Origin of the sequence: Porphyromonas bennonis DSM 23058 = JCM 16335 (assembly GCF_000375645.1) — a bacterium.
In the GTDB taxonomy this organism is placed as follows: Bacteria; Bacteroidota; Bacteroidia; order Bacteroidales; family Porphyromonadaceae; genus Porphyromonas_A; species Porphyromonas_A bennonis.
The window spans coordinates 1-56,533 of the sequence record NZ_AQWR01000009.1 but is presented as its reverse complement, the minus strand read 5'-3'; the positions used below and the strand labels follow the sequence as shown (position 1 = coordinate 56,533).

General features: G+C 57.1%; 33 protein-coding genes. 25 read left to right on the top strand and 8 right to left on the bottom strand.

Annotation, left to right across the window (positions count from 1 at the left end):
* The first annotated feature begins 567 nt into the window (after positions 1 to 567).
* A complete protein-coding gene (locus B088_RS02895) occupies positions 568 to 3,564 on the top strand; it encodes a tetratricopeptide repeat protein (RefSeq protein ID WP_018106906.1) in 2,997 nt (998 codons plus the stop codon).
* Between the two features lie 46 nt (positions 3,565 to 3,610).
* Positions 3,611 to 5,476 carry a TonB-dependent receptor gene (locus B088_RS02890; RefSeq protein WP_026170463.1) on the top strand — a complete coding sequence of 622 codons (1,866 nt, stop codon included), beginning with the start codon at positions 3,611 to 3,613 and terminating at the stop codon, positions 5,474 to 5,476.
* 53 nt (positions 5,477 to 5,529) lie between these two features.
* Here the strand turns inward: B088_RS02890 and B088_RS02885 are convergent, their stop codons facing one another.
* Together B088_RS02885 and rplS are read right to left on the bottom strand one after the other, a co-directional pair.
* A complete protein-coding gene (locus tag B088_RS02885; protein WP_018106904.1) occupies positions 5,530 to 7,722 on the bottom strand; it encodes a lamin tail domain-containing protein in 2,193 nt (730 codons plus the stop codon).
* An 82-nt stretch (positions 7,723 to 7,804) separates the two neighbouring features.
* Positions 7,805 to 8,155 (bottom strand): 50S ribosomal protein L19, encoded by a 351-nt coding sequence (rplS, locus tag B088_RS02880; protein WP_018106903.1) that lies wholly within the window; start codon positions 8,153 to 8,155, stop codon positions 7,805 to 7,807.
* 407 nt (positions 8,156 to 8,562) lie between these two features.
* Here rplS and B088_RS08765 point away from each other — a divergent pair, with 407 nt between their 5' ends.
* The 23 genes from B088_RS08765 to B088_RS02775 all read left to right on the top strand — a co-directional run bounded on the left by B088_RS08765 (position 8,563) and on the right by B088_RS02775 (position 47,078).
* Positions 8,563 to 8,769, top strand: a complete 207-nt coding sequence (locus tag B088_RS08765) for a hypothetical protein (RefSeq protein WP_245546717.1) — start codon at positions 8,563 to 8,565, stop codon at positions 8,767 to 8,769.
* Complete coding sequence (locus B088_RS02875; protein WP_018106902.1) at positions 8,744 to 11,179, top strand: zinc-dependent metalloprotease; 2,436 nt, start codon at positions 8,744 to 8,746, stop codon at positions 11,177 to 11,179. Before B088_RS08765 ends, B088_RS02875 begins: the two co-directional genes overlap by 26 nt.
* 27 nt (positions 11,180 to 11,206) lie before the next feature.
* Positions 11,207 to 14,539: a SusC/RagA family TonB-linked outer membrane protein gene (locus tag B088_RS02870; RefSeq protein WP_245546716.1), complete on the top strand. Its 3,333-nt coding sequence runs from the start codon at positions 11,207 to 11,209 to the stop codon at positions 14,537 to 14,539.
* A 6-nt stretch (positions 14,540 to 14,545) separates the two neighbouring features.
* Positions 14,546 to 15,931, top strand: coding sequence for a RagB/SusD family nutrient uptake outer membrane protein (locus B088_RS02865; protein WP_018106900.1), 1,386 nt, complete (start codon positions 14,546 to 14,548; stop codon positions 15,929 to 15,931).
* A 141-nt stretch (positions 15,932 to 16,072) separates the two neighbouring features.
* Complete coding sequence (locus tag B088_RS08555) at positions 16,073 to 16,240, top strand: hypothetical protein (protein WP_018106899.1); 168 nt, start codon at positions 16,073 to 16,075, stop codon at positions 16,238 to 16,240.
* Positions 16,241 to 16,548: 308 nt separating this feature from the next.
* Complete coding sequence (locus B088_RS02860; protein ID WP_018106898.1) at positions 16,549 to 17,736, top strand: AIR synthase-related protein; 1,188 nt, start codon at positions 16,549 to 16,551, stop codon at positions 17,734 to 17,736.
* Complete coding sequence (gene prfA / locus B088_RS02855; RefSeq protein ID WP_018106897.1) at positions 17,733 to 18,818, top strand: peptide chain release factor 1; 1,086 nt, start codon at positions 17,733 to 17,735, stop codon at positions 18,816 to 18,818. Before B088_RS02860 ends, prfA begins: the two co-directional genes overlap by 4 nt.
* A 138-nt stretch (positions 18,819 to 18,956) precedes the next feature.
* Entirely contained in the window at positions 18,957 to 20,012 is a 1,056-nt protein-coding gene (gene pstS, locus B088_RS02850) for a phosphate ABC transporter substrate-binding protein PstS (RefSeq protein ID WP_018106896.1), read from the top strand.
* The gene (gene pstC, locus B088_RS02845) at positions 20,009 to 20,878 is read left to right on the top strand and encodes a phosphate ABC transporter permease subunit PstC (protein ID WP_018106895.1); all 870 of its coding nucleotides are present in this window, start codon (positions 20,009 to 20,011) and stop codon (positions 20,876 to 20,878) included. Before pstS ends, pstC begins: the two co-directional genes overlap by 4 nt.
* Positions 20,875 to 21,780: a phosphate ABC transporter permease PstA gene (gene pstA, locus B088_RS02840; protein ID WP_018106894.1), complete on the top strand. Its 906-nt coding sequence runs from the start codon at positions 20,875 to 20,877 to the stop codon at positions 21,778 to 21,780. Before pstC ends, pstA begins: the two co-directional genes overlap by 4 nt.
* Positions 21,781 to 21,801: 21 nt before the next feature.
* Complete coding sequence (gene pstB, locus B088_RS02835) at positions 21,802 to 22,668, top strand: phosphate ABC transporter ATP-binding protein PstB (RefSeq protein ID WP_018106893.1); 867 nt, start codon at positions 21,802 to 21,804, stop codon at positions 22,666 to 22,668.
* Positions 22,669 to 22,680: 12 nt separating this feature from the next.
* The gene (locus B088_RS02830) at positions 22,681 to 23,364 is read left to right on the top strand and encodes a phosphate signaling complex PhoU family protein (protein WP_018106892.1); all 684 of its coding nucleotides are present in this window, start codon (positions 22,681 to 22,683) and stop codon (positions 23,362 to 23,364) included.
* A complete protein-coding gene (gene phoB, locus B088_RS02825) occupies positions 23,364 to 24,161 on the top strand; it encodes a two-component system response regulator PhoB (RefSeq protein ID WP_018106891.1) in 798 nt (265 codons plus the stop codon). Before B088_RS02830 ends, phoB begins: the two co-directional genes overlap by 1 nt.
* A 9-nt stretch (positions 24,162 to 24,170) precedes the next feature.
* Positions 24,171 to 25,919 (top strand): sensor histidine kinase, encoded by a 1,749-nt coding sequence (locus B088_RS02820; RefSeq protein WP_018106890.1) that lies wholly within the window; start codon positions 24,171 to 24,173, stop codon positions 25,917 to 25,919.
* A 405-nt stretch (positions 25,920 to 26,324) separates the two neighbouring features.
* The gene (locus B088_RS02815; protein WP_018106889.1) at positions 26,325 to 29,552 is read left to right on the top strand and encodes a SusC/RagA family TonB-linked outer membrane protein; all 3,228 of its coding nucleotides are present in this window, start codon (positions 26,325 to 26,327) and stop codon (positions 29,550 to 29,552) included.
* Between the two features lie 20 nt (positions 29,553 to 29,572).
* A complete protein-coding gene (locus B088_RS02810; RefSeq protein WP_018106888.1) occupies positions 29,573 to 31,594 on the top strand; it encodes a RagB/SusD family nutrient uptake outer membrane protein in 2,022 nt (673 codons plus the stop codon).
* Between the two features lie 487 nt (positions 31,595 to 32,081).
* A complete protein-coding gene (locus B088_RS02805) occupies positions 32,082 to 32,963 on the top strand; it encodes a tetratricopeptide repeat protein (protein ID WP_018106887.1) in 882 nt (293 codons plus the stop codon).
* A complete protein-coding gene (locus B088_RS02800; RefSeq protein WP_018106886.1) occupies positions 32,960 to 38,071 on the top strand; it encodes an alpha-2-macroglobulin family protein in 5,112 nt (1,703 codons plus the stop codon). Before B088_RS02805 ends, B088_RS02800 begins: the two co-directional genes overlap by 4 nt.
* Before the next feature lie 50 nt (positions 38,072 to 38,121).
* Positions 38,122 to 38,619 (top strand): thiol peroxidase, encoded by a 498-nt coding sequence (gene tpx, locus B088_RS02795; protein WP_018106885.1) that lies wholly within the window; start codon positions 38,122 to 38,124, stop codon positions 38,617 to 38,619.
* Positions 38,620 to 40,575: a family 20 glycosylhydrolase gene (locus B088_RS02790; RefSeq protein WP_018106884.1), complete on the top strand. Its 1,956-nt coding sequence runs from the start codon at positions 38,620 to 38,622 to the stop codon at positions 40,573 to 40,575. It begins immediately after the preceding gene.
* A 328-nt stretch (positions 40,576 to 40,903) separates the two neighbouring features.
* On the top strand, positions 40,904 to 44,137 hold the full coding sequence (locus B088_RS02785) for a SusC/RagA family TonB-linked outer membrane protein (RefSeq protein WP_155802262.1): 3,234 nt from the start codon (positions 40,904 to 40,906) through the stop codon (positions 44,135 to 44,137).
* Between the two features lie 271 nt (positions 44,138 to 44,408).
* Complete coding sequence (locus B088_RS02780; RefSeq protein WP_483823572.1) at positions 44,409 to 45,899, top strand: RagB/SusD family nutrient uptake outer membrane protein; 1,491 nt, start codon at positions 44,409 to 44,411, stop codon at positions 45,897 to 45,899.
* Between the two features lie 36 nt (positions 45,900 to 45,935).
* Positions 45,936 to 47,078 (top strand): Sb-PDE family phosphodiesterase, encoded by a 1,143-nt coding sequence (locus tag B088_RS02775; protein WP_018106881.1) that lies wholly within the window; start codon positions 45,936 to 45,938, stop codon positions 47,076 to 47,078.
* A 64-nt stretch (positions 47,079 to 47,142) separates the two neighbouring features.
* Here the strand turns inward: B088_RS02775 and mutL are convergent, their stop codons facing one another.
* The 6 genes from mutL to B088_RS02745 all read right to left on the bottom strand — a co-directional run.
* A complete protein-coding gene (gene mutL / locus B088_RS02770; protein WP_018106880.1) occupies positions 47,143 to 49,038 on the bottom strand; it encodes a DNA mismatch repair endonuclease MutL in 1,896 nt (631 codons plus the stop codon).
* 8 nt (positions 49,039 to 49,046) lie between these two features.
* Positions 49,047 to 49,409, bottom strand: coding sequence for a hypothetical protein (locus B088_RS02765; protein ID WP_018106879.1), 363 nt, complete (start codon positions 49,407 to 49,409; stop codon positions 49,047 to 49,049).
* An 8-nt stretch (positions 49,410 to 49,417) separates the two neighbouring features.
* Entirely contained in the window at positions 49,418 to 51,532 is a 2,115-nt protein-coding gene (locus B088_RS02760) for an OstA-like protein (protein WP_018106878.1), read from the bottom strand.
* A 31-nt stretch (positions 51,533 to 51,563) separates the two neighbouring features.
* A complete protein-coding gene (locus tag B088_RS02755; RefSeq protein ID WP_018106877.1) occupies positions 51,564 to 52,979 on the bottom strand; it encodes a peptidylprolyl isomerase in 1,416 nt (471 codons plus the stop codon).
* 12 nt (positions 52,980 to 52,991) lie between these two features.
* Positions 52,992 to 54,713, bottom strand: a complete 1,722-nt coding sequence (locus B088_RS02750; protein ID WP_018106876.1) for a glutamine--tRNA ligase/YqeY domain fusion protein — start codon at positions 54,711 to 54,713, stop codon at positions 52,992 to 52,994.
* Positions 54,714 to 54,983: 270 nt separating this feature from the next.
* The coding region (locus tag B088_RS02745) for an LTA synthase family protein (protein WP_018106875.1) at positions 54,984 to 56,533 on the bottom strand (1,550 nt) is incomplete at its 5' end.

The following is a 56,533-nucleotide window of genomic DNA, read 5'->3' as shown; positions in this document are numbered from 1 at the left end:
TGCCCGGGATGGATGTAAGTGGTTTAGCTAAGCGCCCGAAGAATTCTGACAAACAGCACTTTAGGTTTCCAAACCGTCACCTCTGGTCACAACTGCAGGGCTGACGCTTTTGAGTGGTACAGAAATCATTCAACTCATTGTAAAGAGTGGTGAACGAAGCACCCCGACAGGGGTGCCCGCTTTTTAGACCCGGGTCGAGGGGCGTAGCCCCGACGACCCGGGGGTCAGGCGTTGCAAGCGATCCCGCGACCCCGCTAGGGTGTCGCACTGATTGACTGACTGGTATGTGCGACACCCTAGCGGGGTCGCTGAAGGCTCTGCTCGGCGACCCACAAGGGGTCGAGGGGGTAGGGAAGGGTCTTTGTACATCGGTCACCGCTTCGCGGGTGACCGATGCCTATGGAGCGAGCACCCTTCGGGTGCCTCACGGATAAGCCCTCTAGGTATATATGATTACCCCAATGCTCAAATGCGTCACCCCTAGTCACAACTGCTGCTATTCTACTTGCTCTGTCAGAATTTGGTACCTTTGAGAGAACTTACATCTCATAAGACATTTCCGATCCTATGGATAAGAAAATACTAGCTTTAGTCACGGCAGCCCTGGGACTCTCTGCCACAGTCGTAGCGCAGGAGCCCATCTCACCACTGACGCACCTACTTCATGCTCGTCAGGCGATGTCGCTACAGGCGTACGCCGGAGTCGTAGAGAGCTTGGCACCGCTATACAAGGAGACCTGGAGTATGCCCATCATGGGCGAGGAGGCGCTTTACCTCGACGCCATAGCCCGTAGTAGCATGGGTGCCGAGGAGGCGGACCTCAGGCTCCTCCACTTCATCGAGCAACATCCCCACAGTGCTCTCCTGCCCTATGCCCAGAGCCGTCTCGGCGAGTGGTACTACGTGCGGGGCGACTACTCCAGTGCGGTCTACTGGCTGGACCGAACCGAAGTGACGGCGCTGCCGGAGGAGAGAGCGCAGGCGATCGACTACTACCACGCCTACTCGCTGATGAAGACCGGCTCCGAGGAGGCGGCTCTCAAGCTCTTCCTCCCGCTCACCTACTCCCGAGACTTCCACAGTGCCGCAGACTTCTATGGCGGTTATCTTCTCCTCAAGTCGGATCGGGCGAGCGAGGGAGAGAAGCTCCTCTCAGGACTTTACAGCAACACCACCTACGGCACTGAGGCGCTCGCCTATGTGGCCGAGTCGCGTCTCTCACAAGAGGACTTTGAGGGAGCTCTGACTCTGGCACAGAGAGGGCTAAAGCGGGATGCCACCGAGAGTGGCGCCCGTCACTCGCTACTCCACACCGCAGGCCTCGCCGCAGCGATGACCGGGCGGATCGATCTCTCCACCGACTACCTGCGGCAGTACATGAGACAGGCTGAGCAACCGGGACGGATCGACCTGCTTGTACTCGGAAAAAACCTCTACGAATTGGGCCACGAGACAGAAGCGATTGGCTACCTTACCCGGGTCGATGACGGCACGCCGGACTTTATGTCTCAGCTATCGCACTACTACCTTGGGCTCACGAATCTAAGCAGTGGGAAGAGCAGCAGCGCCCTTTCGTCCTTTGACCGGGCAGCAGAGATCGACGTCTACGCCCCGCTGACTGAGGACGCGCAGTTCAATGGCGCTCTCGCGGCCTACGCCGCACATCAGGGACGTCTCGGTGCCGGTACGAAGCGCTTTGCCTCCTACCTCAGACGCTACCCGACCGGAGCCTACCGGTCCAAGGTGATCACCCACCTGAGTGACGCTTTCCTCAATGACCCCAAACGGGCAGACGTGCTTCGAGAGATCTCCTCGATAAGCCCGCTCCCGCCCGAACTGAGGAGGGTAAGGGAGAAGGTGAAACTCGGAGAGGCCAATCAGTCTCTCGCCGGTGGGGACCTCCGTAAGGCAACCGAGCAGTACGGGCGGATCATCGGGAAGAACGAGGACCCGGAGAGCGTCGCAGAGGCTTATCTCTGGCGCGGAGAGGCTGCCTACCGCAAGGGAGACTACAAGGGGGCGATCAGCGACACCCGTGCCTATCTCGACAATCGCCCCGAGAGCCTTAGGCTCAATCCTCAGGCCTACTACACCTTAGGGTACGCCTACTTCAATAATAAGAATTACGACCAGGCCAAGAGCGCCTTCCAGACCTACCTATCGCAGACCACTCCTTCTACCAACGAGCGCACCGCTGTGCTCAATCGCCTCGGCGATATCTCTGTACAGGAGCGGCGACTCAGCGAGGCAGCAGACTACTTCGACCAGGCAGCGCGAACCGGGGGAGCAGAGTCCGACTACGGATTCCTCCACCGTGGCATCGTCCTCGGGCTGCAGAAGGACTACGAGGGGAAGATCAGTCTCCTCTCTCGTATGCAGCAGACCTTCCCCTCTTCCTCACTCCTCGCAGAGGGCTTCTACGAGCTGGGACAGACCTACAGCATGCTCAATAGGCAGTCCCTCGCCAGGCAGGCGTTTGACCGCGTGGTGACGAATTATCCCCGTCACGAGCTTGCTCCCTCGGCCGCCGTACAGAAGGCTCTTACCTATATGAGCGAGGAGAGCTTCTCCGAGGCAGCGGATGCCTATGTGGCGGTGATCCGGAGTTACCCCAAGTCCGATGCGGCGAAGACGGCACTGGAGAACCTTAAGGCACTTAGTATCCAGCTCAATCGAGTGAATGAGTACAATAGCCTGGTGCGCTCTATCGGTGGTACCGGAGCGATCTCCGACCGCGAGATGGACGAGATGACCTACCTCGCGGCTGACAAGATCGTCTCCGAGGGCAAGCCCGCCGAGGCGATCAAGGCACTGGACGACTACCTGACCCGCTTCCCCTCCGGGGCGTATCTCGACAAGGCTCTCTACAGCAAGGCTCTGATCCTCTCCTCCAATAAGCGGCACAGGGAGGCGACACCGATCCTCGAGCGTCTCGCAGCGATGCAGCTGGAGCCCACGATGAGCCACGATGTGCAGCTGCTCCTGCTGGAGAATTATGAGCGAAGCGACAACTCCGCCCGAGCAGCGGAGGTCGCCCTCCGGCTCGCCAACGAAAGCAGCACTCAGGTCGACCGCAGCCGTTACATCTCCGCCGCAGCGATCCACGCGCAGAAGAGTCAGAGCTACGACTTCCTCCTTGCCCTTGCCGATGACGTCTCTCGGAGTAAGTGGGACCTCACGCCGCAGACTAAGTCTGAGGTGATGACGGCAGCCGCAGTCCGCTACGACCAGGTGGGGAAGAAGGATATGGCGTGGCTCTACGCCCGGGCGGTGCTTCAGCTGCCCGCCTCCGTCCAGACGACGGCTGCCCGCGTGCTGACGGCGGAGGAGCTCTATGAGCAGGGACAGTTCCAGACGGTCCGCGACCGGATGGAGAAGGTGGTGAGCGGACAGTCCGACAGCCGCTACTGGCTGGCACGAGCCATCATCCTCCTGAGCGACAGCTACGTCCGTCTCGGCGACAAGAGTACCGCCAAGACCTACCTCGAGAGCCTGCGATCCGGGTATAAGGACCAGCAGGACGGCATCATTGATCAGATCGATGAGCGTCTCTCACGCCTCTGACTTCGGCGTACTCATTTTTTCCTAAAGATAGATCCTACCACTATATATGAAGATCAGACAACTCTTAGTCACGCTCGCAGCATCGTCGATGCTCCTCGGTCTGAGCGCCCAGACACCGGCAGACACGCTCCGCCGGTCGATGACCCTGCAGAGAGCCTACATACCGGAGACCGGTCAGGCGAAGAAGGAGTTCTTCAATCCCCTCGCCGGTCAGACACCCCGCCAGCTCCACCCACTGGACTTTGCGCGCAACAGCTACAGCCTGAGCATGAAGGCGAGACCTCGGCTCTTCTCACCGAGCGAGAACCTACTCCTCCCTGAGTACGGGAGCCACCACTTCTACGCCAGACTCTTTGGCGGCTATCCGATCAAGGCCGGAGGTAATATCGGGGCTCACTTCAGAGCCGGTGAGTACGGGACGATCACGCTCGCCCTTGACCACACCTCCCGACACGTCATAGGGGAAAAGGGGAGGCTGGACGAAGCTCCGATCAATGAGACCCACGACACGGAAGGGCTGGTGAGATACTCTCAGAAGCTACCCGATAGCGACCGAATGCTGGAGATCGAGGGATTCGGCTTCGGGCACGCCCACTCTCTGTATGGACATCCACTGAGTTCGGTAAAGTCTGGTGAGCTGCCTTACCACTTCATCACCGCCACTCCCGAGAAGCCCGAGCTGATGAGCTACTATGGCACGGGACTCAGTGTTTCCCTCTCACCGGCACCACTCAGCGCCCTCTCCACCTGGGAGTACAGCCTGAGCGCCACTGTCGACTACGGCAATCGCAATGCAGATGTAAATGCTGCTCGGGAGGGCGAGCCGATCGGGGTCTACATCGACGGGCGAGGCGATGCACTTCATGCCGGCGTGCAGGGAAGCCTCACCTATGGAGCTAAGATCAACGACTTCAGATTCGGCGTCGACGCCGGCTACGAGATCAATCGCTTCTCTCTCGATAAGGAAGTAGCGGGAGGGAAGGCGTCACAGATCATCACCCTAGTCCCCCACTTTGACTACATCATCCCGTCGCTCCAGGTGCGGGCGGGGGTGAAGGTGCAGCTACCCACGATGGGCGCCAAGCAGCTGCTGATCACACCCGATGCGCTACTCCGCTGGAGGATGCACGACAAGGCTTCTATGCTGCTCTCCGCTACGGGTGGCATGTCGATGCTCTCGATGCGCGACCTCTATCGGATCAATAGGTATGCTGACCCGATGAGCATTGCGCAGGGCATCGAGTCCTCGACCTACGACGTCGCACTGGGGCTGGAGCTGGGCTCCTGGTACGGCTTTGCCCTCGACCTCAAGGGCGGTTTTGCCGACTACCGGGACTTCTACGACTTTGCGAGCAAGAGCGGCTCCACCCCCACACCGGAGGGCTACCAAGGAGAGCCCTATGCAGAGGTAGCGGTCTTTGATCTCCGTAATCTAGGGTCTGTACGCCACGGCTACTTCAGCCTCGGTGCTCGCTATGTAGGAGCGGAGGGGCTCAGCGGTTCGCTCGGTGTGAAGTACAATCACTACGCTCGCCAGGCACTCGCAGAGGAGGAGGGCACCAGTGCGGATCACGAGGTGATGGAGAGCGTACTCGGCAGACCCGCACTTGAGCTGACGGCAGACCTCGCCTACAGTCCGATCAAGGATCTGACACTGAGCGCTAACTTCCTTGGCTTAGGAGGGATCAAGATGCAGCAGCTACTCCCGCGCGAGTTAGTCCGTGAGGGAGAAGAAGTGGTCTACACCCTACCCTTCACGACCAAGCTCGATGCTCAGGTCTCCTATAAGGTGCTGAAGAATCTTGGTGTCTCGCTCACGGTGGAGAACCTCCTCAATCAGAGGATGCAGCGCTGGAGCCACTACTACAGTCCCGGCATAGGCGTCTACGGCAGCATTACCCTCGAGCTGTAAGAGGCAATTACAGAAACGCAGAGAGGCGAGGCCGTCTGGCTTCGCCTCTCTTTTTACATCGCACCGGCATGGACCCACTTACCTGAGTAAGTGAGTGGGGCAAAGTCCGGATCGGGATGGGTAAAGACGACCCGGACCACCACGATTAGCGTCGGAAGAGGGGCACGCCCCTCCTGGAGCTTCCGGAGGAGATCACTCACCTCCCGCCCCTGCTTGCGATAGATCATCTGCCCGTCGAGGGTAAAGAGCTCCAGCGTCGACAGCTCTCCATAGATCGGCAGGAGTGCCATCATCTGCATGTAGGTCAGTCGTGGATCGTCAGGCCAGAGTGAGGCGGGGTCACTCTCCACGGAGGCGCTATTGGCACGGCCTGGGGTACCACCCCGAGTCGCCTCGGAGGCTCTGCGCCAGGAGCTCTTCCTCGTCCCATCCGACTTAGGAGAGACCCGCTCCAGCGAGTACTTCGTCCGGTCAGCTGTCGTATCTCCCAGCCACTGCCGCCGATAGGTCACCTGATCGACCACCTCACGATCCACACGCGCAATCAGGCGAATCTCGCTATAAGTTGGACTGAGAGAGGGGAAGTCGATTCGCTCAACAAATGTGGTTTGGTCTGAGAGCGGATAAAGTCGCGCCAGGGCGGGAGGATAAGGGGTCAGCACAGTAAAGGCTCCGGGTGGCAGCGTATAGGGCGATACTACCAGTGGCCAGTGAGAGAAGGAGGACGTGGGACTGCTTCTGTAGCTCAGATAGACCCCGTCCAGCTCCACAGGATGAGAGGAGTTATTATACAGCTCGATATACTTCTCCCCGACACTCTCCGGCGAGAGCATCAGTTCGCTCACCACCAGCTCTCCCGGTGCGACCTTAGTATAGGGTCTCATGAGGGACGGTTCACCCGGAGTGCCTCCCATCGGTGCGGTGGAGTAGCGCCACTGCGGCGGGTCTGATGCGATACGCTCCAGGGAGTGCCCCTCCTTAGGCAGCCCCGGCTCATGGAGCCTGTCATCTACCACCACCCTATCGTACGGCTGCCCGTCACGCCCCTCCAGGGCAAGTGTAAAGGAGCCGCTCATCGAGGGGAAGTGATCCATCGGCACCTTGACAAATCTCCCCCGAGCGAGAGTCTGACGGGACGAGTGAAGCACCGCATAGCCCCCCGGAGGCAGAGAGACTGCGGGTAGCTCGTAGGCTGTCGCTCGGTAGCGGAGGATCACCCGTCCCAGGTCTATCGGCGACGTGCTCTTATTGCAGATCTCCACATACGGCACCCGCGCTAGCGGTCCCACAGACGGCGGATCGATCATGATCTCGGAGATCAGGAGGGAGTGACGACTCTTGTCTGAGAAGGGCTCGACCGTCATCTCTATCTCGCCGGCTGAACCATCTGCAGTCTCCAGACCGGAGAGACGGATCTCAAGCGCACCGGTCTCAGGGGAAGAGGGACGAAGGATCACCACACTAAGCCGCTCTCCATAGGCAAGGGACACCTCACGCCCATTCACCCGCGCCCTCGCCTTAGTTAGGTCGACCGAACGGCTAAGATAAAGTGCGATGCTGCCATCACTCCTCACCAAAGACCGGATCAGCCGAAGCTCATCCCCAACCGGGTGAGGAGACCTGACCAGAGGCTCCGACCAGGAGACAGACTCCATCCGACTCGAGGTGTAGCTGACCCGAAGCGACATCACCGCATCGACCCTACTGTCCACCCGTATCGCCGTCGTCGCTCGACGAAGCCCTCCCTCAGGAGAGAGGACACTCAGACTCATGGACTCCTTCCCGTCATAGAACACCCGGAGCGACAACTTCCGCCACTCCTGGTCAGGCAGCTCCATAGGCAGCCTCAGGAGAGGCTCCTCTCTTCGTGCGCCCCCTGTAGGATGGGTCGTCCGGAGCAGCTGTACCTCCACCCCTTTTGGATCCGGGCAAAGGGTATAAGTCACCACCCCATCTGCTGTCTCGAGCGTAAGGAGATCAAGGGCAAAGGTATTGTACCTCGATGGACGCCGATCATAATGGCACTCCATCTCCCACGATACGGACTCCCCACTACGAAGCGAATAGGATCGACGAAGCACCGCCTGATCCCGCCCCCGTGCCTGTGGAGCGAGGGAGATCATCCCCTCCTCTATGAGGAAGAGGTCGGTGTCTCCCATCCACGCCACCTCCTGAGCCATCACCTCAGGCAGTAGTGCAGCGAGGGCGACCCAAGCCACCGCCCAGAGCCGAAACTGACGTCCCACTAGTCCCTACAAAAAAAGAAGAGCTATCGACCGGCACTCAAATGCTGATCGATAGCTCTTTGTTTCCTGTACAGAATCTATATCAGAAGGAACGACGCTCCTTGATACGAGCACTCTTACCGCGACGACTGCGGAGGTAGTACAGCTTGGCACGACGGACGTGACCAACGCGGTGTACCTGGATGCTGTCGATGAAAGGAGAGTTCATCGGGAAGATACGCTCTACGCCGATGCCATTGGAGATCTTACGTACGGTAAAGCGCTTATTGACGCCCTCACCGGAGATACGGATCACATCGCCCTTGAAGACCTGGATACGTGTCTTGTCACCCTCCGTAATGCGATAGTTGACAGAGATCGTATCACCGCTCTTGAATGCGGGGAGCTCCTTCTCGGTGGCAAACTCCTGCTCGACTGCCTTAATTAAGTCCATGTCAGAAAAATGTAGCTTTATGAATTAGTCAAATCACTAAACGCAGCATTCGTGAGCCACATATATCTCTCACCAGAGGCTACGCAAAGCGGTGCAAAGGTACCCCCTTTTTACCGATTTCCCTAATCCTCACCCCTCTGCGCAGACCCGATCCGCCGGTGAGCACCACCAAAGTCTCAGGGCGGACAGTCTCTTTACAGAAGATGCACAGGAGATGCTCCAAGCATCTGTCTGTCAGCAACAGGCGATCCGCCGGATCTATTACCGGTATTAGACTTCACTATTACCGGTAACAGTGTCGACTAATACCGGTATTAGTGTTGACTCATACCGATAGTAGTCCAGGCGCAACATTCAGCCGGGATAATTGGTGAACTTGCTCCAGAATCGCTACTTTTGTATTCCGTGTGAGAAAGGATATATACCGGAAGGATACTCCGACACAGCCATCAACATCTATTCACCCCATCAAGAAAAATGAAGAATTCCTCGGCAAAAACGCTTGCTATCTGTGCGATGACACTTGGGATAGGACTCCAGCTGACCGGCTGTGGGTCCCGTCCGCTATTGAGATCAAAAACCGCTGCAATGCAGCAGCAGAGGTCCTCGACTGACGAGGCAAAGACCAACCCCTACGACACGATAGCGGTGGAGAAGTACAAGTATGGCGAGGGACTATTCGATCTCTTTCGCACCGCTGACGGCGAGCTCTACTTCAGTATCCCGAGGGATCTCCTGGGACGTCACTTCCTGATCGTCAATAGGGTGCTGGAGGTACCGCCTGAGATCAACGATGCCGGCATCAATACAGGGATCAATTACGAGAACATCCTCATCTCCCTCTCTCTCGATGATCGGGAGAAGAACCTCTATGTAACTAATGTCAAGCCTCTTCCCAGGGTCCCTGAGGAGGATGCAATCAGAGGATCTGTACTGGAGAACTACAGATCCCCATTTATGGGTAAGCTCCCGGTCACGGCTTTCTCCGGAGACTCCACCAGGGTGATGGTAAAGGTCACCAAGTACTTCGACGGCAGGAGTACCCTCTTTAACCACCTCTACCAGGGCATCAACATCCCCACGGGGATCGATAGCGACCTGTCACGGATCGTAAGCAGTCACGTCTTTGAGGACAATCTATCTGTCGTCTCCGACCTGACGACCTCTGTCGATGAGGGAAGCGGTCCCGTGTACTTGACTGTACGCACAGCCTCCTCATTTGTTCTACTGCCACAGGAGCCTACTGCCGGTCGCCGACTAAGTCCGAGGATCGGCTACTTCACCGTGCCCAGCTCCTTCTACTCCGACGAGAGAAATGACATCATCAGCGAGGAGGTGATCACCCGCTGGCACCTCGCCCCGAGCGACACGACTGCATACCTTGCAGGTCAGCTGGTACCACCGACTCATCCTATCGTCTTCTACATCGATCGGAATACACCTCCTAAGTGGAGGACCTATATGAAGAAGGGGATCGAGGACTGGAATAAGGCCTTTGAGAGAGCAGGCTTCAGAGATGCGATAAGGGCGGAGATCCTCCCTGATAGTGTAGATCCTCTGGACCTTCGTTTCTCTAAGATCAATTACATCGCCAGCACACAGGAGAATGCCATGGGTCCCTCGGTGTACGATCCCCGTAACGGAAGTATCATCCAGGCCGATATCATCTGGTGGCATAATGTCCTCAATATCCTGCGGGAGTGGATGGCTCTGCAGACCGGGGCCTCTCGTCCCGAGGCTGCCACCTGGGACATACCGGACGAGTTGTTAGGTGAGGCGATGCGCTTTGTTGCCTGTCACGAGACCGGCCACTCTCTGGGTCTGAGGCATAATATGGCCTCCTCCTCAGCCTACAGCGTGAGAGACCTGAGGGATCCGGACTTTACGTCCAAGCATGGGACGGCACCCAGCATTATGGACTATGCACGATTCAATTATGTGGCACAGCCCGGTGACGGGGTCACCTCATTTGGTCCCAAGATCGGTCCATACGACCTCTTTGCCATTGAGTATGGCTATAGGTGGTATCCCGACCAGGACAGCGAGCGACGTGGGCTTAAGGAGCTGCTGAGCAGTCACCGGGGTCCCCTCTACCGCTACAGCGAGGCACAGGACAGCCGTCAGGCACTTGATCCACGCGCACAGACGGAAGATCTGACAGACGACCCCATCGAGGCCTCCACCCTGGGCATCGCTAACCTAAAGCGTATCTGCAAGAGAATACTGCCGATGACAGCCTCCTCAGAGCGCCACGGAAACTACGAGCAGGCGGGTCTCATGTACCACGCCCTCATAGCCCAGTGGAATACTCTTCTCTTCCACCCGATGGCTATGGTAGGTGGTATGTACCTCGAGACACCTCTCAGAGGTGATCACCAGGAGACCTACAACTTTGTACCCAAGGAGAGGCAGCGCCGGGCAGTGCAGTTTTTACTTAAGGAGGCAATCACAGATACAGACTGGCTCTTCAGTGAGCCTGAGGTGCTGAAATACACCTACCCCCTTAAGAACTCACCATCCGGCACTTTGGAGATGTCTCCGACACTTGTACTCAGCAACACGCAGGGCTACCTGCTCTGGGATCTGCTGGACAATAAGCGACTCGTCAGGATGTCCGAGAATGAGAGGATCAACGGCGCCTCAGCGTACAAGCCGATCGACCTTATGGACGACATCTTCTCCACCATCTTTGCCCCTACCCTCTCACGGCGTCCACTCACCGTAGCAGAGAGGAGGGTGCAGAAGAACCTCCTCGATACACTGCTTGAGAGCGTCTCCGCCGCTAAGGTGACGAAAGACGGCAAGACACTTGTCTCCCGAAACGCTGAGAGGGCCGGGGTGATGAGAGAGGTCAACTTCAATGGCACACTGAGCGACCGAACCTCAGATGCCATCTCTGCCAAGAGAGCGCTCATGCAGCGGATCTACAGGACGATCTCTCCACTCACCTCCTCTGGTGATGAGGCTACAAGAGCACACTACTATGATATGAAACTGCGTATAGAGAACGCACTCCATAAGTAATACCTACGCCCTACAGTAAGACTGATTATGGAAATGAAACAAAGACTGATCCGCATCGCCCTAAGCATCATCCTGATGGTACTGTATGCGGTGAGCGTACAAGCACAGGACAATGTCCGAACCATACAAGGCCAGGTGACCGATGCGGGGACCGGAGAGTCATTGATCGGTGCCACTGTCTTCATCAATCCGGAGGATAGTGCCGGCAAGGGCTTTGAGCCGCAAGGCACCGTCACGGACTACGACGGCAACTACCTACTCAAGATACCCGTGGGTGTCAAGAGTGTCATCGTCAGCTACATCGGCTACGTCTCACAGACGATAGCCATCGAGCCCGGCAAAGGTGTCTACAATATCTCTCTCGAGGAGGATCGTGAGACACTTGACGAGCTGGTCGTGACCGGGTATCAGAAGATCGAGAAACGCAAGCTGACCTCGTCCGTCGAGACCATCAGTGCCGACAAGGTGACTCAGGTGGCTGTGCCGAGCGTCGACCAGATGCTCGCAGGGCAGATCGCCGGCGTGGTGGTGGACCCCTCATCCGGTGGTCCTGGATCTGCAGGCTCGATCCGCATACGTGGTACCGTCTCCCTCACGGGCAACTCTGAGCCGCTCTGGGTCTTAGACGGGATCCCGCTCAGCGGAGATCAGGTGCCGGGAGGAGTCGATGCTTCGCAAGACATCTCTGACCAGCTACACAACACATCCATCGCAGGACTCAATCCCTCCGACATCGAGAGTATCACGATCCTAAAGGACGCCGCTGCCACGGCCATCTACGGAGCACGAGCAGCCAATGGCGTCATCGTCATCACCTCCAAGCGAGGCAAGGAAGGCAAGATGGTGGTCAATTTCCGAGGTGACGTCTTTGCCACCCGGCGTCCCAATGCAGATCGGCTCAATCTCCTGACGGCAGACCAGAAGGTCGACCTCGAGCTCGGACTGCTGCGCAATCCTCTCCACACCTATCGCTCCGAGTATGGTGATGTGGCAAGGATCATCAAGGGGCATGGTCTGACTGAGGGCTACATTGCCCAGGGTCCGTCCGCCCTCACCCCGGAAGCCACTGCAGCGATCAACGCCCTTAGGGGCCGGGGCACTGACTGGTTTGCAGAGGTCTATGAGCCTACAGTCAATCAGCAGTACAGCCTCAGCCTGAGCGGCGGGTCCGACAAGACCAGGTATTACCTGTCCGCCGGCTATTATACCGAGGACGGCACTACCAAGGGGACCTCTTTTGATAGGTACAACCTCACCTCCAACATTGACTTTCGCCCCATAGAGTCGCTCACGTCGCGCCTGAGTCTTTTCCTCAATCAGACCGACCGCAGCACTTACCTGGCCAATGGTCAGTACTCCAATGCCCAAAATTACACCCGGCGTGTGAATCCCTACCGTAGACTATTGGATGAGGAGGGAGAGTACATCTACGACCCGGATGTGGTCAATGCGGAGGACAAGGTCATCCCATTCAACTACCGAGAGGAGCAGGAGAATACGCAGTACACCCTCAAGGGACAGTCCGTCAAGGCGGTGCTGGACCTGGAGTACCACCCTATCCAGTGGCTCAGGGTCACCACTCAGCTGGGACTACAGTTTGATAATAATGCCACGGAGCAATTTGGGGACGAGGACTCGTTCTACACCCGCCAATTCAAGGCCTCCAAGATCTATAAAAAGCAGACGGTGCTGCCGGATGGAGGTATCATCCAGAATTGGAACGATCGCTTCTTCCAGTACAACTGGAAAAATCAGCTCTTCCTCCACCACATATTTGCAGAGAAGCACGACCTCGACTTTATGGCGGGTGTAGAGCTGCGCCGTAATAGCTTCACCAACATTCGGACGAAGGGCTTTGGCTTCGACCCTGCGAGCCTTACCACCAAGCCTCTGATCCTCCCGGAGGACTATGGGGGCAAGAACGATGTCTCCCTACTCCCCTACCACAAGCAGTTTGTGGAGAATGCGTTCGTCTCCTTCTTCTCCACATTCAGCTACACCTACGATGACAGGTACACATTCTTCGGGAGCTTGCGTCTGGACGGCTCCAACCTCTTCGGAGTCGATCCTAAGTACCGGTACCTCCCTCTCTGGTCCGTCTCAGGCGCATGGAACGCCGGCGCAGAGGACTTTGCGAGAGATATCGACTGGCTCACCACACTTAAGGTAAGAGCCTCCTACGGACTTCAGGGCAATATTGACAAAGAGACGAGCCCGTTCGTGAAGGGAGAGTGGAAGACCACCTCCTTCTTCCCCAACATCAACGAGCCCCTGGTATCGGTCACCTCGCCACCCAATCAAAACCTCCGCTGGGAGAAGACCAGCACCACGAATGCAGGATTTGACCTCGGTCTATGGGATCGGATCAACATCTCATTCGACTGGTACTATAGGTTCTCCGACGACCTGATATCGATTAAGTCGATCCCTCTGGAGAATGGATTTAACTTCGTCAACCTCAATTGGGGTAAGGTATCCAATACGGGATGGGAGCTGGCGCTCAATACCACCAACATCTCCACTCGTGACTGGACCTGGACGACTGGTCTCAATATCTCCCGTAATAAGAGTAAGGTCCTCGCCTATAACGTGTCGGAAAATAGCTACCAGCCCTCGCTGGAGGGCTATCCGGTCAACGCCGCCTTTGCCATCCCTACCGCCGGGATCGACCCTGAGACCGGATTGATGCGATTTGCGACGAAGGAGGGCGGGACTGCTGGGTACACCGACTTCTATCACCTCTCCACCGGTATCTGGGGCGATGTGGTGACGGACCTCGACCACGCTCACTTCAGAGATCTTTATGAGTACATCGGCGACAGGGACCCGAAGTTTACCGGTGGTCTCTCGACGACGCTTCGCTACAAGCACTTTGACCTCTCACTCTTCAGCTCCTTCTTCATCGATAAGATTGCTCAGAGGCAGCCGCCCTACAATCCCACGAGAGTAGATCCCGGGGTCAATTACACCGCTGATATCTTCGAGGCTTGGAGCCCGGAGAATAAGGGCGGCACGCTACCAAAGATCCTTGGGAAAAAGGGCGATGACCTGTCCCCGGAGCAAAATCTCGCTACCGACTGGCTCAACTCCTACGATCCCGCCGGCACCTACTCAGCCTATGACATCTGGTTTAAGCACCTCAGCTACCTCCGTGTCACCAGTATTCGGCTCGGGTACACCCTCACCAAGGAGGCGATGGGAGACTGGCCCCTTGAGCGCGTGCGCTTTAACCTTGAGCTCAAGAACCCCTTTGTCTTCAGTACCGACTACACCGGCTACTTCGACCCCGAGAGCTACGGAAATATCTTTGCCCAGCCTGTGGCACAGACCATCTCTGCTGGTATCCAGGTCACACTCTAATCATCTATGACTGATATGAACAGCTACCACAAGACTTTACTCCCTGCGCTACTTACCGGTCTGATGACGCTTCTCCTCAGCGGATGCGATAAGTTCTTAGATATTGTCCCCAAGGGGCAGGTGATCCCCTCTACCACATCAGAATACCGAGCAACGCTCAATAATGGGTACAAGCAGGCACCCGGGTATATCCTCACCAATATGCGGGGCATTACCATAGATCCACAGCCGGATCCCTTCGGGATGGGGCTGGACGAGTATGAGAGCTACAAGACGATCTACAAGTGGGAGGACACTGATAATAACAGTGGACGCTCTGAGTCGTACCCCTACTACTCCTACTACAAGGGGATCTTCTTTGCCAACTCCATCCTCCTCGCTGATGCTGAGAAGGTGAGGGAGGACGACAGGCAAGACAGCTTCCGTCAGCTCCGAGCCGAGGCTCACGCGCTGCGAGCCTACTATTACTTTGAGCTGGCCAATCTGTATGGACCGGTCTGGTCTGATGCGACGAAGGACATCTCTGTCGTCCCTATCAATAATACGATCGATACCGAGCAGTCTTTCCCACCCGCCACACTGGAGCAGCTCTACGATCAGATCCTCGCCGATATCAACACTGCTAAGGAGGAGGTACAGGTGGATCGCTACAGTGACCCACGCTACCGCTACCGCTTCTCAGGCGAGGCGATCTATGCGCTCAGCTCTCGGATCCACCTCTACCGAGGAGAGTGGCGAGAGGCTCTTGATGACGCTGTCAAGGTCCTCAGTATAAGCGACAAGCTGGAGGACCTCCGCCACACCGGTGACAAGGCTTTGCTGCCTATGGACTATAGGTCAGAGGAGTGCATCATCAGCTTCACTCCGTCTATCAAGACGACCATCAGCTTCTCCCAGAAGCTCTCCGACCAGTTAGTCGAGCTCTACGAGGAGGGAGATCTCAGGATAGACAAGTACTTCCCCGTGGACGAGGGTTATGGCTACAGGCTACGCAAGGCTGTCGGCCAGACATACGACTGCACGATACGTCGCTCCGAGGTCTACCTGACGGCGGCTGAGTGCCTCTCTAAGCTGGGCGAGGACGAGAGATCTGCTGAGATGCTCACAACCCTGCTGAGCCAGCGGCTGTCACCGGAGGCTCTCCCTCAGGCCAAGGCCAAGTACTCTACCCTACATGGCGTAGAGATGGTCCGATACATTCTTGGTGAGCGTCTCAAGGAATTTGCTCAAGAGTGCGGACACGACTGGTACGACTTTAAGCGATCCGGTCAGCCGGAGCTTCGGAAGACGATCCATGGGGAGGAAGTGATCCTCAGGGATCATGACCCTCGCTACGTCATCCCCCTACCTGCTGAGGCGCGAGAGAACAACCCCTACCTGTCAGTAAAGTAGTCCTCCTCCGACATCATGGATACCTCTCAAGGATCGTCCTCCGCACCTACTTATCTGCTCCGCAGAGATAGTTCACGAGAAGAGCGGGCAAATGGCTAACTTTGCTGAGAACCTTAGTAACCAAGTAGAAATAAAACCATTATGAGAGCAAATGAGATCAGTAGCGGCCTCTGCCGCTTAGGCCGGTACATCGGCGACGAGTCCATGGAGGGAGGCTGCAAGGCCCTCGTCCTGATGGGCGCCCTGGGTGGGGCTGCCATTACCAGCATCGCCTTCATCATCGGAGGCGCACTAAGCGACAGGGACTAAGCTCCACGATAGACAGAGGGCGGTGATCGGTTCGTAGGACCGGTCACCGCCCTCTGTTTGCTTGGCCTCCGACACAGAAGCTCACATCATACTGATAGTCAGCAGGCCGCGATCGCCCATTTCTTTTACCGATATTAGTGTCAACTATTACCGGTATTAGTTTCGACTAATACCGACTATAGTTTTGCCTCATACCGGTATTAGTCTGAGAGGCGTCCGGATAAGATTTGAATTAACCCTCTAAAGAGTTACCTTTGTCGGAGAGTATGTCCTTCGCCCGAATGACAGTAAGAAGTAATACGGAAATCATGAGCACGACCAACGTCAATCCCAACGAACTCTACCGCCGCCGCGGCGTCTCTGCCGACAAGGAGGATGTCCACGCTGCGATCAAGAATATAGATAAGGGCCTCTTCCCACAGGCATTCTGCAAGATCATGCCCGACATCATGGGCGGTGACCCGGACTACTGCAACCTCATGCACGCCGATGGCGCCGGGACGAAGAGCTCTCTCGCCTACCTCTACTGGCGCGAGACGGGTGACCTATCCGTCTGGCGCGGCATCTCGCAGGACTCCATCGTGATGAATCTCGATGACCTACTCTGCGTCGGTGCCACACAGGGCCTGCTCCACTCCTCCACCATCGGGCGCAATAGCCGGCTCATCCCGGGTGAGGTGATCAGCGCGCTGATCAATGGCACGGACGAGCTCCTCGAGCAACTCCGGGACCTCGGCGTCGGGATCTACAATACCGGCGGAGAGACCGCCGACGTGGGCGACCTCGTCCGGACGGTGATTGTCGACAGTACCGTCTCCTGTCGCATGAGGCGCGAGGAGGTCATCGATGCCGCTCGCATCGCTGACGGTGACGTGATCGTGGGGCTCGCCTCTTTCGGACAGGCAACCTACGAGACGGAGTACAATGGGGGAATGGGGAGCAACGGACTCACCTCCGCCCGGCATGACGTCTTTGCCCATCACTATGCGGAAAAGTATCCTGAGTCCTACGACGACTGCCTGCCGGACGATGTGGTCTACGTCGGCTCGCACAGCTTGACCGATCGTGTGGAGGGACTCGACATCGACTATGGTCATCTGGTCCTCGCTCCTACCCGTACCTACGCTCCGGTGTTGGTGGAGCTGCTGCGTGAGCTTCGATCGGAGATCCACGGACTGATCCACTGCACCGGAGGAGCGCAGACCAAGGTGCTGCATTTTGTGAAGGGGAAAAAGATCATCAAGGACAACCTCTTCGACCTGCCCCCACTCTTTGACACCATCCTCCGCGACGGCAAGACGCCCGCGAAGGAGATGTACAAGGTCTTCAACATGGGTCACCGCATGGAGGTTTACCTCCCCGAGCAGTACGCTGCCGAGGTGATCGACATAGCCCGCCACTTCGACATCGACGCACAGGTCATCGGACGGGTCGAGGAGGCTGACGAGAGCGAGGTGGTGATCGAGAGTAGTCTCGGCAGTTTCGAGTACCAATGATGGGTCTGGCGGAGCAATTGGCTCCCCTGCGGGCGAAGTTTCGCGAGGTGACCATCCGGATGACCGACCCAGAGGTGATCAGCGATCAGAAGCTCTTCCGCAAGCTGAGCTTAGAGTACAAGGACCTAAAGGAGATCGACGATAAGGCGGAGCAGTACGAGTCACTCCTCCACCAGCGAGATGAGGACGAGAAGCTCATCGCTGCCGGAGAGGATGCGGAGCTGACCGACCTGGCGAGGGAGGATCTGCAGACGATCGAGGAACAGCTGCCGGAGCTGGAGCAGGAGCTGAGGATGCTCCTGCTACCCAAGGACGAGGACGACTCCCGCGACGTGATCATGGAGATCCGCGCCGGCACGGGGGGCGACGAGGCGGCACTCTTTGCGGGGGATCTCTTCAAGATGTACCAGAAGTACTGCGCCGAGCAGGGGTGGAGCTGCCACGTCACATCGATGAACGAGGGGACGATGGGCGGCTTCAAGTCGATCATCTTTACCGTAGAGGGGGAGAAGGTCTACAGCCGACTCAAGTACGAGAGCGGCGTTCACCGCGTGCAGCGTGTCCCGGTGACCGAGTCGCAGGGGCGGATACAGACCTCCGCCGCTACGGTCGCCGTGCTGCCACAGGCAGATGAGGTGGATGTGGAGCTGAGGAGCGAGGACATACGCACTGACATCTTCTGCGCCTCTGGTCCCGGTGGTCAGGGGGTCAATACCACCTACTCCGCCGTTCGGCTGACGCACATCCCGACCGGCATCGTCGTGCAGTCGCAGGACGAGCGATCCCAGCGGCAAAATATGGCGAAGGCGATGGAGGAGCTACGCACCCGCATCTACAATCAGGAGCGGGAGCGACAGGAGGCGGAGCGCGCCTCCGAGCGGCGCTCTCTCATCTCCACCGGCGATCGGTCGGAGAAGATCCGGACCTACAACTTCCCGCAGAGCCGCGTCACCGACCACCGCATCGGGCTCTCGATCCACGACATCGACAGTGTGCTCGATGGCGGGATCGCTCCTTTCATAGATGCTCTCACCACGGAGGACAACCTCGAGCGCATGCAGGGCAGCACTGATCCCGCCTAGCGTACTTGTCCGACTCGTCCGACTTATCCGACTCGTCCGATCCACCTTGTAACAACAATGTCACACCGCCGTAACAGCAAGGTATAACCACCTGAGTACCTTTGCCACAAAGAGACAGATACTCATTCATTCTATATTGTGGCAAAGCAATTTCTGATCTACTCCTTGCTGGGTCTGGTGCTCCTTCCGTGGCTGAGTGGCTGCGCCGGGACGAAGACCCTGAGCGGCGCCGGGGCGACTTTCCCTGCCCCCTTCTACATCGAGGTGGCGAAGCAGTATGGCGACGCGGAGGGCATCCATGTGAGCTACGGCGGTGTCGGCAGCGGCGCCGGTCAGCGAAATCTGGCTGAGACGACGGTCGACTTCGGCGGCACCGACGAGTTCCTCTCCGATGAGAAGATCGCCAAGGCCATGCCTATGCCGATCATCCATATCCCCACCTGCATCGGCGGCATCGTCATCGCCTACAACCTCGAGGGCATCGAGGAGCTTCGGCTCACGCCCGAGGTGATCTCGGGGATCTACACCGGACGGATCACAGAGTGGGACGACCCGGCGATCCGGGAGCTCAATCCCGACGTCACCCTGCCCGACCAGAGAGTGATCCCGATCTACCGTACGGACGGGAGTGGTACCACTTTTGTCTTCTCGAGCTACATGAGCAAGGTCGACTCGGTGTGGCGCGAGGAGCTGGGCGCTGCCAAGACGCTGGACATCAAGGTGGGCAATGCCGCCAAGGGCAATCCCGGTGTCGCCGGCGTGATCTCCTCCACCCCCGGTGCGATCGGCTACATCGGCTCGGAGTACTCCATGGCTCTCGGCATCCCCGCAGCAGCGATCCGCAACCGCTCGGGACACTTCATCGCCCCCACGATGGAGAGCATCTCGCTGTCGGCCAACCTGAGCGACTTCCCCGACGACACGCGGGTGATGATCGCCGATAGCCCCGACCCCGATGCATACCCCATCAGCACGATGACCTGGCTCATCGTCTACAAGGAGCAGAGCTACGGCCACCGAAGCCTCGAGAGTGCCCGGCTGCTGCAGGACTTCCTCTACTACATCGTCGGCGAGGAGACCCACGAGGCGGCACGCAAGACCCACTACGCCTCCCTCCCGCCCCTTGCCCTCGAGAAGGCGAGAGCCGTCATCGCCTCCATGACCTACCAGGGTAAGCCCCTGAGCGAACCATGAAAAAAGACCGTTTCTTCAACGCCCTGCTGACGATCGTCGGCATCGGATTCATCCTCCTGACTGCCGCAATCGTCTACACGCTCGCCTCGATGAGCGGTCCTGCGGTGAGCCACTTCGGCTTCTTCGACTTCCTCTCCGGCAGCGAGTGGAGCGACAAGACGCAGAACTACGGTGCCTGGCCCTTCATCGTCGGTACGCTGGAGACCTCGCTCCTGGCACTGCTGCTCTGTGTCCCCTTCTCCCTCGCCGTGGCGCTCTTCTCGGGCGAGTACTTTAGGGGAAAGAAGATTGCCGCCGTCGTCAGCGCTGTCGTGGATATGCTGGCGGGGATCCCCTCGATCGTCTATGGTCTCTGGGGTTTCTACACCATCCGTCACCTGATGATCGTCTGGGGCTGGAGCGGGCAAGGCTTCGGCGTCATCCTTGCCTCGATCGTCCTCGCGATCATGATCATACCCTACGCCTCGTCGCTGTCGAGCGAATTCATCTCGATGGTGCCTGGGGAGCTAAAGGAGGCCGCTTACGGTCTCGGGGCTACCCGCTTCGAGGTGATCAGGAGCGTCTCCCTACCCGGGGCCGCATCGGGTATCTTTGCCGCCTACACCCTCGCCTTCGGTCGCGCCCTCGGTGAGACGATGGCGGTGACCATGCTGATCGGTAATACGAGTAACATCCCCTTCACCATGAGTGAGAGCGGCGACCTGATCGAGACCGGCAATACAATGGCGTCGGTGATTGCCAACCAATTTGGCGAAGCGACGGGGCTCAAGCTCAGTGCCCTCTTCGCCATCGGCCTGATCCTCTTCCTCATCACGGCGCTGATCAATTGCGCCGCCAAGATCATCATCTCCAGACTTAAGCCATGAGTAACAACAGCTCCCTTGAGACTTACTCCCTGAGAACCACGCACCAGCAGCGCCGCCGTGTCACCAGCAGGGTCGTCTTCGCTCTCGTCTGTATTCTCAGTCTCGCCACAGCGATCCCGCTCCTGGCGATCCTCATCGAACTGATCACCAAGGGCTGGCATCAGCTCAATCTCGACTTCTTCACCCGCGTCGTCCCCTCGTCTATCGAGGCGATGCTGGCCAAGCAGAGCGGTCAGCCGATCCCGGGAGGTATCCTCAATGGCATCGTCGGCACCCTCATCATGGTCGGTCTCGCCTCGCTCATCTCGATCCCCTTCGGTCTCCTCGGCGGCATCTACCTCCACATCAATAGAGGAAAGAAGATGGCGGTCCTCGTCCGCACGCTTGCCGATATCCTCCAGGGCGTGCCGTCGATCATCTGCGGCATCCTCGTCTATATGTGGGTGGTGCGCGCCATGCACAGCTACAGCGCCGTCGCCGGTGCGGTCGCCCTCGCACTGATGATGATCCCGATGATCACCCGTAGCACCGAGGAGGCGCTCAATATGCTCCCAGGCTCCCTCCTCGAGTCGGGTCTCGCCCTCGGCAGCTCCTACACCTCCGTCATGCTCCACGTGCTGCTCCCCTCCGCCATCGGAGCGATCATCACCGGGATCCTCCTCTCCATCTCCCGCGTGATGGGCGAGACGGCACCGCTGATGGTCACCGCTCTCGGCGCCACGTATGTCAATCTCGACGTCACCAGCCCCACCTCCGCCGTGAGCCTGTTGATCTGGGAGTTTTACAACGACCCCAACCTCGTCGACCTGATCTGGTCCACCGCCCTCTTCCTCCTGATCCTCATTCTTGCTCTCAATCTCGCTGCCAAGACCATTGCTGCGAAGCGGGGCGTCAAGAGATAATCGAATAAATCTTAGATTTGTATGTCCACTACCACCAATAGCTCCACGAAGGTCATGAGACAGCCCGGGAGTCAGATCCCCATAGCCGACAAGATCCTCTCGACTCATCAGTCGAGCCGGGAGGAGGATCTCACGCCGATCATCGAGGTTCGCGATCTCTCCGTCTCCTACACGCCGGAGAAGCGGGCGATCAAGAGCATCAATTGCTCCTTCTACGAGCATCTCGTCACCGCCGTCATGGGTCCCAGCGGATGCGGTAAGAGTACCCTCCTCCGGGCGATCAACCGCATGCACGACCTCTATCCCGAGATCCGTACCGAGGGACAGATCCTACTCCACGACCGCGACCTGATGCAGATAAGCCCCATGGAGGCAAGGCGAATGGTGGGGATGGTCTTCCAGCGACCCAACCCCTTCCCCACCATGTCCATCGCGGAGAATGTCCTCGCCGGGTATAAGCTCAACGGCATCCACCTCTCCAAGGAAGAGCGTGAGGAGGTGGTCCAGACCTCCCTCGAGAGCGTCGGACTCTGGGAGGAAGTAAAGGATGTGACAAACCAGAGAGGCTCCTTCCTCTCCGGCGGACAGCAGCAGAGGCTCTGCATCGCGCGCGCCCTCGCCCTCCGGCCCGAGGTGCTGCTGATGGACGAGCCCACCTCTGCCCTCGACCCCATATCCACCAATACCATCGAGGAACTGATCCTCGAGCTCAAGGAGCACTACAGCATCATCATCGTGACGCACAATATGGGTCAGGCGGCTCGCATCTCCGACAAGTCCGCCTTCATGTACCTCGGTGAGCTGATCGAGTACGACGACACGCAGAAGATGTTCACCACCCCGAGCGACAAGCGCACGGAGGACTACCTCACCGGAGTATTTAGCTAAGCACCACACACCATGAGTACCAGTATCATCAAGGACCGAAAGCTCGAGATCGTCCACAGCCAGTACGAGCTTATCTCTAAGGTCACCCTCCTCCAGCTGGCCATCCTGCGGAAGCTCTTTGCCGGTCCCTTCGACGAGGAGCTCTTCGAGGAAGCGGACACCAATGAGCACGTCATCGACCGGCTCGAGATCCGCATCCGCGAGGAGGTGGCGTACACCATATACATGTTTGCCCCCAAGGCGGAGGACCTCCGGCGCATCATCGCCTACCCCGACCTCACCACCAATCTGGAGCGCGTCGGTGATATGGTGATGAATGGCGTCTATATCGCCCGCGACCTCGACTTCACCTCCGACTTCATGCACGAGTACGCCCGGCGGCTGCTGCAGATGCTCGACGACACGACCGAGATGATCCGGTCGGCGATCATCTCCTTCTCCACCATGGACACCGAAGTGGCGCATCAGGTGATCGATGCGGACGACAATATCGACCGCCAGCAGCGCGAGATCATCCAGCTAATCACCGCCGAGGGCGCCGACCGGGTACACAGCGAGGCGGAGATCCTTGCCCTCCTGCAGATCCACACCGTGGCGCATAATCTCGAGCGTATCGGCGACTCCGCCACCAACCTCGCCGAGTCGACCATTTACTTAGTCGAGGGAACCGACGTACGACACGAGTTTGAGGAGTGATGAAGAAAGACGAAAGCCCCTTCTCCCAGACCGACAGCCCGGCACGGATTCTCATCGTCGATGACGAGGACGACATCTGCGAGATCGTCGCCTTTCACCTCGAGCGGATAGGTCTCCGGACCACCTCCGCCTCAAGTGCCGAGGAGGCGCTTCGGCTCATGCAGGCAGAGGACGACCCCCACTACTTCAGCCTCATCGTCCTCGACGTGATGATGGAGGGGATGTCCGGCTTCGAGATGGCTGAGGAGCTCCGCAGCGAGGGGTGCGAAATCCCCATCATCTTCCTCACCGCCAAGAGTGCTGAGGACGATCTGCTACACGGCTTCACCGTCGGCGGAGACGACTACCTTACCAAGCCCTTCTCCGTCAAGGAGCTCGTCGCTCGCGTCAAGAGCGTCCTCCACCGCACCACTGCGGCAGACCATGAGCCGGTCGATAGTGACCGGATCGAGGTGGGTCCACTCGTCATCGACAAGATCGCCATGACCGTCTCCGACGGCAGCCACCACTTCGATGTCACCAAGACGGAGTACGACCTCCTGCGGATGCTTGCCGCCGCCCCGGGACGGACCTTTACCCGGCACGAGATCCTCGACCGCGTCTGGAGCCGCGAGAGCTTAGTCCTCGACCGAACGGTGGATGTGCATATCGCCCGTCTCCGGAAGAAGCTCGGCAAGTACGGCACCATGCTCTACAATCGTGTCGGCTTCGGCTACGGTCTCCGACCGATGACCATGGACGAGATCAATGCCGAGAGCGAAGGAGATGCCGGGGTGGAGCAGCAATCCAGGCGATAGCGACACACCATGAGAGGCTCCACATCCCTTTCCTCAAAGAGGAGCTACGGGCTCCACTTCGGCCTCACTCTCCTCTGTCTCTCCATCACCCTCCTCTGCTGGAGTAAGTACAGAGATGCCCGCGACGAGGAGCAGCAGCACTTCAGGGAGAGCAGCAACACTCTCGCCACCTACGCTGATCTCATAGCGCAGAGCCACGACACACTTCCCCTCGACAACCTCTTTTCTCTCCTCCCCGACGACATCGAGGCAGAGCTGATCGACCCCGATCTCCGTGTCACCGCAGCCACTGACACCATGAGGGTGGGTACGCAGCGCTCCCTCTCCGAGGACCCCGAGCTGAGGCTCGCCTACTACAATCACAGCGGCGACCACCTCAGCACCGCCGAGGAAAGCGACACTGCGGACGGGCAGCTCCACTATGCCCTCTACTGCGACGGACACTACATCCACCTGACCCGACCCTACCGGGAGCAGCCGGCGACCGACCGCAAGACGCTCTGGCTCGCCTGCCTCCTCCCCTCACTCCTGATCCTCCTCGGCATGCTGTTCGGCACTTACCTCAGCCTCCGATCGACCGACCGCTCCGTCAGCGGGCTGCGACGGCTCACCGGCGCCCTCCGTCGTGGAGAGCACCCTGAGGGCACCCTCTTTGCCGACGATGACCTCGGCACCCTCGGAGAGGAGCTGCGACAGCTCTTTAGTAAAAGTGAGGAAAAAGTGCAGCGCACGGAGGAGATGCGGCAGCACCTGATCGCCCTCTTTGACCTCTCCAAGATCGGCATCGCTCTCTTCGACAGCAACGGCACGACCCTCTTCGCCAATACCCACTTCATCCAGTTTGCCAGCATGATCTCCTCCCGAGCCCTACCGCTCGAGAGCCTGTCCGAACTACTGACCGAGGAGAGCATGCAACCGATCGGCGACTTCATCAGCTCCGCACCCGGAGGCGAGGAGCGGAGCCGCAGAGCGATGATCCCCTCAGGGAGCCACATCTTTGAGGTAAAAGCGTTCCGCTCCGCAGCCGAGACCTTTGACCTCACGATCGAGGACGTCACCGTATCTGTCCAGACAGCGCAGCTCAAGCGCGAGATGACTAGCAACATCACCCACGAGATCCGCACGCCGCTCACCTCCATACGGGGCTACCTGGAGACACTGCGCTACAGCGACCTCTCGCCGGAGCAGCAGGCCGCCTTCACCGACAAGGCCTACCGCCAGGCAGAGCGGCTCAGCGCAATGATGGACGACATACGCCTCATCAGCCAGATGGACGAACGGGAGGCCGAGGAATACCGTATGGAAGAGCTCGACCTCGGTCTCGCCGTCGAGGAGGCGCGCATCGCCTTCGCCGACCGCATAGAGCAGAGTGGAGACCGATTCGTCAATGAGATCCCCGACGGGCTCACCATCCACGCCAATAACTCCCTCATCCACTCCGTCTTCCAGAACCTGATCGAGAACTCCCTCCGCTACGCCGGCGAAGGGGTCACCCTCTGCTTCTCCTGCTACCACCGGGACGACGAGTACGTCTACCTCTCCTACTACGACACCGGGCGAGGGGTACCGGAGGAAAAGCTGAGCCGCATCTTCGAGCGCTTCTACCGCATCGACTCCGGCCGCACGCGTGACAGAGGCGGCTCCGGACTGGGACTCAGTATTGTGCGAAATGCGATCCGCCTCCACGGAGGACAGATCCAGGCGCGGAGGCACTGCCCCGAGGGCGGTCTCGAGTTCCTCTACACCCTCCACAAGTAACCCACCCCACCCCGCCGATAGAGCGGCAAGCAGACGAGGGTCAAGAGACCCCCTCAGACTAATACCGGTATTAGAGAAAACTATTATCGGTATTAGTCGACACTATTATCGGTAATAGATAAGTCTAATACCGATAAAAGATTTTGCCGACAGAAACAGCACACCGGAGCCAAGGCACTCAAGCCTTTGCCCCAATAGGATAGCACCCTCTGACACGCTGGTCCTAACGGTGATTCATAAAACCATCGCAAAAGATTTAATAATTGCTTATCTTTGCTACGTGAGCAGGGGGTATAGCATGACTCCTCTACCCCGCTCCTTGAGAGTTACGCATGAGCGACGATCACGCCGGCATAGGCGCCGAAGCTCTTGACCACAAACCATATTTTAATCATAAGTAACAGCATGAATGTCATCAGATCACTAAGGCTGGCAAGCATTGCCTCGCTGCTGGTCTTACTCTTCACCACTGTTGCCCAGGCCCAGACGGTCACCGTCACCGGTACCGTCAAGGACACCACAGGGGAGCCGGTCATCGGCGCCACCGTGGCAGTCGTCGGCGTCCCCGGTAAGGGAGCGTCCGCTGACCTGGACGGCAACTTCACCATCCCTGAGGTGCCCGCAGATGCGACGCTGCGTGTCTCCTTCGTCGGCATGAAGACTCAGGAGATCGCCCTGCAGGGACGCACGCACATCGACATCGTCCTCCATGAGGACTCCGAGCTCCTCGATGAGGTCGTCGTCGTCGGCTACGGTACCCAGAAGAAAGCCAACCTCACCGGTGCCGTCTCGCAGATCGACAGTAAGGTCTTGGAGGCACGTCCAGTGCAGAACGTCGGTCAAGCGCTGCAGGGTGTCGTACCGGGACTAAACTTCAACGTCACCAACAGCGGTGGCGCCCTCGACAGCCGGATGGCACTCAACATACGTGGAACCGGTACCATCGGCAAGGGATCATCGTCCGCACCACTGGTACTGATCGATGGATCTGAGGGAGACATCTACTCCCTTGCACCCAATGACATCGAGAGCATCTCCGTACTAAAGGATGCCTCTGCCAGTGCGATCTACGGGTCTCGCGCCGCCTTCGGTGTGATCCTTGTCACCACCAAGAGCGGTAAGGAGGGTAAGGCACGGATCAGCTACAACGGCAACGTCCGCTTTGCCACCGCGACGCAGATCCCGGAGATGATGGACTCGTACGAATTTGCCCGCTACTGGAATGCCGCAGCGCGCAATAAGGGCGATCAGCTCCCCTTTGACGACAATAAGATCCGCCTGATCAAAGGTTACCAGGCCGGCATTCTGACAGGAGAAGAGGCTTGGGGGACTGTCTGGAGGGGCTACAATGCCAATGAGCCCTGGGGAATGTACACTGACGGCTGGGCCAATACAGACTGGTTTGCCGAGATGTACAAGAAGAATGTCCCGTCACAGGAGCATAATATCTCTGTCAGTGGTGGATCTGACAAGATCAAGTACTACGTCAGCTCGGCTATTCTCGACCAGCGTGGACTGATCAGGCATGGTAAGGATGAGTTCCGCCGATATAACCTGAGCGGTAAGATCACTGCCGACCTCACCTCGTGGCTGCGCCTCACCTACAACAACAAGTGGTCCCGCGAGGACTATGAGCGTCCCTCGTATCTGACCGGACTCTTCTTCCACAACATTGCACGTCGCTGGCCAACAAACATTGTCTATGACCCCAACGGTCACTATGCCTTCGGGACCGAGATCCTGCAGATGCGTGACGGAGGACTGGATCGCAAGCAGACCGACCGACTCAATCAGCAGGTGACGCTCGAGATCATGCCGCTTGAGGGCTGGGTCATCCGTGCTGAGGGTAACTACAATACCCTCAACGCACAGAATCACTGGGACGTACTCCCGATCTACTACTACGACCCGGATCAGAATCCTGTCGCCGCCGCATGGAGTGGAGACTACTCTCCCGGGAAGTCTCGTGTGAGCGAGAGCTTCGACAAGAATAATTACTTCAATGGGCGCTTCTACTCCGAGTATGCCAAGATCTTCGATGAGAAGCATGACTTCAAGGTGGTAGCCGGTCTCGATATGGAGGCCAATGAGCGGAAGTACCTCTCTGCCTGGCGTGATGACCTGATCACCCCCGATGTCCCGACCATCAATACCGCCACTCATAAAGACACCCATCCCGGATATGGTAACAACCACTGGTCCACCATGGGTGCTTTTGCTCGTGTCAATTATGCCTACGACGGCCGCTACCTCGTAGAGGCATCCATCCGTCGCGACGGCTCCTCCCGCTTCATCGGTGACAAGACCTGGGCTACTTTCCCCTCCTTCTCTCTCGGATGGAATATCGCTCAGGAGGAGTTCTTCGAGCCACTCAACGACTACGTCGGCATGCTGAAGCTCCGTGGCTCGTGGGGTACGCTCGGCAACACCCGCATCGATGCGCTCTACCCATGGTTCCTCTCCCAGCCGGTGGGCTCTAAGAACTCTCGCTGGCTGATTGATGGGGAGCGGCAGAACACCTCCTCCATGCCGGGACTGGTCTCTCCGGATCTGACATGGGAGACCGTTAAGTCATGGAATATCGGAGTGGACTTCGGGCTCTTCAATAATCGCCTGCAGGGATACTTCGACTACTTCGTCCGCACGACGGAGAATATGGTCGGTCCCGCTCCCTCCAAGCCCTCCATCCTCGGTGCAGATCAGCCCCCGCTTAATAATAGCGATATGCGCTCACAGGGATGGGACTTAGAGATCAGCTGGCGTGACAGCTATGCAGACTTCCGTTATGGCGTGAAGCTCGTCCTCTCGGACGATACCCAGACCGTCACCCGCTACTACAACCCCACCGGCAACATCTATGACTGGTACGAGGGCAAGAAGATGGGCGAGATCTGGGGCTACCAGTCCGTAGGCATCGCGAAGACTGATGAAGAGATGGCCAATCACCTCAAGGACAATAAGCCCTCCTGGGGTAGCAACTGGGCAGCCGGCGACGTGATGTATAAGAACATCATCGACCGGGTAGATGATAAGGGGAACCAACTTGACAAGGGCGAAGTCAATGGTGGTCGCGGAACGCTGGATGACCACGGAGACCTCTCCATCATCGGTAACAGCTCTCCCCGCTACCGCTTCGGTATCACTCTTGACGGTGCGTGGAAGGGGCTTGATGCATCCATCTTCCTCCAGGGTATCGGTAAGCGTGACTTCTGGGACAACAGCCCCTACAGCACCGGTGCCAACCATGGTATGTGGCAGGCCGCAGGCTTCAAGGAGCACCTCGACTTCTTCCGTCCGGAGGGAGACAAGGACTTCGGAGCCAATCTGGATGCCTTCTACCCCCGTCCACTCTTCGATCAAGGAGGTAAGAACTTCTATACCCAGACCCGGTATCTCCAGAATGCCGCCTACATGCGCATCAAGAACCTCCAGATCGGCTATACCCTCCCTGCTGAGTGGACCAGTCAGCTGGGCGTCTCCAGAGCGAGAATCTACTTCTCAGGGGACAATCTCTACACCTTCACTCAGATGAATAAGATCTTTGACCCCGAGGCAACCGGTGGTGACTGGGGCCCGGGTAAGATCTATCCGCTGGCGCGCACGATCTCAGTCGGACTCAATCTGAATCTCTAACACCCAGTGAACAAGAAATCATGAAAAAGACAACTATATATCAGGGGCTTAGAGCACTCACCGCAGCCTTGGCGATAGGAGCCGTGACCACTTCTTGCGACTTTCTCAATAAGGGGCCACTGGATCAGATCAGTCCCGACACCTACTACAGTACCGCTGAGCAGCTCTCCAGCTTCACGATCGATTACTACTCTACCGTATTCCCCGGACTGGGAGGATACAATGGTGGAAAGGCCACTTGGGACAACGGCACAGACAATCAGGCAGCCACTGGGGGAAACCTCGGTATGTTCACGCTCGATCGATGGAAAGTGCCAAGCACCGGAGGCATCGGCTTCGAAGCGATCCGTGATGTCAATATGTTCATCAATGAGAACGAGGCTCGCCACAAGGAAGGTAAGATCTCCGGCAGACCTGAGGATATCAATCAAGCAATCGGTGAGGCGTATGCCATCCGTGGTATGCTCTACTACGACAAGCTGGTCGCCTTTGGAGACTTCCCTATTGCTGACAAGGTACTCAATGTCGATGAGGATCTCGCCAGTGAGAGTAAGCGTATGCCCCGAAACGAGGTAGCTCGACATATCCTCAAGGATCTCGACAAGGCCATCGAGCTGCTTCCCGAGAAGACGCCCCGCAATCAGCGTCTCTCCAAGAGATCTGTACTGGCTCTGAAGTCTCGCGTGGCTCTCTTCGAGGGAACCTTCGAGCTCTACCACAGAGGCTCCGGTCGTGTCCCCGGGGATGCCACTTGGCCCGGTAAGGACAAGGAGTGGAATAAGGGGAAGACCTTTGACCAGACGGGCGAGGTGGACTTCTTCCTCTCCCAGGCCATGGACGCCGCCAAGAAGGTCGGCGATGCCGTCTCTCTACAGACGGAGAATACCCACATCATGAATCCTACAGACCCGAAGGCTTACTCCGGGTGGAACCCCTATTACGATATGTACGCCAGCCCCGATCTGAGTGTCTATCCTGAGATCCTCTTCTGGGAGGAGTTTGGAGAGTCTGCTAATAAGCTGCACTTCACCAGCCACTACCTGGCACGAGGATTCAACTCCGGCTGGACCCGCGGTCTCGTAGAGTCCTTCCTGATGGACAACGGACTTCCCATCTATGCGCCTGCATCAGGCTACAAGGGGGACAAGACGATCAGCATGGTCAAGACTGATCGCGACGAGCGTCTCCAGCTCTTTATGTACGATGAGAAGTCAAAGGTCAATGACATCAAGAAGGGCGGTATGAAGGACTTTGGCGCACCTGAGATCATCGTGATCGAGGAGAATAGAGACGTGACAGGTTACCGCCAGAGGAAGTTCTGTAGCTACGACCCGGCTAAGGGCATCGGCACCGCCCCCAGCGATGACTGCGGACTGATCCACGTCCGTGTCGAAGAGGCGTACCTCAATTATATCGAGGCATCGTACCTTAAGAATCACACCATCGATGCCACCGCACGCAAGTACTGGGATGCTCTCCGCAAGCGCGCCGGCATCACTGCGCCTATCGAGACCACTATCGCTGCCACAGATATGTCCTACGAGGCCGATCTCAATCGGTCCTCCTACGACTGGGGGGCATTCTCTGCCGGACAGCCGATCGATGCTACCCTCTACTCGATCCGTCGCGAGCGTCGCTGCGAGCTGGCAGGCGAGGGCTTCCGTATGGAGGACCTCAAGCGCTGGAGAGCTATGGATCAGGTAAAGAACTACCACATCGAGGGCATCAATCTCTGGGACGAGATCTATAAGAGCAAGAAATATGTCGATGAGAAGACCGGTGAGAGCCAGATCGAGGGTAAGTACTCCGATGGTGGTGAGGACTCCAAGGTCTCCTCGAGAGAGGTATCTAAGTACCTCCGTCCCTACCAGATCCGCACGAAGTACGATCTCTATGGGGGCTACACATTCTACGAGGGACACTATCTGAGTCCCTTCTCCATTGCGGAGATGCAGCTCTGTAGCCCAGATAACAAAGCGGAGAACAGCTATCTCTATCAAAACATCTACTGGCCTACCGGGACAGGCCATGTGACGAAGTAATCCCACTTCACACTGCATTCTTCAGTGAGGGCGCACATCGGCGTACGATGTGCGCCCTCACCCTTTCCTCCCCAAGCGGTCAATAGCACGGTCTTACACTAAGTATTAGTGAGCCTTGGTATGAGCCTGTCGGACTTACCTGACCTGCCCCTCTGCTGACCTGATGAGAGCGTAATGGACCGAAAGTGCAGATAAGAGACAATGGGGACTCATGATTGTCGTATCTTTGCAGCAAGAAACTTTACTGAGACGAATCGTATACGGTTCTGTTCGCGTCCTACGGACATCCGCCATTGTCATCCGGGTTCGGCCAAGTATGGTGAGACTGCGGAGTCTCCCCCTGCACTGAGGGGGCAGGACAAGTCGTCTCTTCTTTTTCTCACACAATCCTTGCGATCGAGGTCACCACTTTCTTTAACAATCAGGATTGGTCAGGTGGGGGAAATTGGGTACCTTTCTTAACCAATAGTATGGAAGAATTACACCGATGAATGCTCTAACGAGACCCCTGGTTGCTCTCATCATAGCCCTCGCACCCCTGCTCCTTGCCTCCGCCCAGTCGGACAAGGAGAGAGAGGCGACGTATGCCGACTGCGTAGAGCGCTACTTCGACTACTACGAGGCGGGGAGACCGGACAGCGCTGAGCTGATGCTTCGGCAGGCTCTGGAGCTGAGTCCGGAGGCGGAGGGGAACTTCCTCCTCCTCGGTAACCTAGCCGAGCTGGTGGTGGCGCGGGGCGACTCTACCGAGGCGGTGGATCTCCTCTCGCAAGCGGTGAGCCGTCAGCCAGCGATCCCGGAGCTACGGGAGCGTCGGGCAGACCTGCTCATAGGGATCGGGCGTGTGGAGACAGCGCTGGTGGACTATGACGAACTGGTGTCAAAGTTTCCTAATAGTGAGATCTACCGGTACAAGCGAGTCCTCGCTTACGAGCAGATGGGGCTCTGGAGTGCCGCCGAGGGGGATCTGAGGAAGATCCTCGCTCACAATGCCGATGCCTACCTTCCGCGTGTGAAGATGGCGGAGGTGTACGAGAAGCAGGGGCGTCTCGTGGAGGCGGAGAAGCTGCTGAGCTACCTGATCGAGCAGCAGCCGGCGATGGCACCGGCCTACCGGGCGAGGACACGGCTCCTGATGCGTCAGGGGCGTAAGTCGGACGCACTTGCCGACGTGCGGGAGATTATCCGCCGTAGTGGCGATCGTGTCGATGCCGAGGAGTATCTCCTGAGGGCGGAGATCTGGCTGCTCTATGGGGAGGAGAAGGAGGCGGAGGAGGATCTCCGCCGAGCAACCGAGGCTGGAGCGACACCCGCCGAGGTGGCACAGGCGAGGGAGGAAGTGAGACAGATAAAACACTCTTTATTATGAAGAATAACAGGATACATAAGATCATTCGGACCCGGATGGCAGCACTCCTGCTTCCCACCCTTCTCATAGGGGCTGGGGTGATCTCCGCAACGGGGATCGCGAGCCACAGGTCCATCGACAAGCAAGCTATGGCAGACGAGCAACAGATCCCCGAGGAGGAGATGCTCTCTCTCCTTGATAACCTGAGTCGGCTGGCAGCCAATGCCGGTCGCACCATCGAGGAGTACGACACCTCAGATGAGTCTCCTGACACTCTCCTCTGGAGTAAGAAGCGGACCGAGAGGGAACTGGTCCGGATGATCTCTCGAGAGCTGGAGCGTCGGGAGCTGTGGCGCGCCACCACCGACCTGAGCGGACTTCGCTATCAATGGCAGGTCCGCCGCTGGCGGCTGGGTGTGCCCTCTGAGGGCAATGGGTACTCCCTCCTCGCTGAGCTGATGGAGCAGCTGGCGGAAAAGGGCTTTGACGCCCTCCGGGAGCTTCACCTCCGGGAGCTGGACCAAGCTCTGAGGGTAGGCTACAGCGACCAGGCGCTCTCCATGCTGGAGTGGGAGGGGAAGCGGTCGGAGGAGAATATCTACCCCGCATATATTGAGCGCTTTGCGGGACATCCGGAGCAGACGGTGGTTCGTATGCTGGATCTCCGAGAGCGCAGCTCACGCCTACTCGCACCTCTTGAGATGGATCACAAGACCGAGGAGTGGATCCGAGAGGAGAGCAAGCTCTACGCCGAGTACCTCAGGATAGAGCCATCCATGGCGGGAAACCCCTATGAGAAGCGACTGAGGGAGATGGGCAAGCAGCTCTTTGGGCACAGACCATCCATCGGAGACCTGACCTACATCGACCTCCACACAGGAGAGGCGACCGTCAAGATAGAGGGTCCGACGCGGCAGGCGCTCGACCTCTACCTCATCACCGGTGGTCGTAAGGTGGAGCAACAGATCCGCAAGGGTCGTGCGAAGAAGCTTGCCTCGTACACAGCTCCGGCGGGGAAGGCGCGCTGGATCAGCGACAAGGTGTCCCTCCGCCTGCCGAGAGTGGGGTACTATAGGCTGGCACTCTACAACGAGCGCGAGGGGGTGGTTCGGCAGGGGAATGCTCTGCTGGATCAGATCGACGTGCGGCAGTATGACCGGACGATCTATGCCATGGACCGACAGGACGGCAGCCCGGTCTCCGGCGTGGAGGTGAAGGTCTTCCGCGGTGATGAGCGCAAACGCCCCATCGCCACCCTCTACACAGGCGAAGGGGGCGAGGTGGTGGTCCGTCAGACTCCGCCGAGAGGGGGATACCTCTTTGTCAGTGCCAAAGATCCCCGAATGCTTGAGGAGCGGTTCTTCACCATTTATGGGGAGCAAAAGTGGCCTGCCGGGACAGCTAATCCGAAGAAACAGGCAGAGACCCACTTCTACACCGATAGACCGATCTACAAGAGGGGGCAGACGGTGAAGGTAGGCATTGTCACCGTGACCCGCAAGGGGGAGGTGGTGAAGGCCGAACCAAACACACTTCAGCAGGTGAAGCTGGTCGCATACCGTGACGGGGTGCAGGAAGTGCTGGAGACACAGACGATCACCACCGACGATCGCGGGGTGGCGGAGGCCACTTTTACCCTACCCGAGGACGAGCATCTATCAGGCTTCTCTCTCAGTACCGCCTATGGGGACGAGTCTCTACAGGTAGAGGAGTATAAGCTGATGCACCTGTCGCTCATCATCGACAGCATACCGACCGGCTATGTCACCGGTCGCCCGATGCGGATCTACGGTAGGACAGAGGACCTGAATGGTCACCCCATGGCGGCACGACTGACGCTGCAGTACGATGTGGACGGCAAGCGGATGACGGGTCGGAGCGGCTCAGACGGACACTTTATGCTGGAGACGGAGCCGCTGACAAAGTCCGCGACGGGCGGCTACTACTGGAATCACCCGATCACACTCTCTGCTGCTGATGCGATAGGGGATGTGACGGACGAGTCTCTGGCGATGGAGAAGGACACGACCAACCTCCCGCTCTCGGCTAACCTGCTGGTGGACGGCAAGGAGATACTCAATCGCCTCGACCTGACGCTGAGCACAGAGAGCCAGCCCTACCAGAGACTGAGACTGGGGGATCTGTCGAGATACAAGCTCACAGCCACTTGGATCGATACAAAGGGGAAGCAGGTCGGAGAGCCGATTGACCTGCCGATGAAGGGGAAGCGGGAGCTGAGCCTGGCAAGTCTGCCCAGCGGGAGCTACCGACTGAAGGTCGAGACGACAGACTACTGGGGTCAGGTGGTGACGGACGTGAGCGACCCGCTCTACCTCTACAGCCCGACCGATGACCGGCTCGTGGGTGAGGTGCCCCTCTTTGCCACTATGACGAAGGAGGGAGAGATCCTCTACGGCTCGAGCCACGGCGGGACGCTCTCTCTGTTGATGGTCCAGGAAAAGAATAAGAGTGATCATCGGTTCCTGTCTGTGGAGCCGGGTAAGCTCTATCGTCTACGCCCGATGGAGGGGACGCTGTCTGTGGTGCTCTCGGCCTACAACAGAGGGGAGGAGACCACCGCTCGCATTGACCTGACTGAGTATAGCGAGAAGTCCGGAGAAAAGGAGAAGACCCACACCGCTGGACTGGAGATGAAGGTGGGAGAGGGTCGTTTCGTGCCGGGAGAGCAATTCTCTCGACGCTTCACCGTAGTGAGTCGCTCGGGCGGCAAGCCACTCTCTGAGGTGCCGGTACTGGTTGCGGTCTTTGACAAGGCCCTCACAGAGGCTTCGGGCGATGAGCAGCACTGGAGCAAGATCGGCGGCTCTCCGATATTATACAACGCTCTGGGTGGCAATCTATATGGCGCTGTCCTGATGGAGAGTGCGGTGGCATCCCCGAGGGCGATGATGAAGACGAGCAACGTCGTCAATGATGAGGTTATGGTTGTGGCTGAGGGTGCCGGCTCAGACGGGCAGCCGAGACTGCGGCAAAACTTTGCCGAGACAGCATACTTCAGCGCTCTCCTCAGGAGCGACAGGGAGGGACGAGTGCAGCTGGACTTTAAACTGCCCGATACCCAAACGGAGTATGTACTGAAAGTCTACTCCTTTGCACCAGACTTCAAGGAGGAGCTGCTGGAGGATCATGACTTCCGCGTCTTTGCCCCACTCTCCGTGGAGCTGTCCTTGCCCCGCTACCTGAGATGGGGCGACCGGCTGGAGGGACTCGCTCGGGTGCAGAATGCGGAGCAGTCGCCCGAGACCATCCGTGCAACCGTCACCGAGGGTCAGACGCAGCTATCCGAGGCAGAGCTGTCGGTAGCCGGTGGTCAGACCGGGACGATGCCTTTCGTCGTGGAGGCAAAGCGTGCCGATGGCGACTCGCTGATACTGCGTGCCACGGCAGCGGGGGCGCAGTATACCGATGCGCTGGAGCGAGTGATCCCTCTCCGGAGCGACCTGGCGGAGTATACGGTGGCGGTCCCCTTCTCGTCCTATAAGCAGTCGCAGGTGAGCCTGGCACTGCCCAAGGCGGACCTCGGCGGCAGCCAGGCTGTGGCGGAGATCTACTTCTCCCCGATCCACCTCCTCCTCACCACCCTCGCCGACACCTATGCTACAGAGGCACCTGCAGAGGAGCTCTCTCTCCTCGAGGCCAGCACGAAGTATGCGGTCTACAGTCGCCTGAGGGCGCTGATCGCCTCCACACCGGAGCTGAAACGGAGCCTCTCCATGTCTCGCACCCAACTTCGGGCAGCGATACGGGATCAGGAGTCTGAGCCGAGGTCTTCCTTTAATAGGCAGGCCGACCCGAGGACACTGGCGGACTTCTACGACCTGCTCCTGAGCGAGGAGCGGATGAGCGACTTGCTTGGAGGACTGGAGAAGAGGATCCTCGCCTTTACCTTCCCCACCGGTGGCTTCCGCTACGATGCGCTACTGCCGGAGCCCTCTCCCTGGCTGACCCATGTGGTACTGGAGAATCTTGCCTTTACACCCACCCGGTCGGCAAAGCTGGATGATGCGATCGACCAGTCGCTGAAGTACCTGCAGAGCGAGCTCTCCAAGGAGCGGAGCTACTACAAGGCAGCGATGGAGTATCGACTGCTGACTCATAAGCTGGGACGGAAGGATCCCTCCCTCAGCGGAGAGGTGAAGAAGCTGCTCGAGAAGCAGGTAAAGGGCGCTCGAGAGAGCTACCGGACGGCATCGACCTCATACCTGCTCAACTTTGGGGAGTACTCGCGTGCCTTTGACAACAAGGCGGCGTACAGCGAGGTGCGGGACTTCATCCGCGACCGAAGCAGCTACACCGAGAGTGACGCTGAGCTGCTGGCGCTGACCGTCTTCCTCCATAATGATCAGCCGGACGAGGCACTCTCGCCAGAAGTGACGCGTTTTATGCTGAGCCTCAAGCAAGGGACGCTGTGGAGCAATCCGCTGACGCTGGATGCGGTGGAGCCACTGCTCCGAACGGTAACTCCGACACGCTTTGAACCGGATGCAACGCTCTATCTGGGGCAGGTGGTCTACCATCCTACCGCGCTCGATAAGGCGACGGGACACATTGTCCTCGGCCTGCCGAAGCCGGAGACCAAGACGGTGATCCGGTGGGAGGGCGTGACGACAGACTTTGCCTTCGGTGGCATCCGGTATCGGGTGACTGAGCCGGCGGCAAAGGCGACACCCACAGGTGAGAAACTGACGATCGGCAAGGAGGTCTACGCCCGCCGTATCGTCGACGGCACCTCGTCTCTCGTTCGACTGACGGATGAGCGAGAGGCCGTGGCCGGTGAGCAGCTGGTGGTGCGCTACTTAGTGGAGACGAAGCAGGACCTGAGCCTCGTGACGATACGGGATGACCGGGCGGCAGGTGCCGAGCCGGGCTATGACTTTGCCGGCTACGGCATGTCGGACCGCACCTGGTACGGTTACAGCCGACGAGAGACAGTCGACTTCATCTTCATCGACTACCTCCCGAGGGGGAAGCATGTGATCGAGCTGGAGGCGACGGCCAACGTGGCGGGACACTTCAGCTACGGTCCTGCCGAGGTGCAGAGCTTCTACGCCCCGGAGTATGCGGGCAATAGCGCCGGTGGATCACTGACGATCCGCAGGAGCGAGTAAGAGACAAATCTATTTTTTCACACATCACATAACAACAATCACAAGAAATTATGGCTAAAGTAAAGTTTTCAGGAGAGACAGTAGAGACGATCGGTAAGCTGCCTGAGGTAGGCAGCAAGGCACCTGACTTCTGCCTGACCAAGGGCGACCTCTCAGATGCAAAGTTGTCCGACTATAAGGGTAAGCGGGTCGTGCTGAATATCTTCCCGTCGATCGATACGGGGGTCTGCGCTCAGAGCGTCAGGACCTTCAATAAGAAGGCTTCCTCACTCGATAATACCGTCGTCCTCTGCATCAGTGCGGACCTGCCCTTTGCGCAGGGACGCTTCTGCGGTGCCGAGGGTCTGGAGAACGTCGTGACGCTCTCCACCTTCAAGAGTCCGGACTTCGGAAAGGACTACGGCTGCCTGCTGGTCTCCGGTGCGCTGAAGGGGCTGATGTCCCGCTGTGTCATCGTCCTCGATGAGGAGGGGAAGGTGCTCTACACCGAGCAGGTGGAGGAGATCACCCACGAGCCTAATTACGACAAGGCTATCGCTGCACTCTAAATGAAGTATGGACTCCTAATCCCCCTCCTTCTCTCTATCCTCCTCAGCCCGGTGCGGGGGCTTGCTCAGAGCGATAAGCCCTTCACCATCCCTGAGGTCAAGAGCTGGAGCGGGGCGGAGGGATCTTTCCATTACAGCGGCCTCTGTCGTCTCACCCCCGAGGGGGAGGAGGCGGCGGAGGTCGCCGTTTTGCTTAGGCAGGACCTCCGAGAGCTACTAGGCGACACCGCCAAGGCCGGATCCTCGGGAACCATTTCCCTTGCGATCCACCCCACCCTACTCTCCGACAAGGGTCCCGAAGCCTATCGGATAGAGATCCTACCGGATCACATCGCTCTCACCGGCAACTCCCGTCAGGGACTCTACTGGGCGACGCGAACGCTGCTCCAGCTGCTTGAGCAGGGGCAGGAGCTCTCCTGCGGCGTGATAGAGGACTACCCGGACTACCCGATACGTGGCATGATGCTGGATGTGGGACGAAAGTTTTTCTCCCTCGACTTCCTCCGCGCTACCGTGAAGCTGATGGCGTACTACAAGATGAATGCCTTCCACATTCACCTCAACGACAATGGCTTCAAGAAATTCTACGGCGAGGACTGGGACAAGACCTACGCCGCCTTCCGTCTCGAGAGTGAAACCCACCCGGGGCTGACGGCACAGGACGGGCACTACAGCAAGGCCGACTTCAAGCAACTTCAGCTGGAGGCGGCATCGCTCGGGGTGACGATCATCCCGGAGATCGATGTGCCGGCGCATACGCTCGCCTTTACCCACTACCTGTCCTCGATAGGGAGCAAGGAGTATGGTGCAGACCACATGGATCTCTTCAGTCCCGACACCTATCGCGTGGTGGACGATCTCCTGGAGGAGTATCTCGATCCGACAGCCCCCACCTTTATCTCCCCATACGTCCATATCGGGACGGATGAGTACAGCAACAGAGACTCTGTGGTGGTGGAGCAGTTTCGGGCTTTCACGGATCGCTACATCCGCAAGGTGGAGGACCTGGGGAAGAAAGCAGCCGTCTGGGGCTCGCTGACCCATGCGCGTGGCGAGACGCCGGTCAAGGTGGACGACGTCCTGCTCTATTGCTGGAGCGATGACTACGCCAAGGGACAGGAGATGATCGACCTCGGGTACGACATCATCAGCATCCCTGACGGATGGGTCTACATCGTCCCGGAGGCGGGGTACTACTACAATTACCTCAATATTGAGGAGCTATATAAGAACTGGACTCCGGCAACAGTGGGACGAAAGACCTTCGAGGAGCATCACCCGCAGATCAAGGGGGGTATGTTCGCCGTCTGGAATGACCACTGCGGCAATGGGATCAGCCAGCATGATGTCTACCACAGGATCTTCCCCGCCATGCAGACGATTGCCGCTAAGAATTGGCAGGGAAAGAGCGGAACCGTGTCCTACGAGACCTTTGACCAAAAGCGTCGAGGTCTATCCGAGGCACCGGGAGTAAACCTGCTTGCGAGACCGGAGAAGCATAGGCACACCTACTGCGTCTCATCGCCTAAGGTGGACTCCCCGCTGGGTCTGCCGATCACGGAGATTGGGTACGACTACCGAGTCTCCTTCCGCATCACCCCGGGGGATAATCCCCGTGGTACTGTCCTCTTTGCCTCGAAGAATGCCACGCTCTACCTGTCCACACCGGAGAAGGGGATGCTGGGCTTCGAGCGGGACGGCTACCGATACCACTGGGATTACCGCCTGCCAGAGGGTCGAGAGACAGCGGTAACTATTGAGGGGACCAATCGGGAGACCAGACTCTACATCGACGGTCAGCTGCAGGAGACGCTCGGCATCATCGTCCATCCTGAGGATCGTGAGCTGAAGGGACCTCGCTACTGGGTACAGACGCTGGTCTTCCCGCTGGAGCGGACAGGACGCTTCAGCGGCGACCTCTCCAACCTCCGCATAGACTGGCTACTACGCCAATAGCTCTTTAGCACTCTCTCAAGAGAGCCGGGACTCAGCGTTTGCATATACGCTGAGTCCCGGCTCATTTATGAAATAGAGGAAGCCGGTAACGAGGTCAATGACTCTCAGGACATCATAACGAACTGGTCATCGGACGCTCATTTTAGGCGTCTAGACCACTCCGATAACAATCTCAACCTTTTAGGTGATCTACTCATACCGCTACTAACTCACAGTCACACAACTTTAACACTATGTAAACCCCGGAGAAACACAATAAATATATTTTTGCAGCGCAATCAAAGGAAAATAATTATACACTCACACTCGGCAATTTATTTTACGAACAATGAGTTATAGAATCAGACAGATCCTCAAAATGCTGCTATCAGGACTGTTAATGACTGTCCTCAGCTCCTCCGCAATGCTGTCCCACGCAGAGGAGAAGGAATCACTCAGAGGAGTAGTCAGAGACTCCATGGGTGATCCTCTTCCAGGCGTGAAGGTTGTAGTCCAAGGAACTAAAGAAGGCACGGTCACGAGTGCAGATGGCGGGTATACGATCAAGCTTGAGGTCGGGCAAGTGATCAGGTTCTCTTATGTAGGATTTGACGAAGTCACAATCGTATGGGATGGGACATCTCCACAAGACGTCACACTTAGGGAGAGCACAGATCTACTTGACGAGCTGGTAGTAGTCGGCTATGGAAGTCAGAAGAAAGTCAATCTCACCGGTGCTGTAAGTCAGGTCGGTGGCGATGTGCTGGAGAACAGACCCCTTCCCAATCTCGCAAGAGGTCTACAAGGAATGGTCCCAAATCTGAATATCTCCATGCCAGATGGCAGTCCCACTCGATCCGTCTCCTTCAACGTCAGGGGTCGGACCTCCATCGGAGCCGGCGGATCAGCTCTCGTACTCATCGATGGGGTGGAGGGAGATCCATCGATGATCAATCCAAATGACATCGAGAGCATTTCAGTACTCAAGGACGCAGCTTCATCGGCCATCTACGGATCCCGAGCTGCCTTTGGAGTAGTCCTCATCACGACAAAGCAAGCCAGCGAGGGGAAGATCCACGTAAATGTCTCAAGCAACTACTCTATCAACCAACCGACAGTCGTTCCGAAGCTCAATACCGACGGCTACTCATGGGCAAAAAACTTTTCAGATGCCTTTAACGCATGGTACGACTATAAGTCATTCCCTATTTCGGTCAATAACATCTATCCATTCTCCGCAGAGTATCTGGATGAGCTGAAGGCGCAGGACAATAACCCTGGAGCACCAGAGGCTATCTATAACGAGAGCAAGGGTCGATACTGGTACTTCGGAGATACAGACTGGTACAAGACGATCTATAAGAGCCAGTCCTTTGCAACTGAGCAAGCGGCATCTGTCAGCGGAGGGTCAGACCGAGTGCGTATGTATGCCTCTGCCAGATACTACTTCCAAGATGGTATCTTCAATTACAACGCTGACAAATTTCACAAGTACAACCTCAGGCTCAAAGGCTCAGTAAAGATCACCCCCTGGCTAACATTTGAAGAGAATGTGGAGTACAATAAATACTCATACAAGTACCCAATGCTATCAGATGGAGACGGAAATATCTGGCGACAATTTGAGCATCAGGGCTATCCAATTGCGGTGCTACGTAATCCCGATGGTACCTATACTCACTCAGCGGTATATAATGGGGTGGCCGCATTTATAGAGCAGAAGAACAAGTCCCTCACAGACTACGACTCTACTAAGTCCATCAGCAGCCTTACCGGATATGCGCTGGACAATAGATTAATGGTCAAGGCGGACTTCACATTCTCCAAGTCGTTTAGGAAGGAGAGTCGATCAAATAATTACATCGACTATAGCATACGGCCCGGCGAGGTCAGACGATTTGGAAAAAGTCTCTTACGATCATATAATGACCAAACATCATATCTCGGAGGGAACATCACAGCACAGTACAAGGATACCTTCCAGGATAAGCACCATCTCACCACTCTTCTAGGATACAATATCGAGAAGCAATCATCACGTCGACTTAGCACGTCCAGAGATGGACTCCTATCAGAGCAATTGCCTGACTATGATCTGATGGATGGACTCAATTACAGTATCGGAGGTGGAGGCAGCGACTGGGCCTTTATGGGACTATTTTACAGACTGGCCTATGACTACCAAGGGCGTTATTTGATCGAGACCAATGGCAGGTATGACGGATCATCAAAGTTTCCTAAGAGCCAGCGCTTCGGATTTTTCCCCTCACTCTCCGTGGGCTGGAGAATCAGTGATGAGCCCTTTATGTCCGCGACTCACAGCTGGCTCGACAACCTCAAGATACGAGCCTCGTACGGCTCCCTTGGAAATGGGAACGTCCCTCCTTATAGATTTTTGGAGACAATGGGAGTTGGTCAGACCTCTGTGCTTCTCAATGGCGTCAAGCAGACCTACACCTCTATGCCTAATGTCATACCGGATGGACTTACTTGGGAGACTGCCAATACGCTCGACTTCGGTCTGGATGCCAACCTTTTCAACAATCGGTTAGAGATAATTCTGGACTGGTACGACCGACAGACAAAGGATATGTTTACAGAGAGCAAGCCTTTGCCAAGTGTTTTTGGGAATAAGGTCCCCTTTGGCAATTATGCAGATATGTCGACGACCGGCTGGGAGGCAACCATCTCTTGGAAAGACCAGTTTGATCTCGGCGGTAAGGACTTCTTCTGGAGCATCAGAGCATCATTGTGGGACAGCACTTCCAAGATTACCCGCTTCAACAATGATGAGATGATACTGGGGAAACATTATAAAGGCGAGGTCATAGGCGAGATATGGGGCTACGAGACCTTGGGATTTTTCAAGGATGAGGAGGACATCAAAGCACACGCAGACCAGAGCTATCTTCAAAACTCCAACAACAGGGTCTGGCTACCAGGAGATCTGAAATTTGCCGACCTGAATAATGATCACGTCATCAATCAAGGCTCCAATACTGTCTCCAATCCCGGAGATAGGAGGATCATCGGTAACAACTCCCCTCGATACCAATTCGGACTCAATCTGTCCGCAAATTGGTCAAATGTCGGACTCTCACTTTTCTTCCAAGGTGTAGGGAAGAGGGATTGGTATTTCTCACCAGAGGCGGGACTATTCTACGGCCCATACAATAGGCCCTACGGCTACCAGCCCACCTACCTTATCAATAACCACTGGACTGAGGAAAAGCCTGATGCGTACTTCCCTCGATTTAGAGGATATACGGCCTTACGGACTAACAGATCATTAGGGGCGCCGCAGACTCGATACCTGCAGGATGCAAGCTACATCAGACTAAAGAATATCACCCTTACATATGACCTCGCCCCATCAGCCCTAAGCAAACTCAAGCTCACAAAAGCCCAGCTCTATCTGACTGGTCAGAACGTATTGACGTACTCTAATCTCTTCAAGCACGCTCCAAACTTCGATCCCGAAGTGATTGAAAACCCAAAGAAAGAACTTACCAATGGACAGGGTCAGGGCTACGCATACCCGATGCTAAAATCCTGGACTCTCGGTCTACAAATCACCTATTAAGCACCCTATCATGAAAAATATAAAGCAAGTATTCGGTGTCCTAACTACCCTGATATGCCTTATATCATGCACCGACTTTTTGGATTTATCCCCCGTGAATAAGTTGTCACCAGGAGATTTCTTCAAGTCGGAAACAGACCTGGAGCTGTACACTAACTCCTTCTACCAGAAAATGCTTCCGGGAGGGCTGACCGTAGTTAATAGAGACGGGATGGGAGACTTCACCTCAAAAAACAGCTCCCCCACTTTTATTGCCGGAGCCTATAGCTCGGTGAATGAGGGTAAATGGAACTGGAGCAACATACGTAATCTTAATTACTTCATTGCTAAAGCCTCCTCATCACCAGTTGAAGAAACACATAAGCGCCACTATATAGGAGTAGCTAGGCTCTTCAGGGCCAAGGAATACTTCGACAAAGTTGTCACCTACGGAGATGTACCATGGTACAGCAAGCCTATCGATCCTAATGATGAGGATCAGCTGATGCGTCCACGTGACCCGAGGGCGATGGTTATGGACTCGATAATGGCAGATCTCGACTATGCAGTCGCTAACCTCCATGATATCAAAGACGAGAGCGCAACGACCATTACCAAGCAAGTAGCACTGGGACTAAAGTCCAGAATTTGTCTCTTCGAGGGAACGTACAGAAAGTACCATCCTGAGCTCGGTCTAGAGGAGTCATCTGAGCATTTCTTGGAGGAGGCAGCTAGAGCTGCGAAGCAAGTCATGGACTCTGGTAAGTATCGTCTCTACTCCACGGGGCATCCTGACACCGACTATCGTACGCTCTTTATTAGTGAGAAGCCGGTCTCAGAGGAAATCCTCTTTGCAGTAGAGTACAACAACGCCCTGAGGAGATGGCATAATATCACGTGGAAGTACAATAGCGCCACATACGGAGCGAGATGGGGACTCAACAAGCAATTCGTCAATACCTATCTGATGAAGGATGGCTCTAGATTTACCGATCATCCCGATTACGATAGGATACTATTTGTGGACGAGATGAAGGATCGTGACCCGAGGCTATCTCAGACGATCAGGTCATTGGGCTACAAGAGAAGTGATGGGACGCCGGCACCTCCTAACTTTGGCTATACATTTACCGGATATCATATCCTCAAGTTCAGCCTCGATGATAAGAGATTAGATGGAGTGGGAGAGTCCTACAATTCCGTCACCCTTCTTCGCTATGGAGAGATCCTACTCAACTATGCTGAGGCAATGGCTGAGCTTGGGAAGTTTGATCAGTCTACCTGGGAGCTTACGATAGCTCCGCTGCGAGAGCGTGCTGGTGTGAGTCCAAAGATCCCCGACTCGGCAGACCCATATATGCAGGAGGTGTACTTCCCCGAGATCAGCGACAAGTATCTACTTGAGATCAGACGAGAGAGAGGCATCGAGCTATGCTACGAGGGACTGAGATATAGGGATCTCCTCAGATGGCACAAGGGAGATCTGCTGGAGATGCCGTGGAAGGGTATCTACGTCCCGGCCATGGATACTCCTATGGATCTGGATGGCAATGGTACCCCTGATGTTTCCTTCGTCAGGAAAGCTCCGACCAAGAAGACTCCTGGCGTTATCTACTACGTCATTGATGGCACCTCTGCCGTCCTATCGGAGGGGGACAAGGGACACGTCCTATGGCGAAATGAGGAGAAGAGAGTATTTAGCGAGAAGAACTACCTCCATCCCATCTCGGAGGAGGATCTGGTACTCAACCCCAACCTCAAGCAAAATCCCGGGTGGAAATAAATAATATAAGTGTTACATATAATCCAAAGAAACAACATGAAGATCAAATCACTATTTGTAGCCCTACTGATGTGCAGTTCCTTGTATGTCCGGGCTCAGAACGTAGAGGGCGACGGTATGCTCTATCTACAGGAGCAGAGACGCCCGGCGATGAGGGAGCAGATCATGATCCCAGCTGTGGGGGAGTATACGGTCCTTAAGTGCGACTTCCACATGCACACCATCTTCTCAGACGGGCTGGTATGGCCCACGATCAGGACCCAAGAGGCATGGGAGGAGGGACTAGATGCTCTGGCCATTACAGACCATATCGAGTACCACCCACACCATAACGATGTCTCTACTGGACACAATCGTGCTCACGACATCGCCCAGGAGGATGCTCTGCGTAAGGATCTCATCCTCATCAGAGGGTCAGAGATCACCCGAGACACCCCTCCCGGTCACTTCAACGCTATCTTTACTACTGACAACTCCCTCTTTAGCGAGGACAAGAGCAGCAAGCAAGACTTAGAGAGCATCATGGCAGCTAAGGAGCAGGGAGCCTTCATATTCTGGAACCACCCCGGTTGGAAGCCAAATATCGAGGGCTCTTACACCTGGCTCCCTTTTATCGACCAGATCTACCGTGAGGGAGCCCTGAGGGGAATCGAGGTGATCAATGGTTTTGGCTTCCATAAGCGTGCCCTTGACTGGTGCGTTGATCACAACCTGACCGTGATGGGTACATCAGACATTCATAATCTCATACGGCATGACTACGATCGCACGAGAGGGTACATTCATCGCACGATGACACTCGTGCTCGCAAAGGATCGATCAGCCGATGGCATTAGAGAGGCTCTGGAGTCTGGTCGTACGATTGCATGGGCTAGCAAGCTGCTGGCTGGAAGGGAAGAAAACGTAAGGGCACTCTTTGATGCATGCGTCTCTATCAGCAGACCATACCACAGCGTCTCGGGGAAGAAAGCGGAAACCGATTACTACACGATTAGCAACAATAGCGACCTCTACTTCGAGCTCGATCTCCAGTCCGGTGACGGCACTAAGAGGGTCGTGCTCTATCCACGATCTTCACAGATACTGACTGCTAGGGCTGGTCAGTCCACAGTGTCCTACGAGGTGAGCAATACATACATCAGGAGCGATAAGCATCTAAGTGTGACATTCGATCTGTGATCGAGTGTCCAGACTCAGAAAGGGGGTGTGTCGGAAATAATCCGGCACACCCCCTTTTTTTGTATCAGGGGAGGTGCTTGGCGAGCTCCCGAGGGGTGAGGAAGAAGAGGATCTGCCGACCTGAGGGGGTGACCCGATACTCCGGGAGCGCAAAGAGTTGCTCGAGGAGCTGCTTCGCCTGCGCCGGGGTCATCTGCCGGGGAAGGGAGCGTAGACGAGCGGTGGTGATGGTTCGGACAAGCCTATTGGACAAGACCTCCCGGCTGGAGCGACCAGACTGCTCACACTCTCGCAGGAGGTCATGGAGGATCTCCTCCTCTCCTCCGGCGGGTAGACCATCGGGGACGGCATTGATACCGATCGCATTTTGCCCCATATCGGAGATGTCAAATCCGATCTCTGCCAGATCCTGCCGGTACTCTCGCAGCAGCGAGGCATCCTCGTGAGAGAGCTCGAGGAGTGCCGGGAATAGCAGGCGAGACGAGACCACATGCCCGTTTCTAAAGGAGGTCATATACTGCTCGTAGAGGACCCTCTCCCGAGCCCGGGAGAGACTGACCACGGCAATTCCCTCGGGCTGGAGAGCGACGCCATAGTCCCCATAGACCAGCGGCGGCACATCGTACCCGGATCTTATCTCGGAGCTCTCGCCGGTGAGCGAGGAGGTCAGTGTCGTCATCGTGCCATCTCTATCCGACAGCGGGACCTGTCTCGGCATCTCCTCACGCCGCTTCTGGAAGTCCTCATAGAAGCTGTCCCAATCGGCTATATCCGGCATAGCGGTCTCACCTCCCACGGCGGGGAAGGTATCGCCGATCTTGGGTGTCAGCATCAGTTCATCATTGTCATTGAGCCGGCTCCCAACCTCTAAGAAATTGCCCGACGTGGGCGGCTCGGGCGCATTTCGCCGGCTGGTATCGGCGATGGGGATCTCCATACGATCCTCGTCGAAGTCGAGTGTAGGCATTGCCGCCCCCTTCATCAGCACCTCACGGATGGCAGAGAAGAGGATGGTGCCAATGTCATTCTCTGCCTCAAACTTGATCTCCGTCTTCGTGGGCGAGATATTGACATCGATGGAGGCGGGGTCGCAGGAGAGGAAGAGGAAGTACTCCGGCTTCTCCCCCTTCGGTATCATCTCGCCGTAGGCATTGAGCACCATACGATGGAAGTAGGGGTGCCGCATGAAGCGATCGTTGACGAAGAAGTACTGACACGCTCCTCGCTTGCGAGTGTACTTGGTCTCCGTGACAAAGCCCTCGATGGTCACTAAGGGTGTTTCAATATGGAGCGGGAGGAGGTGCTTGGTGAGCCGGCTGCCGAAGAGGTCGAGGAGCCGCTGCTTCTGCGGTGCCGCCGAGATCTGGAGCTGGATATTGCCGTTGTGGACAAGGGTAAAGGCAACGCGATGCCGCACGGCTGCAATATTCTGTAGCTCGGTGAGGATGTGGGCAAATTCGGTCGTGTCTGCCTTGAGGAACTTGCGCCTCGCCGGGACGTTGAAGAAGAGATTCCGGATCTGGAAGTTGCACCCTACTGGGCAGGCGACCGGCTCCTGGGAGATTACCTTGGATCCCTCTATCTCGAGTTTGGTCCCCTGCTCCGCATCCTCCATACGCGTCTGCAGAGTCACATGAGACACCGCAGCAATGGAGGGGAGTGCCTCGCCTCGGAAGCCCATGGTGACGATGGAGAAGAGGTCAGCCGCCTCGCGGATCTTGCTCGTCGCATGCCGCTCAAAGGCCATCCGGGCATCGACGGCTCCCATCCCAGAGCCGTTGTCGATGATCTGGATCAGTGTCTTGCCGGCATCCTTGATGATGACCTGGATATCGGTCGCACCGGCATCGATGGCATTCTCGACCAGCTCCTTGACGACAGAAGCAGGTCGCTGAATCACCTCACCGGCAGCGATCTGATTGGCAATATTATCCGGGAGTAGATGTACTCTGCTGTCCACGCGATCGCTTACCAGAAGATGAAAAGGCGTGCGAAGTCAGCCCATGTGGTGATGCCTAAGCTCTCGAAGATCCAGTAGCTGAAGGCAAAGAGGATGGCGAGGACGAAGACGAGCTGCCTATTCTTCTTCCCGATGCTCTCTGAGAAGTCCTCCGGGTCGCCATACTTGGCAAGTCGCTCAGAGTTGCGCCGAAAGTGTCCCTTGAGATTCTCCTTTAAGTCCTCCTCCGTGAGGGGATTCGCCTCCGGATCGACCCTATGCTTGGAGAGCCGGATCTTGCGCTCCAGCTCCTTCTTCTTTGGATCAAAGGTGAGGTAGGTGTACCTAAATCCCCTTGGCTTCTTAGACTTATAAAAGCTTCCCCATCCCATAGTACTAGTTACTTCTTCTTAGGTTGTGTCACTTCGTCCTCCTTGCGGATCGTGGCTTGCTGCTCCTTCTTGAGCCCCGTGATCGCCTGACGAACCGTGGTCTCTGCCTGGTCGGTCACTGCCTTCGGCGTCAGTCCGAGGGAGTCGAGCTGTGCGGCACCAACGCGACGGAGGGAGTCGGTCACCTCGGTGGGGCGCTGCCGCCCGTCGAGGAACTCGGTGAGTCGTTGCCCGGAGGTAGCTCTGAGAGTGCTGTCGGCTGCTCCCTGCAGGATCTCACGACCCGCCTGTGGCAGGGAGACGGCAAGAGAGTCCATCACATGACTCCTGATCGAGTCGATGGAGATCCCGGTGGTGTCCGCCAGCGTCCGGATGATCGAGTCGGTCAGCGCCGTCACGAGCGAGTCCGACGGGAGGGTGGACTGCGCCACCTGCTTTGGCTGCTCCTCCTTTGGCGTCGGGAGGTCCTGTAGGAGACCGGTCGTCGGTGGGCGCGGCACCAATTCGCCTCCACCCTCGCCCGGCGTCGGGGTACGACGGAAGATGTCCAGCGAGTCGACCGGACGCCCCTCTGGGAACCAGACGAAGTCGGGATAGACCAGATCGCTCTCCTCGACGAGGAAGATCGGCTTGGTACGCCCCTTCGTCTGCCCCAGGAGTAGGATCCGCACCACCTCGCGATCCTCCAGCTGTGTCAGTATCTCGCTGCTCTGAGTATGTGTCTGCTCGGTCTGGATGGAGTCCTTATTCTCACTGAAGTAGATCGTCTCCGCATTTCCTCGCGTCCATACAGAGTCCATCTCGCCCTCGTGGAAGTAGGCTTCCACCTCGCGGCCACGCATCTGATTGTAGTACTTATTCCGCAGATGCTGCGACATGTAGGCATTCTCCCCGATCAGGGCTCGCTCGACGGAGCCATTTTTCATAAAAAGGCGGATCGAGTCGCCGGTGACCTGAGAGAGACCGCTCCAGACGAAGGGACGACCGTACATCTTCATCACTGAGTCCTGAGTGAGGTAGACCATAGAGTCAGCCACAGCCTGTGCATCTCTGCGCCAGGTGCGGACATTACCTACTCCCTTAGCGATATTATTGACAGAGTCGACCTTGATCAGCTGCATCCGATCCGCACCGGTAAAGAGGTGATCGGAGTCGGAGTACTCGTAGATGTAGGCATGGTCTATCGCCTCACCGCACTCGGTGGAGTCGTTGTACATCACATGATTGCCCCTCAGCTCCATACTCTCAGCTGTATCCCGGAGGATGACGCTCCCATAGAGGTCGGCAAAGTGTGCGGGTCGGTCGTAGATCAGCGAGTCACCCGTCATCCATCGGCTGCCGGAGACGATCTCAGCCCGGTCAAGGAGCGTCGCCACGTCCTCCTCCGTCCGGTAGGTTCCGCGTGTAGCGTAGATGATACCGCTGTCGCCCTCGATCGTTGTGGGGCCGAGGATGGTAGCGATCTTGGTATTGGTGTCGTAGTGCAGCGTATCGGAGTAGAGGGTGAAGTTGTCATTCTGCAGCACGACGTCGTTATAGAAGACCGCCGTCTTATCCACCGTGGAGTACTCCGCATAGACACTCGAGAGCACATTGAGACTGTCGGCCACCGATCCGTAGTCGAAGTAGTAGGCGATCCCCGACATACGATCGTAGTCCAGGCTATCTGTGAGGAGGGTATTCTCACCCTGCTCCATCTGTACCAGCTCCCGGAGTCGTGCCAGCCTCGTGTAGCCGTCGTAGTCCAGGTAGTTGCAGTAGATATCTACCGTATCCTGCGCCTGGTGGATGTGTACGTTGCCAAAGGCCTCGAAGCGATTGGCCTCCCTATAGAGGAGTGCACTGTCGCAGTACATCAGCGCATTGTCGTGCTTGAAGACGACATTCCCCGTCAGGATCTGCGCATCGGGATTGATCTCCTTATCGAAGCGCCACAGGTCCACGTGCTCTATGATGATCCGCTCCTTGCCGGTCGTGTCCGAGGGCGCCGTCTGTAGGGAAGAGAGCAAGCCGACAGTCCCAGGAGCCGATGGCCGTGCCTGAGTAGCCATAAGCCCTGCCACCGACAGGAGCGTCAGTGCCAGAGCTAGGAGAAAGGGATGACGAGGGTCACCTTCGTTCATAGGGGGCTACTCATGCAGTTGTGGGACAAGCTTACTTCTTCTCCGTACCCTCACGAAGCACCCAGCCGGGGTACTGAAAGGTGCACTGACGATAGGCGGGAGCGATGCTGACGTAGGTGGTCTTCTGCTTCTCTCGGATCCACTCATCGAGCAGCTCCTCACGCTTCTTCCCCTCCACCATATCCTTGATCACCTGATAGTCGTCGACGACATTGGCACGGTGTCCGGACTTGCGGCTCTTGAGGCGGGCGATCGCCACCACGAGGTGGTTATTCTTATCCGTCATGGTAAAGGGCTTGGTTATCTCGCCCTCGCTCAGCTCCGCTACGAGTGGCGACATCTCCTGCGGCAAGTCTGACATCTGGAAGCGAGAGGTGCCGAAGAGGGAGCTCTGCTGATTGGCATTCACCATCTGTCCATTACTCAGCCGTGTATCCTCATCCGAGGAGTAGTAGAGTGCAGCGGTGGCAAAGGGGACGCTGTCCCTCGTGATGATGCCGGCGATGGAGTCCATCCGGGTGTTGGTCGCAAGGAGCTCCTCCTGATTGACCTCCGGACTCAGCATGATATGCCGCACATTGATCAGGTCACCCCGCTTCTCGATCAGCTGAATGATGTGGTAGCCACGCTTTGTCTCCACGATGCGTGACACTTTCTTCGGGTCATTGAGGCTAAAGGCGACGTTGGCAAACTCCGGCTCCAGCTCTGCACGACCGACAAAGCCGATCTCACCACCCCTGAGGGCAGTCTCATTGTCCTTAGAGTAAAGGCGAGCCAGGGTCTCAAAGTCTGACTTCCCGCTATTGACCTGCTCTGTGAAGTCGACCAGTCGCTGCTTCACCGCATCGACCTCCTTGATAGAGATCTTGGGCTGAAGGGTGAGGATCTGCACCTCCACCGTCGTGGGGACAAAGGGCAGGGAGTCCTTATTGATCTGCTCATAGAAGCGATTGACCTCCGATGGAGCCACCATCACCTCACCGACGATCTTCTGCTGCATCTGCATGACGGTGTACTGCTCGGCGACGATCTTTCGGCGGTCCTCGCGGATCTGGGAGTACTTCTGACCGAGGTACTCCTCCAGCTTCTCCTTACTGCCCAGCTGATTGGTCACCTGCTCCAGCCACTGATTGACATTGGCATTGATCATCTGCTGATTGGGCTCGATACTGTCGATCTTGGCTTGGTTGAGGAAGAGCTTCGAGATCGCCATCTGCTCGGGGATAATGCAGCGCGGATCGCCCTGGAAGGGCTGACCCATGCTCTCGTAGTACATCCTCTGTCGCTCAATGTCGGAGAGCAGGATCGGCTCATCGCCCACGACCCAGGCTACCTCATCCACCACATTCTTGCGGCTCTGGGCGAGCATCGTCAGCGGAGTGAGGAGCAGGCAGAGGAGAGTAAGGAGCTGCCTCTGATGGGACAGGGTATGGAGTTGCGTACTCATTAGCATGACCTATTACTTATTGGCTTTGTCGTTATTGACCATCTTCTTCCACGAGTCGCGGAGGGAGACAGTCTGATTGAATACCGGCAGCTCGTCTGTGCTGTCTTTGTCCTTAGTGAAGTACCCCTTGCGGACAAATTGGTAGTGGTCCTCCACCTGAGCCTCCGTGATAAACTTCTCGGCATAGCAGGGGTAAAGGATCGTCTCACTCAGAGGATTGATCAGCTCGCTGATGTCCTCGTACTCCTCCGCCATCGGATCCTCGGCGGAGAAGAGGTGGTCGTACATACGGACCTCGACCGGCTGCGCGCCGGCAGCATAGACCCAGTGGATGGTCCCCTTTACCTTACGATTGGCGGTGGCACCGCCGGTCTTGCTCTCCGGATCATACTCGGCATAGACGGTGGTAATACGTCCCTCGGAGTCCTTCTCGCAGCCGGTGCAGGTGACGATATAGGCGGAGCGGAGCCGAGTCTCTCGCCCGGGCGTGAGGCGGAAGTACTTCTTGGGTGCATCCTCCATGAAGTCCTCGCGCTCGATCCAGAGCTCACGGCCAAAGGTCTGCGTGTGAGTGCCTGCATCGGGATCCTCCGGATTATTGACGCACTCCATCTCCTCAGTCTCTCCCTCGGGATAATTAGTGATCACCAGCTTCACCGGATCCAGCACCACAGCGGCACGGGTGGCGACCTTATTCAGATCCTCCCGGACATAGTGCTCCAGGTGCTCCTCCTCGATGGTGCCGTCGTACTTCGTGTAGCCGATGGCGCCGATGAAGTTTCGGATACTCTGCGGGGTGTAGCCTCTCCGGCGCATCCCGACGAGGGTGGGCATTCGCGGATCATCCCAGCCGTGTACGAGACCGCGCTGCACCAGCTCCAGGAGTTTCCGCTTACTCATCACCGTGTGGGTGAGGTTGAGCCGATTAAACTCATACTGGCGCGGGCGGTAGTCGCTGTCCTCAGGCTTGAGGAGATCGATGAAATAGTCGTAAAGGGGGCGGTGGGGGACAAACTCAAGCGTACAGATCGAGTGGGTTACTCCCTCGAAATAGTCGCTCTGCCCATGAGCAAAGTCATACATCGGGTAGACTGACCAGTCCGTCCCGGTGCGTGCGTGCGGCTTCTTGATGATGCGGTAGATGATCGGGTCGCGGAAGAGGAGATTGGGGTGCGCCATGTCGATCTTCGCCCGGAGGGTCATCGACCCCTCGGCGTGCTTGCCCTGGCGCATTTCCTCAAATAGCCGAAGATTCTCCTCCACGGGACGATCCCGATAGGGGCTGTCTGTCCCCGGCTCGGTGAGCGTCCCCTTCTGCGCTGCGATCTGCTCGGAGGTCTGCTCATCGACGTAAGCCAGTCCCCGCTTGATCAGGTCGACGGCAAAGTCATAGAGCTTCTCGAAGTAGTCACTGGCGTGGTAGACATTGCCCCAGTGGAAGCCGAGCCACTCGATATCCCGCAGGATCGCATCGACATACTCCTGATCCTCCTTGACGGGGTTGGTGTCGTCGAAGCGGATGTTGCAGACCCCGCCATACTTCTCGGCGATGCCGAAGTCTATACAGACCGCCTTAGCGTGGCCGATGTGGAGGTAGCCATTAGGCTCCGGGGGAAATCGCGTCTGGATGCGTCCGTTGTGGAGTCCCTCCCGGAGGTCACGCTCCACGATCTGCTGTATAAAATTGAGCGACTTCTCCTCGCCGCTTTTTACTGGTTCTACTATCTCGCTCATACAAGGCTCTTAATAGGGTAAAAAACAGGGCGGACGACAGCGCCCGGGAAGCCGGTCACGATGCCACACCACTGATCACAAAGATACTACAATTACCCCACCTATCCACCACCCACACCACGCCCTCAGTGCAAGAGGATTAAAGCCCACTCCTACAGGCGGTCAACTATTACCGGTATTAGTGAATTCTATTACTGGTATTAGTGAAACCTATTACCGGTATTAGATGAGCCTAATACCGGTAATAGTATTCTGCCCCCGAGAGAGGGGTCAATGCCGTGCGCTCGGATCGTCTGCGTCAGAGTCGGTCAGCACAAAGCCCGAGGAGAAGAGCCGCTCGCTATAGTCCTGCGCAATCGCCCTGAGCAGGCGGCTGTAGTGGTCTCGGACAGAGTCGCTCGGCAGCCCAGGATCCCCGTGGTCAGTCTGCACCGGTGCACTCGGTGCCTCGACAGAGACCTCACCATCGCGCCGCATCACCACGGTCAGCTCCTTCGTGAAGAGGAAGTAGCGGTCAAAGAAGTTATTGAGCGCATAGTGGTCCACCGTATCATCGAAGATATTGTGCCCATAGGCGTAGATCGGGCGCTCAATGCCCAGCAGGTAGAGCAGCGTCGGATAGATGTCCATATGCTGCACCACTCGATCTGAGATCTCGCCCCAGAGGGATCCATCGGGGACATAGAAGCAGATCGGCACCATCGACTTACCCGCCGAGCAGTCGTACTCGGGGCGGTCGGTCTGATTGGTATGATCGCCGGTGATCACGAAGATCGTATGATCGTACCACGGCTCATCCTTGATGGAGTCGAAGAAATTTCGGAGCGCCTCATCGGCATACTGCGCCGTGCGGTGGATCGGGAGCGTGCCCTGCTTGCACCTTTTCTCATACCCACGAGGGATCTGGAAGGGGTGGTGATTGGTGAGGGAAAAGAAGAAGGCTCCGAAGGGCTCTCTCAGTGAGTGCTTCATGTCCCGCGCCATAGCCTGCTCAAAGGGGTCGTCGAAGACGCCCCACGACTTCATGAAGTACCGATCGGCATCCGGCACCTCCTGACGGAAGTCCTCCGCCGTGTACTGGCGCTCAAGTCCCATCCGGTGGAGGAAGCCGTAGAAGCCCATCGCTCCCGGCTCATCACCGTGGTAAAACTTTAGGTCATACCCCTCGTCCCTCAACATTGTCGGCAGTCCTGACGTGAAGGCGTGGCACTGCTGATAGTCCTGCATCTGAAACTCCTTGTCATTGAAGGTGGCACCAAAGGTAGGCAGCGACGCATAGATCGTGGGAAAGGACTCGACGGAGCGCTTCCCATTGGCATACCCATACTTCGCGTAGAGCGTATGGGGGATCAGCGAGTCGAGGAAGGGCGTGTAGCTCTCGTAGCCGGGTATGTCCGTATTGAGCACGCCGACAAACTCCCTCGCCATACTCTCCATCAGGACGACCATCACATTGTACCCCCGGAGCGAGCCGTAGAGACTGTCATCCGGTGCCAGAGGCTTCGCCTGATAGGTGGGGTCAAAGAGTTCCCTGAGCTCGGTCGGGTCGTAGAAGCGGTACCGGACGAAGCGTGCGCCGGAGCTTCGTGAGAGCGAGTAAGGGGTATTCTGCACCAACGCCACCTCCCGATAGTCCTCGATGTATCTGTCGGCTATGGTCTCACTGAGTGGACGCTCATGGGGTCTGAGGGTGCCGCGCATACCGATCACGATGAGACCGACTGTGACGACTGCTCCGAGGATGCGTCGTGCGAGCGGGCTCTTTTGCTCCTCTATGGGCTCGTAGGAGAAACGAAGGAAACCGTAGACCAGCAGAAACA

What these genes read in the sequence shown, in the direction of transcription:
- B088_RS02890 (WP_026170463.1), top strand. Translation starts at nt 3,611, where the DNA reads ATGAAGATCAGACAACTCTTAGTCACGCTCGCAGCATCGTCGATGCTC.
- B088_RS02815 (WP_018106889.1), top strand. Translation starts at nt 26,325, where the DNA reads ATGAATGTCATCAGATCACTAAGGCTGGCAAGCATTGCCTCGCTGCTG.
- B088_RS02865 (WP_018106900.1), top strand. Translation starts at nt 14,546, where the DNA reads ATGACTGATATGAACAGCTACCACAAGACTTTACTCCCTGCGCTACTT.
- rplS (WP_018106903.1), bottom strand. Translation starts at nt 8,155, where the DNA reads ATGGACTTAATTAAGGCAGTCGAGCAGGAGTTTGCCACCGAGAAGGAG.
- B088_RS02805 (WP_018106887.1), top strand. Translation starts at nt 32,082, where the DNA reads ATGAATGCTCTAACGAGACCCCTGGTTGCTCTCATCATAGCCCTCGCA.
- B088_RS02860 (WP_018106898.1), top strand. Translation starts at nt 16,549, where the DNA reads ATGAGCACGACCAACGTCAATCCCAACGAACTCTACCGCCGCCGCGGC.
- pstB (WP_018106893.1), top strand. Translation starts at nt 21,802, where the DNA reads ATGTCCACTACCACCAATAGCTCCACGAAGGTCATGAGACAGCCCGGG.
- prfA (WP_018106897.1), top strand. Translation starts at nt 17,733, where the DNA reads ATGATGGGTCTGGCGGAGCAATTGGCTCCCCTGCGGGCGAAGTTTCGC.
- B088_RS02755 (WP_018106877.1), bottom strand. Translation starts at nt 52,979, where the DNA reads ATGAGTACGCAACTCCATACCCTGTCCCATCAGAGGCAGCTCCTTACT.
- B088_RS02760 (WP_018106878.1), bottom strand. Translation starts at nt 51,532, where the DNA reads ATGAACGAAGGTGACCCTCGTCATCCCTTTCTCCTAGCTCTGGCACTG.
- B088_RS08555 (WP_018106899.1), top strand. Translation starts at nt 16,073, where the DNA reads ATGAGAGCAAATGAGATCAGTAGCGGCCTCTGCCGCTTAGGCCGGTAC.
- pstA (WP_018106894.1), top strand. Translation starts at nt 20,875, where the DNA reads ATGAGTAACAACAGCTCCCTTGAGACTTACTCCCTGAGAACCACGCAC.
- B088_RS02870 (WP_245546716.1), top strand. Translation starts at nt 11,207, where the DNA reads ATGGAAATGAAACAAAGACTGATCCGCATCGCCCTAAGCATCATCCTG.
- B088_RS02820 (WP_018106890.1), top strand. Translation starts at nt 24,171, where the DNA reads ATGAGAGGCTCCACATCCCTTTCCTCAAAGAGGAGCTACGGGCTCCAC.
- B088_RS02830 (WP_018106892.1), top strand. Translation starts at nt 22,681, where the DNA reads ATGAGTACCAGTATCATCAAGGACCGAAAGCTCGAGATCGTCCACAGC.
- B088_RS02875 (WP_018106902.1), top strand. Translation starts at nt 8,744, where the DNA reads ATGCAGCAGCAGAGGTCCTCGACTGACGAGGCAAAGACCAACCCCTAC.
- B088_RS02810 (WP_018106888.1), top strand. Translation starts at nt 29,573, where the DNA reads ATGAAAAAGACAACTATATATCAGGGGCTTAGAGCACTCACCGCAGCC.
- B088_RS02765 (WP_018106879.1), bottom strand. Translation starts at nt 49,409, where the DNA reads ATGGGATGGGGAAGCTTTTATAAGTCTAAGAAGCCAAGGGGATTTAGG.
- B088_RS02790 (WP_018106884.1), top strand. Translation starts at nt 38,620, where the DNA reads ATGAAGTATGGACTCCTAATCCCCCTCCTTCTCTCTATCCTCCTCAGC.
- tpx (WP_018106885.1), top strand. Translation starts at nt 38,122, where the DNA reads ATGGCTAAAGTAAAGTTTTCAGGAGAGACAGTAGAGACGATCGGTAAG.
- B088_RS02785 (WP_155802262.1), top strand. Translation starts at nt 40,904, where the DNA reads ATGAGTTATAGAATCAGACAGATCCTCAAAATGCTGCTATCAGGACTG.
- B088_RS02750 (WP_018106876.1), bottom strand. Translation starts at nt 54,713, where the DNA reads ATGAGCGAGATAGTAGAACCAGTAAAAAGCGGCGAGGAGAAGTCGCTC.
- pstC (WP_018106895.1), top strand. Translation starts at nt 20,009, where the DNA reads ATGAAAAAAGACCGTTTCTTCAACGCCCTGCTGACGATCGTCGGCATC.
- B088_RS02775 (WP_018106881.1), top strand. Translation starts at nt 45,936, where the DNA reads ATGAAGATCAAATCACTATTTGTAGCCCTACTGATGTGCAGTTCCTTG.
- B088_RS02895 (WP_018106906.1), top strand. Translation starts at nt 568, where the DNA reads ATGGATAAGAAAATACTAGCTTTAGTCACGGCAGCCCTGGGACTCTCT.
- B088_RS02800 (WP_018106886.1), top strand. Translation starts at nt 32,960, where the DNA reads ATGAAGAATAACAGGATACATAAGATCATTCGGACCCGGATGGCAGCA.
- phoB (WP_018106891.1), top strand. Translation starts at nt 23,364, where the DNA reads ATGAAGAAAGACGAAAGCCCCTTCTCCCAGACCGACAGCCCGGCACGG.